This window comes from Morganella sp. TYF_1 (genome assembly GCF_043105645.1).
Taxonomy (GTDB): domain Bacteria; phylum Pseudomonadota; class Gammaproteobacteria; order Enterobacterales; family Enterobacteriaceae; genus Morganella; species Morganella morganii_B.
This window is the reverse complement of the sequence record NZ_JBICLU010000004.1, coordinates 57672-109760: the sequence shown is the minus strand read 5'-3', so window position 1 is coordinate 109760 and position 52089 is coordinate 57672. Positions and strand designations below refer to the sequence as shown.

Here is a 52089-nt window from a genome sequence, read left to right as displayed (position 1 = left end):
ACATTAACCCCGATAGGAAACTATCGGGGTTTTGTTTTTTGTATGAAATAAATTCACCTTGCCGTTTTTCCCTCGACAGAACCTCTCTTTTTCGTTAATTTTGGATGTCCGGATGTCTAAAATAACAAGGAGAGCCCGCCGCTATGCCAATCCGTATCCCTGATGAACTTCCTGCTGTTACCGATCTGCGTGATGAAAATATCTTTGTGATGACATCATCACGGGCACAATTTCAGGATATACGGCCGCTGAAAGTGCTGTTTTTAAATCTGATGCCCAAGAAGATTGAAACAGAACTGCAATTTTTGCGCCTGCTCTCCAATACACCGCTTCAGGTTGATATTCAGTTATTGCGTATCAGTCATCATGAATCAAAGAACACACCCAAAGCGCATCTGGATGCTTTTTATTGTGACTTTGACGATATAAAAGCACAGAATTTTGATGGTCTGGTGATCACCGGTGCGCCACTCGGTCTGGTTGAATTTCAGGATGTGGATTACTGGCCGGAACTGGATGAGATTATCCGCTGGTCGCAGACCCATGTCACATCAACCCTCTTTGTCTGCTGGGCAGTACAGGCGGGGCTGAACACGCTTTACAATATCCCGAAACAAACACTGCCGGAAAAGATCTCCGGAGTGTATACCCACACTACCCTGATGCCGCATGCATTGCTGACCAGGGGATTTGACGGGCAGTTTTCCGCACCTCACTCCCGCTATGCGGCATTCCCTGAAGCGATGATCCGCGAAAATACCGATCTCGATATCCTGGCTGCCTCTGAAGAAGCCGGAGCCTATCTGTTTGCCAGTAAAGACAAGCGCCAGGTCTATGTCACCGGGCATGCAGAGTATGATGCCGATACTTTGGCAGGGGAATATCAGCGTGATGCGGATGCGGGGCTGAAGCCTGCTATCCCGGTGAACTATTTTCCGGATAATGACCCGTCGAAAACACCGGTATCCAGCTGGCGCGGACACGGCCATCTGCTTTATGCTAACTGGCTGAATTATTGTGTTTATCAGATAACACCGTTCGATCTGAGTGTGATGAATCCGACAGCAGACTGATAAAAAAAGCCACCGCGAACGGTGGCAAAAGGCAGACTTAATTTACGATGTCTTTATGCAGCGGCACCGGCAACGGCTTGTGCCGCCAGTGCGGTAATACGATCATAATCTCCGTTACGCAGTGCATCTTCCGGCACCAGCCATGAACCGCCGACACAGGCCACACTGCTCAGAGCAAGGTAATCCCGGTAATTATTCAGAGAGATCCCGCCGGTCGGGCAGAAACGGATATCCGGGAAAGGACCGGAAATCGCTTTCAGCGCTTTCACTCCGCCGTTTGCTTCTGCCGGGAAAAACTTAAAGTTTTTCAGGCCGTAAGCCATTCCCGCCATCAGTTCAGAAACGGTGGCGATCCCCGGGATCAGCGGAATAGATCCCTGATCGGCTGCCTGTAACAGAGATTCTGTCAGACCGGGGCTGATAGCAAACTGCGCACCGGCGTCAGTGACGGCTTTCAGTTGCTCCGGATTAATCACAGTACCTGCACCGACGATCGCCTCCGGCACTTCTTCCGCAATGGCTCGGATAGCCTCAATGGCACACGCTGTACGCAGCGTGACTTCCAGAACACGGATCCCGCCCGCGACCAGCGCACGGGCCAGCGGTACTGCCTGATGCAGTTCACGGATAACAATGACAGGCACAACCGGTCCTGCATTTAAAACGGATTGCGCGTTTAATTCCTGATCATTCATCGCCATTCTCACCTTTATAAAAACGAATACAGCAGGCGCCTTCTTCCGCACCTGAGAGTTGCGTGCGTAATGCACTGAATAATTCACGACCGGAGCCGTCACGCTCTGCGCTGAGGTCAGGGATGACACTTTCGCGTGCTGCCAGAACCGCCTCATCAACAAGCAGTGTCAGCTCACCGGTCTGCCCGTTCACCCGGATCATATCGCCGTCACGGACTTTGGTCAGCAGCCCGCCGGTATACGCTTCCGGGGTAACGTGAATAGCGGAAGGCACTTTGCCGGATGCGCCTGACAAACGCCCGTCTGTTACCAGAGCCACCCGGTAACCTTTATCCATCAGCACGCCCAGCGGCGGCATCAGTTTGTGCAGTTCCGGCATTCCGTTGGCCTGCGGCCCCTGGAAACGGACTACCACAACACAATCTTTGTTCAGTTTTCCGGCCTCAAACGCGGGCACAATATCATGCTGGCTGTTAAACACGATGGCCGGGGCTTCAATAATCTGGTTATCGGCAGGCACTGCCGAGGTTTTCATCACCGCACGTCCGAGATTTCCGGTCAGCACTTTGGTACCGCCGTGAGACGAAAACGGTGTATTTCCGGATGCAATCACACTGTCATCAAGCGTGCTGAGTGCGCCCTCCCGCCATTTCAGTTCACCGTTATCCAGCCACGGCTCCTGTGTATAACAGGATAAGCCGAAACCGGCGACCGTATGCACATCTTCATGCAGCAGTCCCAGGCTGAGCAGCTCACGGATAATCAGCTGTAACCCGCCTGCGGCATGGAACTGGTTGATATCTGCCGGGCCATTCGGGTAGATCCGGCTGAGCAGCGGGATAATGTCCGACAGCTCAGAAAAATCATCCCAGTTGATGATGATCCCAGCCGCTGCGGCCATCGCGATAAGGTGCATGGTTAGATTGGTGGAGCCGCCGGTTGCCAGCAAACCAACGATACCGTTAACGATGACTTTTTCATTCACCAGTTGCCCGATCGGCAGATAATTGCCGCTGTTTTCGGTAAAGCGGACAACCTGGCGGGCCGCGGCATCTGTCAGTGCGGTGCGCAGCGGGGTATCAGGATGAATAAAGGACGCGCCGGGCAGATGTAAGCCCATGATTTCCATGACCATCTGATTGGAATTGGCGGTACCGTAAAAAGTACAGGTTCCGGCGGAATGATAAGAGGCCGCTTCTGCATCCAGCAGCGCCCGGCGATCCACTTTTCCTTCAGCAAATAACTGACGGACATGCACTTTTTCTTTATTCGGCAGACCGCTGGTCATCGGCCCCGCCGGAATAAATACGGATGGCAGATGCCCGAAAGAGAGTGCCGCCATCATCATCCCCGGGACGATTTTATCGCAGATCCCGAGGTAAAGTGCGCCATCAAACATATTGTGGGAAAGCCCGACAGCGGCAGACATTGCAATCACATCACGGCTCAGCAGGGATAACTCCATACCATCCTGCCCCTGGGTCACGCCGTCACACATGGCGGGAACGCCGCCGGCAACCTGGCCGATGGCACCCACGCTGTGCAGTGCCGCTTTGATTTGTGCCGGATAAAATTCATACGGTTTATGTGCCGACAACATATCGTTGTAAGCAGTGATGATTGCAATATCGTTATGCGCCATATTGCGTAACTGTTGTTTCTCATCCGGCTGGCAGGCGGCAAAACCGTGAGCCAGGTTACCGCAGGCCAGCTGAGCACGATGGACGGTTTTACTGCGTGCGGCGCTGATTTTTTCCAGATACCGGGCACGCGATACACGGGAACGCGTCGTAATACGGGCGGTAATGTCTGAAAGTCGCGGATGAACCGGCGGGTACGCAGAATGTGTCATAGTCATAGCTCCGTGCTGATTATCTGCCTGTTGCAGTATCATAAACTCATTTGTTACCGGTAACATTGACACAGATCAGCAACTGATTGCAACTTTTATGAGCAATTCTCTTTCCTGAATATGATCCACCTCAAATTTAGCTGAAACGAGAAAGCTTTCGGCGCGGATCGAATAATCAGAAAAAGAGGGTTGAGTACCAGTGCGGATCACATCAACATGAAAAACGCTCAGGTTGCGCTTTAATGCACTCAGGGAAAGTTGTGGTAGTATAGACGTTCAGACGGCTATTCAAACGGGCATTGCAGAGCGGAGTCAGATAAATGGATAATAAAATCAGTGTATTAAAAAAAGCGCTTAATCAACGGATCCTGATTCTTGATGGTGCGATGGGAACAATGATCCAGCGCTATGCACTGAACGAAAAGGAATACCGCGGTGAGCGTTTCGCTGACTGGCCGGTCGATCTGAAGGGAAATAACGATCTGTTATCCATTACACAGCCGGATATTATCCGTGAAATTCACCATGCTTATCTGGAAGCCGGTGCGGATATTATTGAAACCAACAGCTTTAACTCCACGGTTATTTCCATGGCGGATTATCAGATGGAATCACTGTCTGATGAAATCAATGAGGCCGCAGCAAAACTGGCGCGGGAATGTGCCGATGCGTGGACACGCAAAACACCGGAAAAACCCCGCTATGTGGCCGGCATTCTGGGGCCGACTAACCGGACGGCATCCATCTCTCCCGATGTGAATGATCCGGCTTACCGCAATGTCTCCTATGACGCACTGGTCGGGGCTTACCGCAGCTCTGTGCGGGCACTGGTCCGCGGCGGCGCTGACATCATTATGATCGAAACTATCTTCGATACCCTGAATGCCAAGGCGGCGATCTATGCCGTTGAAACTGAGTTTGAGGCGCTGGAGATTAAATTGCCGGTCATGCTCTCCGGTACCATCACAGATGCCTCCGGACGGACACTGACCGGTCAGACAACGGAAGCCTTTTATAACTCCATGCGACACATCCGCCCGATCTCTTTCGGGCTTAACTGTGCGCTGGGGCCTGCTGAACTGCGCCAGTATGTGGCGGAGCTGTCCCGTATCGCGGATTGCTATGTCAGTACTCATCCGAATGCCGGTCTGCCGAATGCGTTCGGGGGTTATGACCTGGATGCCGCCAATATGGCGGGTTATATCAGTGAGTGGGCACAGTCTGGTCTGCTGAATATTGTCGGTGGCTGCTGCGGTACCACGCCTGACCATATCCGTGCTATTGCACAGGCGGTGGCAGATATTCCGCCGCGTGTTATCCCCGATCGCCCTGTGGCCTGCCGCCTGGCGGGGCTGGAACCACTGACCATCGACGAAAACTCCCTGTTCGTCAACGTGGGGGAGCGAACCAATATTACCGGCTCTGCACGATTTAAGCGGCTGATTAAAGAAGGTAATTACCAGGAAGCGCTGGATGTGGCCCGTAATCAGGTGGAGAACGGTGCCCAGATCATTGATATCAACATGGATGAGGGCATGCTGGATTCACAGGCTGCCATGGTGCGTTTCCTGAATATGATTTCCGGTGAGCCGGATATCGCCCGCGTGCCGATTATGATCGATTCCTCAAAATGGGAAGTGATCGAAGCCGGGCTGAAATGCATCCAGGGCAAAGGCATTGTGAACTCGATTTCCCTGAAAGAGGGAGAAGAAGCCTTTATCGATCATGCCAAAAAAGTGCTGCGTTACGGCGCTGCCGTGATTGTGATGGCCTTTGATGAAACCGGTCAGGCGGATACCCGGCAGCGTAAGACAGAAATCTGTCAGCGGGCTTACCGCATTCTGACCGAACAGGTGGGATTCCCGCCGGAAGATATTATTTTTGACCCGAATATTTTTGCGGTGGCAACCGGCATTCCTGAACATAATAACTATGCGGTTGATTTTATTGAAGCCTGTAGGGATATCAAAGCGACACTGCCTCATGCGCTGATCTCCGGCGGGGTCTCCAACGTCTCTTTCTCGTTCCGGGGCAATGATCCGGTGCGGGAAGCCATTCACGCCGTTTTCCTCTATTACGCCATCCGTAACGGCATGGACATGGGAATTGTGAATGCCGGGCAACTGGCTATTTATGATGATTTACCATCTGCACTGCGTGATGCGGTGGAAGATGTGATTCTGAACCGCCGCGAAGATGCCACAGACCGGCTGCTGGCGCTGGCAGAAGAATATCGCGGCAGCAAAGGGGAAAATGATCAGCCGCAGCTCGCGGAATGGCGCGGGTGGGATGTGGAAAAACGCCTTGAATACGCGCTGGTGAAAGGGATCACCGAATTTATTGTTGAGGATACCGAAGCCGCCCGTCTGCGGGCTGACAGTCCGATTGAAGTGATCGAAGGCCCGCTGATGAACGGCATGAATGTGGTCGGCGATTTGTTCAGTGAAGGCAAAATGTTTCTGCCGCAGGTGGTGAAATCCGCCAGGGTGATGAAACAGGCGGTGGCCTATCTGGAACCTTATATTCAGGCAGCGAAAACCAGCGGTTCCAGTGCCGGGAAAGTTCTGCTGGCGACAGTCAAAGGTGATGTGCATGATATCGGCAAGAATATTGTCGGTGTGGTATTGCAGTGTAATAACTACGAAATTATTGATCTCGGGGTGATGGTGCCCTGTGAAACAATTCTCCGCACAGCCATTGAGGAAAAAGTGGATATTATCGGGCTGTCCGGGCTTATCACGCCGTCACTGGATGAAATGGTGCATGTGGCGAAAGAGATGGAGCGTCAGGGGTTTTCCCTGCCGCTGCTGATCGGCGGTGCCACCACATCCAAAGCCCATACGGCAGTGAAAATTGAGCCGAATTACAGCGGCCCGGTGACCTATGTACAGAATGCCTCGCGGACGGTCGGGGTCGTGGCGGCACTATTGTCCGATAAACAACGGGATGAATTTGTTGCCCGTACCCGCAAAGAATATGAGGTTGTCCGCGATCAGTATGCCCGCCGTCAGCCGCGCTCTGCTCCGGTGACACTCGCACAGGCTCGGGCAAATGCGTTTGCGGCGGATTGGGATAATTATACGCCGCCGCGCCCGGCATTTACCGGGGTGAAAACTGTCACTGCACCGATTTCGGTGCTGCGCCGTTATATTGACTGGACACCTTTCTTTATGACCTGGTCGCTGGCCGGAAAATACCCGCGTATTCTGGAAGATGATGTCGTCGGTGAAGAAGCCCGCCGCCTGTTTAAAGAGGCAAACGCGATGCTGGATGAGCTGGACAGAACCGGCACACTGACACCGCGTGGCGTGGCGGGGATCTTCCCGGCTAACCGGATCGGCGATGATATCGCGGTTTACCGTGATGAATCCCGCGAAGAGATTCTGTTATACAGCTGTCATCTGCGCCAGCAGACACAGAAAAAAGATGGTTTCCCGAATGCCTGCCTGGCGGATTTTGTCGCGCCGCCGGGTATTCCGGATTACCTCGGGGCATTTGCCGTCACCGGCGGGCTTGAGGAAGATACTCTGGCCGCACAGTTTGATGCGGCACACGATGATTACAATAAAATCATGGTGAAAGCCCTCGCTGACCGGCTGGCGGAAGGGTTTGCGGAGTATCTGCATGAGCAGGTGCGTAAAACCGTCTGGGGCTACAGTCCGGATGAAAACCTGGATAATGACTCGCTGATCCGCGAAAACTACCAGGGGATCCGCCCCGCACCCGGCTACCCTGCCTGTCCGGAACATACGGAGAAAAGCAAAATCTGGGAATTACTGGATGTGGAAAGCCATACCGGTATGCGTCTGACAGAATCTTACGCTATGTGGCCGGGGGCATCGGTCTCCGGCTGGTATTTCAGTCATCCGCAGAGCCGCTATTTTGCGGTGGCTCAGATCCAGCGGGATCAGATTGAGGATTATGCCGCCCGAAAAGGTATGCCGGTGAAAGAGCTTGAGCGCTGGCTTGCTCCGAACCTGGGGTATGATCCGGAAGACTGAGTATTATCGCTTGTCAGTCTCCTGTCCCGGTTTGCGTTAACCGCTGGGTACTGTTCTGCGTATAGTGGATCCTGCAGTATCACTGTACGCCATTATCAGAACAGAAGGAGAATCGTATGAATTCAGTATTTATCATTGCAGACGGCCGGGCCGGGGAGGTGGTATGACACTCCCCGTTTTCAGGCCATTAATGATATCCGCCACTTTTGTCTTATGCAGTGTATTTGCCGGTAACTGCCGGGCTGAGATTGATTTACCCTGCCCTATGAGTCACAAGTTCAAAGTTGAGAAGCAGGAAGATCGTGTTTGTATAAGTAAACAGCCGTTACTTGCCTGCCCTGCATTGTGTCACCCGTCAAAAAGTGTGAAAAAAACGGTGGCGTTTTATTGTATCGACTCTGACAAACAGTTACCCGAGAAGAAAGTCAATGCCGTTTTGGATGTCACTGTTCCGGTGAGTTGTGAGGCGACACTTCCTGTATTTGCAGTACCGGACACCACACCATAATCTGAAGTAAAACAGGATAACCGGCCGGGATCCTTTCTCCTTCCTTCGCAATCATCACGCAATGTGACAGCCTGCTCTTGTCATTGTTTTTTTCATCCCCATTTATAGATAAGCAATTATCCCGTACTATGGCTGCAACAGCCGTGACCGGGCATATCAGATTCAGCCATAAAAGGGAGTGATGAGACAATGTACCGTTTCTATATTCAGGACGCTTTACCTGCCGGGTGCCTGCCCGCGTATTCGCTGCCGAAAGCAGATCAGCCCCATTATTATGAATTGGATGAAAGCATCCTCAATGCTGCACTGAATATCATGCAGATCTCGGATATCCTGGATACCGATGATGTGCTGGACGATGACTGCTTTAACCGTATCTGGCTGAAAAGCGAGCTGACTCCTGCCCGGGCGTCAGAGGTTTATCACTTCTTATATCAGCAGCAGCTGCCGGAACCGGTACCGTCACAGGATGAAATCGCGGCCTTTAAACAGGCGAGAGCCGACGAACTGGCGCTGCTGAGCCGGCGCAGTCCGAAAGAGGGGTATGTGCCTGTCCATAAATTTGCCACACAGGATGCCTGGCGGATCATGCCGGAAGAATGCCTGCTTATTGCCGGTGTTCTGACTGATCACATGCTGGAAGATAACAATATGGTGGTCAGTAACATCGCATCACTGTGCAAAATCAGCCACAAAACACTGGAATATGCCCTGAGAGGCTGGCGTGAGTTTAATTTATTCGCGGCAGAACATGGCGGTTATCAGGTTTGCTGATGATTCAGTCGTTTTTTATGCAAAGATAACACCTGATGTGAATTGATCGCCTGATGCTGACCGCATCAGGCGTTTTTTTATCTGAATAATCAGAACAGATCGCGGTGAAGGGCGCGGATGATATCTTCGGCATCATTGCCCGGCACCAGCAGGCACATGTTGTGTCCGCTTGCACCATAACTGATCATGCGGATATTAAACGGCTCAAGGGCGCTGAAAATGGTTTTACCCAGCCCGTGTGCCCGGGTCAGTTCATTACCGATAACCGCGACCAGCGCCAGATCCTGCTCCACTTCAATACGGCACAGGGCTGATAACTCGGCGGTCAGCTCATCACTGAGCAATGTTCCGTTAGTGTGTGTTGAGCCGACGGTATCCAGTGTCAGGGCGATACTGACTTCTGACGTGGTAATCACATCCACGGAAATATTATGGCGGGAAAGAATAGTGAAGATTTCCGCCAGAAAGCCGCGCGCATGCAGCATTTTCAGGCTGTGCAGCGTCAGCAGGGTTTGCTGGCGGCGTAATGTCAGGGCGCGGAACAGCGGCGGATTCGGATCATTGTCGCACACCAGTGTGCCGCCCGCGCCGCTCTCTTTGCTGGAGCCGACAAACACCGGGATCCCGCTGCGCACGGCAGGCAGCAAAGTGGCCGGATGCAGGATTTTTGCCCCGAAGTTTGCCATTTCCGCCGCTTCATCAAAGGTAATATGATCAATCGGATAGGCATCCGGCACAATGCGCGGGTCTGTGGTGTAGATCCCCGGCACATCTGTCCAGATATCGACACGCTGACAGCCGAGTGCCTCCGCCAGCAGTGCCGCCGTGTAATCACTGCCGCCGCGTCCGAGTGTGGTGGTGCGTCCTGCGGCTTCGCGGCCGATAAATCCCTGGGTGATCACCGTACCCTGTGACAGACGCGGGGCAAGCAGCTGATCACAGCACGTGCGCAGCACCACGGTATCCGGCTCTGCCCGGCCGAAACTGTCATCTGTCTGCATGACCTCACGGACATCAAACCATTGCGCCTGTGCTCCCTGTTCCCGCAGTACTTCGGTAAACAGCAGCGTCGACATAATCTCACCATGACTGACAATTTCATCCACCAGGGCGCTGGAGGTTGCCAGTGCGGCGGCATCCGACAAGGTGGTGATATTGCCCAGCAGACGGTCAATCTCATTGTGTACCGCTGCGTTTTCCGGCAGACGGGACAGAATTTCATATTGTGTGTCACGAATCTGTTTCAGACATTTTTCACGTTGTGCGCGCGGGCATCCCTGAGCTAATTCGATTAATGCATTGGTGATCCCGGCGGAGGCGGATAACACCACCAGTGCCACACCGGGGGTTTGCAGCACAACCCCGGCACTTTTCTGCATGGCGTCGTAATTTGCCACACTGGTACCACCGAATTTTGCAATAACCTGCTGAGCAGGCGCGGAAGATGCTGACGCCATAATGAATTCCTTATCCCGTAAAGTGAAAAATGTGAGCTGTGTTACACTGATAGAATTATAGGGATTGCCGGAATGAGTCAATATTGATTAACGGATAATCAATATCTTTCATAATGACAGGCAAATTATCGTTTTTTGCGATATTCCGCTCCGGCGCTGGTTTTGTTTCGGTTTTTTGAGCAATATCACGGAATGACAGATGCATAACACCTTTATCGTCAGGACAGAGTACACTTTGTTGATACGATTCAGTTTTGGTTTTCAATGAAAAGAGAGCTGCAATGAAAAATATTAACCCCACTGATACTGCGGCCTGGAAGGCGCTGGAACAGCATTACAACACAATGAAAACTGTGCATCTCCGCGACTTATTTGCGCAGGATAACGACCGGTTCAGCCGTTTTTCTGCCACGTTCGGCGAAGACATGCTGGTGGATTATTCCAAGAACCGTATCACACAGGAAACCCTTGATAAGCTGCTGGCACTGGCTGAAGAGTGTGATGTGAGTGGGGCTGTCCGCAGTATGTTTTCCGGTGAGAAGATCAACCGGACAGAAGACCGTGCGGTTCTGCACACCGCGCTGCGTCACCGTGATAACACGCCGGTGATGACTGACGGGCAGGATGTGATGCCGGAGGTTCGCGCCGTGCTGGAAAAAATGCGCGTGTTCAGTGAGCGGATCATCAGCGGGGAGTGGAAAGGTTATACCGGCAAGCCGATTACCGATGTGGTGAATATCGGTATCGGCGGCTCTGATCTCGGCCCTTATATGGTGACAGAAGCACTGCGCCCGTATAAAAATCATCTGGGCATGCATTTTGTCTCGAATGTTGACGGCACGCATATCGCTGAAACACTGAAAGATCTGAATCCGGAAACCACGCTGTTCCTGATCGCCTCCAAAACCTTTACCACCCAGGAAACCATGACCAACGCCCATTCCGCGCGTGACTGGTTCCTGGCCGCGGCTAACGATCCGGCGCATGTGGCGAAACATTTTGCGGCGCTGTCCACCAATGCGGATGCGGTAGCTGAGTTTGGTATTGATACCGCCAATATGTTTGAGTTCTGGGACTGGGTCGGCGGACGTTATTCCCTGTGGTCAGCCATTGGCTTGTCTATTGTGCTCTCTGTCGGTTATGACAACTTCACGCAGTTGCTTGATGGTGCGTATGCCATGGATAAGCATTTCACCGAAACTGAATTCTCACAGAATATCCCGGTGCTGCTGGCGCTGATTGGTCTGTGGTATAACAATTTCTTCGGTGCGGAAACCGAGGCGATTCTGCCGTATGATCAGTATATGCACCGCTTTGCAGCCTATTTCCAGCAGGGGAATATGGAGTCCAACGGGAAATATGTGGATCGTAACGGTAAGGTGGTTTCTCATCAGACCGGGCCGGTTATCTGGGGCGAGCCGGGCACCAACGGGCAGCATGCGTTTTATCAGCTGATCCATCAGGGCACCAAACTGATCCCGTGTGATTTTATCGCACCGGCACAAAGCCATAATCCGCTGGGAGATCACCACAGCAAACTGCTGTCGAATTTCTTCGCCCAGACCGAAGCACTGGCCTTTGGTAAAACCCGCGAACAGGTGGATGCGGAATTTGCCGCACAGGGCAAAAATCCGGCAGAAATGGATTATGTCGCACCGTTTAAAGTTTTTGAGGGTAACCGTCCGACAAACTCCATCCTGCTGAAATCCATTACTCCGTTCAGCCTCGGGGCACTGATTGCGATGTATGAGCATAAGATTTTTGTTCAGGGCGTGATTATGAATATCTATACGTTTGATCAGTGGGGCGTCGAACTGGGCAAACAGCTGGCAAACCGGATTCTGCCGGAACTGGCGGATGACAAGCCGGTTGAAAGCCACGACAGCTCAACCAACGGCCTGATTAACCGGTTTAAAAACTGGCGTTAGTGCTGATTTCGCTTTAACCGCGCATTTTATAAACAAAGCCGCCCTGCATTGCGCAGCGCGGCTTTATTTTTAGCAAAAAATTTTCAGTAACGCGCTCATTTCCTGCCGGGTTTTGTTAAAGTGTATCAGAACGCCTATTATGCTCCTGATAACCGGATATATTCATGACACAAACAGTGATAACACCGCCCATCCGCTGGTTTGATAATGCGGAAACGATCCCTGCCGGGGTGCTGGACTGGTTATCAGAATTAGGGTCAATGACGCGGCGCTTTGAACAGCATTGCAATGAAGTGACGGTAAAACCGTATTGTGAAAAATATATCTCCCGTGAAGCGCTGACTGAAGAAGAGCAGATGCATCTGCCCGGCAGTAGCCGCTACTGGTTACGGGAGGTGGTGTTATATGGTGACGGGGTTCCCTGGCTTACCGGCCGGACAGTGGTGCCGGAGGAGACGCTGACAGGGGAAGAGCAGCAGTTACTGAAAATGGGAAATGTGCCACTCGGGCGCTATCTCTTTACCAGCGGTTGTCTGACGCGGGATTATATCCGCTTCGGGCTGTCAGAAACGCACTGGGCCCGCTGTTCGCGGCTGTGCCTGGCGGGTAAACCACTGCTGCTGACTGAAGTTTTTCTGCCGGCCTCTCCGGCATACCCCGCATAAGTGAATATCTCGGAGAAGAATAACGTGGAACGAAGCATGGTACGCAGCAAGTGGCAGGCATACAGCCGTCTGATGCGGACAGACCGCCCGATTGGCTCACTGTTACTGCTCTGGCCGACCTACTGGGCGTTATGGATAGCGGCCCGGGGCGTCCCGGACTGGCATATTCTGATTATCTTTACCATTGGTGTGTTCAGTATGCGCGCCGCCGGGTGTGTGATTAATGATTTTGCTGACCGGAAATTTGACGGCTCGGTGGAGCGCACCAAGAACCGCCCGCTGCCGCGCGGTGATGTCACGGAAAAAGAAGCCAAAATTCTGTTTGCGGTACTGGTGCTGGTATCATTCGGGCTGGTGCTGACGCTCAATACCATGACCATCTGGCTGTCAGTCGCCGGGCTGGCGCTGGCTTGGGTGTATCCGTTTGTGAAGCGGGTCAGCCATCTGCCGCAGGTGGTGCTTGGCGCGGCCTTCGGCTGGTCGATTCCGATGGCATTTGCGGCGGTCAGTGAATCGCTGCCGGCAGAGTGCTGGCTGCTGTTTGCGGTCAATATTGTCTGGTCTGTGGTGTATGACACTCAGTACGCGATGGTGGATCGCAACGACGACCTGAAAATCGGCGTGAAATCCACGGCTATCCTGTTCGGGCGCTTTGATAAGATGATTATCGGCATATTGCAGCTGGTGATGATTCTGATGCTGTTATTGATAGGGTTGATGGTTAATCTGTCCGGTATCTTCTACTGGTCCCTGCTGCTGGCCGGCGCGTTATTTGTCTATCAGCAGCGCCTGATGGCTGACCGCGAACGCGACCCGTGTTTTCAGGCCTTTATGAATAATAACTATGTCGGGTTTATTCTGTTTCTCGGCATGCTGGTCAGTTATCTGTAAATCCGGATAACCGGCAATAAAAAAGGAGACCGGTCACCCGGTCTCCTTTTTTTGTCCTCAGTACTGACCGCTGTCAGTCAGCCGGATTACTGTCATCACTTTCCGCCGGTATGGATTCTTCCGGCTCCAGGCTGACACTTTCGATAGTCAGGCGGATTTCCGGGGACATCAGTTCTGCCAGCACGTTGTAGAACTCACCGGCATTAGCTTCAATCACATCATCATTGTCATTGATATAGCCTTCTTCACGCAGCGTGCCGACCAGCGTGGCAAACACGGCTTTGTCGAAGAATTCCGGTGCGTTGATACCGTGCAGAACCGACAGACGCTGTGCCAGCATCCGGCTCTCTTTTTCCAGTGCGGAACGGCTGATTTCCGGGGTGGCATTCAGCAGCGACAGGGTGATCGCATAACGCTGTAATGTCTCGCGGATCCCGGCAGCCAGCAGTTGTAACGGACGGATACGGGCCGGGTTAATCACCAGCATATTATCATCACGGCGGCAGATTAATTGCTGGCGGCACAGTTCATCAATGATGGTATCGAGGATCGCCGGCAGCTCTTCCTGACTGTAACGCATAAACAGCTCGGCTTTCAGCAGCGGATAGATCATCCCGACATGTTCACGCAGCGTATCGGTACTGACACGGCGGTGATGGATCAGGATACTGGTCACCAGAGACGGCAGTACCAGCATATGCAGAATGTTATTCCGGTAGTAGGTCATCAGTACCGCATTCTCACGCGGCAGAATGATGATATCCCCGAGGCTGTCTTTTTCAACCTCGAACTTATTCATCTGCAGAGCATGTTCCAGCAGTTCTTCCGCACTCTTCGCCGGAGTGGTGCTGTCCGGAGAGTACGGCACATTGCGCAGCAGCTGGAGATAGCAGTCGAGCTGTTCGATCAGCTGTTCGCGGGTCAGCGCGCGCTGGCGGGAAGCCAGCAGAGCCGTGGTACACAGGTTGATAGCGTTGGCGGCAGCAGCATTATTGATGCTCACCATAATGTTATCAGCCAGAGAGGTGGCGGTTGGTGTCAGCCAGGACGGACGCTGCGGCTCGACCGGGTCGATTGCGTCACGCCATTCCGGCACCTGTTTTGTCAGGTATTGTGACAACGGGATCGGCTGTCCGAAGTTCACATAGCCCTGACCGAGGTTACGCAGTTTGCGCAGACCGCGCACCATCTGGATAAAACCTTCTTTCTGTTTGGTGGCACCGCGCAGTTCTTTGGCGTATGTGCCTACTTCCATCACATGCTCATACCCGATATAGACCGGCACCAGGGTGATAGGCCGTGAGTCTCCGCGCAGCATGGCCTGAAGCGTCATCGACAGTGTGCCGGTTTTCGGCTCCAGCAGACGCCCGGTACGGGAACGACCGCCCTCGACAAAGTATTCGATGGAATAACCGCGGGAGAACAGTTCACTCAGATATTCACGGAAAACCGTGGAGTAGAGTTTATTGCCCTTGAAGCTGCGGCGGATAAAGAACGCACCGAGGCGGCGGAAAATCGGCCCCGCCGGCCAGAAATTGAGGTTAATCCCGGCCGCGATATGCGGCGGCACCAGCCCCTGATGATAGAGCACATAGGAGAGCAGCAGATAATCCATGTGGCTGCGGTGGCAGGGAACATACACTATCTCGTGACCGTCCTGTGCCAGCTGGCGCACCCGTTCCGCATTATGGACATTCAGCCCCTGATACAGGCGGTTCCACGTCCAGCCGAGGACACGATCAGCCACGCGCAGGGCGTCATAGGTGAAGTTAGCAGCCACTTCGTTCATCATGGAAACCGCATTTTGCCGCGCTTTTTCAATGGTGATTTTTTTGGCCTTCGCTTCATCCTCAACGGCTTTTTCAATCGCTTTGGACTTCAGCAGCTTATTGAACAGCTCCTGACGCACCGGCAGCTTCGGACCGATAGCGGCCAGACGCTGACGGGAAAAGTGAATACGGGCGACACGGGCCAGTTTATTGGCGATAATAGTGTCGGTGCCGTGTTCAGAAGCCATTGCGCCCATCGATACCGGCTGTGAGAAGCGGACAAAACTGTCGCGTCCCAGCCAGAGTACGGCGAAAAATTTCTGGATCCCGTTTAACAGACGCAGATGCGGCACACCGTGGTGCCCTTCGCGGCCCGGTGAACGACCAAACATCACAGAGACCGGCAGCATCTGAATATCCAGTGCCGGATTATTACGGTGCAGATCCAGATAGGCGTGGAAAATATGGACGGAATCTTTACGCGGATTCAGGGAGTAATAACGGAATACACGCGGGCCGTCATCAATAAAGACATAGCCCGGTAATGTGGTATTACCGATAACATTATCTTCCAGCGGATCCGGCATGCCCTGTGCAAGACACTGACGACGCAGTGTCAGCAGGTCCGCCTTAGAGTGATAAGGAAGAACATAGAGTGTCGGACGTTGTGTATCCAGCCCCAGCTCACTGACCGGATCCGTCGGGATCGGCTTGCTTTTTACCAATAGTTTTAAAGGTAAATTCAATACGTTATAGTATATTTTACGCCAAAGTGACATAAATGTATGAAGCCTCTTGTTGACAATTCGCGTTCAGCATACCAGAAAGGCGGAGCCAGATCTGTGTTGCGGCAGCAATAAAATCGCGGAAAACGGCAACGCTCAGTCAGGTAATCACATTACTAACAGTGACAGAAATGAAGAAAAATACCGGATTTAAACGATTAATTAAAGCGGCAGGCTATTCAAAAAAAGGACTTATTGCGGCATGGAAAAATGAAGCCGCTATCCGTCAGGAATTGCTGACGCTGATCCCGGCCATTATTATCGCCTTTGTTTTCTCATTTACCGCTGTTGAGCGGGTGCTGCTGATTGGTTCGGTGGTGCTGGTGGTGGTGATTGAGCTTATCAACAGTGCGATTGAGGCGGTGGTTGATCGTATCGGCACGGAGTACCACGAGCTGTCCGGCCGCGCTAAAGATATGGGGTCCGCTGCCGTGTTTATCGCCACATTACTGGGGCTGTTTGTCTGGATTATGCTGTTTATCAGCTGGTTCCAGCGTCTTTAACAGCTGCTTTTTTGTGAAACCTGCGGCGCAACACGTATTTTCCTCATGTTATGGTTCCCAATCCCGGAATACCTGTATATACTCACAGTCTGACTGTATAAACAAACAGGGGGCGAAATGAAAGCACTGACGGCACGGCAGCAACAGGTCTATGACCTTGTTCGTGACCATATTTCGCAGACGGGCATGCCACCGACGCGTGCAGAAATTGCGGCACGCCTGGGTTTTCGCTCTCCGAATGCGGCGGAAGAGCATCTGAAAGCCCTGGCGCGTAAAGGCGTCATTGAGATTGTCTCCGGGGCGTCCCGGGGGATCCGTCTGCTTCTGGAAGAAGAAGAGGATGAAGGTTTACCATTAATCGGCCGTGTGGCGGCGGGTGAGCCTTTATTAGCGCAGGAACATATCGAAAGCCGTTATCAGATTGACCCGATGCTGTTTAAACCGAGTGCAGATTTCCTGCTGCGGGTAAACGGTATGTCAATGAAAGATATCGGCATTATGGACGGTGATTTACTTGCGGTGCATAAAACCCAGGACGTGCATAACGGCCAGGTAGTGGTTGCCCGTATCGAAGATGAAGTGACGGTCAAACGGTTTAAGAAAGTGGGCAGCAAGATTGAGCTGCACGCTGAAAACGAAGAATTCAGCCCGATCGTGGTGGATTTACGGGAACAGAACTTTACTGTCGAAGGTCTGGCAGTGGGTGTGATCCGTAACAACGACTGGCACTGATTTCCCGGACAGCCGCCTGAAAGGGTACCCGCTTAAAAACCACAGTACACCGGAGACGGACACTGTGGTTTTTGTTTTTCAGCGCCCGCGTTTACGCGGCTCATCATGTTCATGGTCATGCCGGCATTTATCTCTGCGGGTACAGGATTCAATATCATAACAAGGGCGGCAGTATCCGTGTGCCTCAATCACACTGTGGCGGATATGAAACTGCGCGGCATCCGCCAGCTGACTGATTTGTGAATCAATTGCCTCACCATCCCGCTCTGTCACACTGTTGCAGCGATCGCAGATAAACAGCACCGACGTATGGCTGGGTTTATCAAAATGCGGGCACATCACAAAGCTGTTAGTGGATTCAATTTTGTGGATAAATCCTTGCTCCAGCAGGAATTCCAGGCCGCGGTAGATGGTCGGCGGTTTTGCCTGCGGCTCGGTTTCACGAAGCAGATCCAGCAGCTCATAGGCACTGATGGCACCGGGCTGATCGGCGATCAGTTGCAGTATCGATTTTCGCTGAGACGTCATGCGTACACTGCGGGACAGACACAGTGCTTCTGCTTTTTTTAATAAAGTCTGAATATCAACAGGTTGCATGACATCACCTTCCGTTAATCAATAAATATATGAACAGCTCACTCTAGCATGAATTCCGGCAGAATAACCGGTATCCGTGCTATTTTGTCAAAAAAGGGCTGCCAATTCAGGGCAAATTATGGTGAGCTGTCAGGGCAAACACATAAAAAGCACATGATAATAAAATGGAGTCCTGAATGAGTATCGAAACGGTTCGTGCCTGGTTCGGCACGCATGCCCCGGATGTCACGATTATTGAAACCACACAGCCGACCGCCACGGTCAGCCAGGCCGCAGATGTTCATGGCGTCCGCCCCGGCCAAATCTGCAAAACACTTTCCTTTAAGCTGACAGATGACAGTGCAATCCTGATTGTGATGGCGGGGGATGCCCGGCTGGATAATAAAAAATTCAAAACACAGTTCGGTTGCAAAGCCAAAATGCTGAATGCAGAGGAAGTGGTGCAGTTTACCGGTCATCCGGTCGGGGGAGTCTGTCCGTTCGGGCTGCCGGTACCGCTGGCTGTTTATGCGGATCATTCGCTCCGGGAATATGACACTGTATTACCGGCGGCGGGGTCAGCCAATTCCGCTGTCCGGCTGACACCTGTACGACTGGCGGAACTGACAAACGCACAGTGGCTGGATGTTACCACCCAGCCGGTATAAACCAGACAGCACCACAACCGCGGTGCTGTATCACGTCAGTATTCCGGCAGGCGGGTATCCGGTTCCGTATTGACGCCGGCATCGGTGCTGCCGGTGAACATATTGTCATCAGGAAGATGATGACGGGTAAAAAAAAGCAGGCTGTCTTCAATAAAATAGTAGGGAGAGACACTGAAGACCTGGGATATTCTCAGAATGATTTCCAGGGAAATTTTTGTGCTGCCGATTTCATAGCGGGAGATTTGCTGTTGTGATACGCCGATCAAATCGCCCAGTTCTGTCGATGTGACGCCGGTGATCCTGCGCATTTTGCGGATTTGTCCGCCGATGATCTTATACATCTCGTTAATGCTGGTATTCAGGTTATTATCTGTTTTATTGCTCATTATCTTCTGTCAGTCTGGTTAAACAATAACATATTAATGTTTGTCAAATTAAAACTTATTCTTCAGCACAACCCATTTCATCAAAAAAATAATTAACATTAATATTCAGGATGTTTGCGAGCATTAATAATTTATCCAGAGGAATTAAGCTCGCTCCCGTTTCGTAACGGGATAACTGCTGTTGTGAGATATTAATTTTTATTGAAAGCTCTTTGCCTGTCAGACAATTTTTCAGACGCTGACATTTTATTCTGCCGCCAATAAACATTGCCAACTCATATTTATCATATATTGTCATAAATTATGAAGATAAACGGTTGTCATATAATAATATAAAAATTTAACTTGGCGTATTTGTTTCCTCAAATGGTTTCTTTAAAAAGTATAATCGATACCCTTTTAATATGTAATAGATACAAAAAATCAACAAACGGGAAACAATAAAGGTGGAAATATTACGTATCAACACTATAACCTCAGCGATTTCATATTGTTACAAAAGATATCCGGTTTTTAACATCTTACATGAATGAAGAGTAAGCGGAATATTCTGATATTTAGTGGTGATTATACCTAATATAAAGATATTGATGCTGATTTTAAGTTTAAAATGGGTAATTTGACTACGGCCTCCCGCTTTACTGAAATCGCAGATAAGCAGTCAGTGTGATTATTGTCCCGCATTATGGGGACAGATAGTTTGTTAAATTTCAGGATGGTGTTATGAGAAAACAAGAAGGCTAAAATATCCCAATGTTTCCGTAAAATACATAAATTATGATAGTAGTATATGTCAGGACTTGAATCGATGTGTATTGTTTTTCTTACTTACAAAATAAGTAGTATTGGTGGCTATTCACACCGCCATTAAATAATAAAATTCCGGGTGATGATAATTTCATTATATAATGAAATATACAGTGTTATTTTTTCTTTTAATTCACAGTGTTAGTTGTAATTGATGGTTGTAAAAAATAATAATTGCGTGTATTTTCTGCTGTCATCAGGTGCTGAGTGAAATTTAACGGTATGCGGAATTTATTGCTTTTATTGTTAGTCATTGTGTTATTAGGGCCATTAGGTATTGATCTTTATTTACCGGCTATTCCGGCAATTGCAAAAGGCCTGGGCAGCAGTGAGTCGTTGATTCAGTCAACTATCTCGTTGTTTATTCTTGTATTAGGTGCGGGACAGCTTATTTCCGGATATCTGGTGGACAAATTTGGCCGCAGACCGATGGCAATGGCGGGAATGGTACTGTATATCGCCGGGTCCCTGACTGCGGCCTTTGCGGTTACCCCGGGGATGTTTATTGCATCACGATTAATTCAGGGGGCGGGTGTCTGCTGCACGTCCGTGGTTGCTTTTACCTGTGTCCGCGATTGCTTTAACGGCAATGAGGCGGCACGTGCGTTCGGATTTTTAAACGGCACATTAAATATTGTTCCGGCACTGGCACCACTGCTGGGGGGCATCATGGCGGAATATTACGGCTGGCGGGTGCCTTTTGGTTTTCTGGCACTGTATGCCTGTATTCTGCTGATTCTGACAGCAAAATATCTCCCGGAAACCCGGCCGGAAAGCAGTGCCCGGCATACAGAAAACCCGCTGAAGAGCCTTGTTTCTGTGTTGTTCAATAAGCGGTTTTTAATTTTTTCTCTGGTGAATGCCGGGACGATGGGAATGGTATTGACGTATGTCTCTCTGGCACCGGTGGTACTGATGGGGGATGCGGCGCTCAGCCCGTTACAGTTTTCGGTTGTGTTCGGTGCTAACGGATTTTGGATCATGGGGATCAGTATGGTCGCCAACCGGGTGATCCGCAACGCCGGGCGACCTGTTTGCCTGATTTCCGGCGGTGTACTGATGGCACTGGGGTGCATTGCGCTGGCACTGAGCCCGGTGCTGCTCTCTGTACAAATACAGAACCACTGGCTGATCTATATGCTGCCGGTGGCAGCCGCCTGTGCCGGTCTGGCCTTTATTATGGGACCGGCAACCAGCTATGCGCTGGAACCTTATTCGGATAATGCCGGTGTTGCCTCTGCACTGGTCGGTTTTATGCAGATGGCGGGCGGCGCAGTACTGACCCTGGTGGCGATCACATCCCCCTTACCGCCGAAAACAGCACTTGCCGTCACTATGCTGTGCGGCACCCTGCTGGCATGGAATGCGTACCGGGTGAGTAAAAAGGAACAACGGCAGGCATGATGCATAAAGGCGGAGATATCATATTTGTATGGTATATTCCGCCTTTATTTCTCCTGATAAATGGATACGTTGTATTTAATGCTGACGGAGAAAACTGCCATAAAAATAATGAAAATTATTATTATCTGACTCAGACAAAAAAATTATCTCTCCATCGATATTAATTTTATTTTCTATCTCATTCCGGGTATAAGAGAGGTATGCCTGTGCTGTATGCATGGATGTTTTTCTGAATGATGAGATACAAGGACTAAAGCGTTTAAATAATGGAATAGATTTACGGATATACAGAGTAAAACCCCCGTGAAACGTTAATTACCGGTCAGATGTGCAATCTTATCAGCGGATTGATTTCACCTTGGAATATACATCCCGATATATCAATTATGCTATTATGCACAGTTAACACATGCCACTCTAAACCAGAGAAAGTAACAGATATGTTTAAAAGATTAAAGGTATCAAACGGATTACTCTTTGTTTTATTTCTGTTTTTTTTATTGCAATTAATAACCGGTGCTTTTCTGTTTAACTACGCACAGTCCAATAAAAAAACAGTCATTACGAACAGCAATGAATCCGCTAAATTAGTTGAGGGTAATGAGTCGTGGGATATGCTGATATCCGCACGGACATCGGTGTATGCTGCGCTTGTGCTTTTATCCTATAATAAGGATGCAGAAGCATTAGAGTTTATTTCCAAAGCTGATACTTCACTGGAAAAAGCAAAGGAACACTTTGAGTTATTTAAATCATATCCGACAAATCTTCAGGATGACGGTAATTTCAAAAAAATTGAAGAAGCATTTGATGTATATCGCTCAGGGTTATTAACCGCTACCCGAAATTTAAGTGAGAGAAAATTAACGGAAGTTGTTAACCAGCCAATACCTGATTATCAGGCTGAACTTGCGAAATATTACAACGAATATCAGGATGATTATAATAATTATTATAACAGCAGCATTCAAAAAGCCTCTGATGAATATAATGATACCCTATGGGGACTCCTTGCTATTTTTATCAGCCTGATAGTCATTATTTCAGTTGTATGGCTTGGTATCCGGCGTATGCTGATTTTACCTCTGAACCATATTGTCGGCGGAATTCAGCATATTGCTGAAGGTGATCTGAGCAGGCCGATTAATGTGAGAGGCGGAGATGAAATTATGATATTGGCGGAAACATTACGCCATATGCAGATTGAACTTGCCCGTACCGTTGGTGATGTCCGTGATGGTGCCAATGCTATTTACAGCGGTGCCAGTGAGATTGCTGCCGGTAATAACGACCTCTCTTCGCGGACTGAACAACAGGCTGCATCTCTTGAGGAAACTGCTGCCAGCATGGAAGAACTGACTGCGACCGTACGTCAGAATGCCGATAACGCCCGTCAGGCCAGTCAGCTGGCGTTAACCGCCTCCGAGACCGCAGAGCGCGGCGGGAAAGTGGTGGATGATGTTGTGGATACCATGCGTGGTATCGGCGACAGCTCGAAGAAAATCGCCGATATCATCAGTGTGATTGACGGTATCGCCTTCCAGACTAACATTCTGGCACTGAATGCCGCCGTGGAAGCTGCCCGTGCCGGTGAGCAGGGGCGCGGATTTGCCGTTGTCGCCGGTGAGGTGCGTAACCTGGCTCAGCGCAGTGCGCAGGCCGCCCGGGAAATCAAAACCCTGATCGAAGATTCAGTCGGCAGAGTCGATGCCGGGGCTGTACTGGTTGAGCGCGCCGGTGAAACGATGGATGAAATTGTCAGCGCTGTCACCAGAGTCACCGATATTATGAGTGAGATAGCCTCTGCCTCGGATGAACAGAGCCGCGGGATTGACCAGGTGGGTGTGGCGGTGACGGAAATGGACAGAGTCACCCAGCAGAATGCGGCATTAGTTGAGCAATCAGCCGCAGCGGCTGCATCACTTGAAGAGCAGGCCAGCAGGCTGACTCAGGCGGTGTCTGTATTTCATATACAGGGCAGAGAACTGAAGGCCGGTACGAAAACCAGCATTATGGTGCCATTACAACGACCTGCGCTTAAAAAATCCGCTGATAATGCCGATGATGACTGGGAAACATTTTAGTTCAGACTGCGGCATGTTGAATAAAATGCAGAATCCCGTTGTTATTCACAATTAAGTTGTGCCTGAATTATATCTACCTTTGTTTGCCCATGTTTCATGGGCTTTTTTAACCGAAAAATCCGGGATTTGGGTGTGCCTGTTCTATGAATGGCGTGCTTTCACTGTGGATGCGTTTGTCTGTGGTATATAATAGGCCATCAGTTATATGCTCCTTTATTCAGGTCCCCAAATATCAGGGGCGCTGGTAGGGGAGCCAATAAAGAAAAAACACACGAAAAAGACCAAATATGCACCAAAATACGCCAACAGAAAAAACCACTGAAACCCGGCAGTTACGCGCTGCAAACGGCTATAAGAACCTTAACCGCTTTTCCGTGGCACCGATGCTGGATGGGATTTACTGTTCATAAATATCAATGGGATATGATTTTGTGGGGTGCTATTGGTGTCCTTACACCCCTGATTTATTCTGGTTTATTACTGCGTATTCAGGTGTGTGAATTCTTTTCTGGCTTTGGCTCTTTCTGATTCAATCCATTCTGCCAGGTCGCTAATGTGTACCATCCTGATCGATTTCTGGCTGGTGGTGTCCCGGTAAACCGGAAATGGCAGCTCACCTAAATTCGCTTTTTTATCCGCGTATGACTCGGTCATATTCAGGAATTTCTTTGCGACTACTGCCAGCGGGATCTGAGATGTTTCAAACTCCGCCATTAACAGAAATACAGTATTCATAGTCTTCTCTCCACACATCGCCGTATACGATTAGAGGTTTTTAAATAAATGCTGGTGGATTGCGACCACGTAATTAACCTGGTGCAATGCATCATCCAGTGCATTGTGTGCTTCACCAACAAACGGGAAATCTTTTTTCGGGTCGATGCCGGCATTGCGACCAAGTTCGACAATGGTGCGCACATCCCGGTCATTCCAGTGCCTCCAGAATGGATTTATCTCACAGTTTTCGTATGCAGCACGCAGGATTACATTATCGAAATTACTTCCGTTACCCCATACCTGCACGCGTTCTTCACAGAACTCAGAAGTGAATGAATTAAGTTTGATTAGTGCATCAGGCAGATCAATAGCTTTTTCGGTGTTAATGATTTCATTTTTGGCATTATCACTCTGACCCAGCCACCACAGGACCGTATCAGCGTCGATACTACCGCCGTATTTTTCACTGCTGCGCAGATCGACCACTTCACAAAAAAGTGCATCATCAGTTACACCGGAAATCATATCGAACGGCACAGCAGCAATAGCCACGATAGCGGAGTCAGGCTTGTTACCCATAGTTTCAAGGCCAATCATCAGGTGTTTGAATTTGTTCACTATCCTATCCTTTTTAAAATCCTACAAATAAGTATTGTTGCCTATTTTGGAAATTAATTATTACACTAATTTTCTTTGTGTTTCATGGTGTGTAAATTGTTTCATTCTTTATTTGAGTATTAATTCTGACCAATGTATTAAGAAAAAAACACTTAATATAGGTAATGTTGATTATGCGTAATCCTTTAGTTAATTTCATGAACATATTGCGTGTTGTAAGCTCATTATCAATCTTAGCAGCGATTCTATCGCTGGTCGGTTTAGCTTCATTGTTGGTAGTTTGACCTATTTTCTTTAAGTAATTATCTCGAATCGCGCCATAAACTGGTGATATGCCTGCGGTGGTGTCAGTGGCTGGATGATGATGTCATCATGCGGCGGAGCTGAATCCAGCATCGGCCAGTGGCTGCACGGGTCTATTTCAAAGTCCCGCTTTTCGGTCACCAGCACGACCAGATCGGCATAGTGAACATCAACTGTCAATACCGGCGGCAGGCCGAACTTCTTACGGATAACCGCTTCAATGCGTTTTTCCACGGCCTTGTAGTCCGGCAGCATGGCTTTCAGCGGCGAAGCTATATCACCCATGTATGCTTCGGTGGCATCATGCAGCAGGGCTTCCAGTGCATATTCCGGTGGTACAATCTGGCTGACGTACACAGAATGTTGGGCCACAGAATAAAAGTTTTCCAACTGACCAGCGAACCGACACATATTTGACATGCCGCGAGCGATATCTTCGATACAAATCTGATCCGGAGTGATATTGACGAAATCAATATATTTTCCGGTACTGGTTGCTATATATGGCATTTATCTCTCCACACAATTTAGATAATAAAAAGCCGTTACTTTTTATAAGTAATTAATTCCCTGGTGTTGGGATATAAAAATGCCGCCGGTTAAAGCGGCATAAAATAATTATGCTTTGAATTTACCGATATAGGTCTGGATTTCAGTTTCTTCGAATTTATCAGCCAGCAGATCACGGAATTCCTGGGCGATTTTTTCTTCCAGTTTTTCCAGCTGAACAATACGCAGTACCAGCACAGGTACATCACCACCGGTCAGAACGCTGTAACGCAGTTTGATCGCACGTTCAGACAGTTCATCGTATGGTGTGCAGGTAAACTGGAATACTGCAGGCATAACATCACGGCTTTTTGCTTCCACGCTTTCCATTACTGAGCGCTTAGCGCCGAAATCACTGTCTTCATGATCTGCGGAACGGCTTGCCTCGATGGTGATTTTGCGCACAGCATTAATTGCCTGCTTAATATCGATAACATTACCTTCTGCATCAAACGCCATCAGGTTATCGCGCCAGTCTTCCAGCCATTCTGCCAGTTCTTTCTGACCGGACTTGCGACCGTTCACGTTCAGCAGAGAAGCGAACGGCGCGGTCTTTTTCAGTGATACCATGGCTGTGTTATCAGCATGCCCCGGTTCGCCGATAGTACCGATATTGAAGATGGTTTTTGCAGCCATTTCATCAGCATCAATAAAACAGCTGACACCTTCCTCAATACCGTGTTGCATGGAGTATTTCACAAAATCAGAGATACTGGTTGTGTCCATTGCACCACGGAAGCGGTAGCGACCTTCCTGTAAGTGTTCCAGGCTTTTAACATTAAAATCACCCGGTAAAACCACAGCAGGGCAGAGGGACTTTTCTACAGTACCCAGACTTAATGCAGCAACAGTCATATTCCGAATCTGAGAAATAGCGGCTCCGTCTAAATTAGACATACAAAGGCTCCTGTTTAATTAAAAACATTAAAAGTAAATGGAATGATTTATTTAAAAAGTGGAAATTAATTAATGGCTTTTAATTTCCCGTCGATACTGCCGTCAATACCAAATAACTGTCCCTGATCTTCCGGCAGAATAGTGAGTTTCCCGCCTTTACCGACCCACATCGGTGTTTCGGTTGTATCCTCTTCCGATTTTTTACCGCGCTTGGTCGGGGTAACCATTTTCAGTTTGTGAGATATCTTCACGCGGTCTTCATCTGACTGAGTGAATTTAAAAATCACATGCACTTCACCGGTTCCGCCGTTCTTATTGGTACCGAAAGCGACTTCATTCAGTGCAGCAGAAAGTTTGTTTTCAAACACACCGGCATCTAACTCGGAGAAAAAGTCCGGTATACTGGTCATGCGGTTATTCTCGCTCATTGCATTTTTCCTTTCGTTGTCTCTTCACACAAAGATAAGTCCACCAGCGGTCAGGCAAGGTATCTATCCGGCAGGACGATTTACGCCGGTGGACTTATGTTTGTAAAAAAAATGGCGGCCGGCTGGTGGACTGCACCGTGGTATGCACGGCCGCTAATGGTGTTGCATGGTTATTGTTATGGGGTCGTTTACTCTTCACACAGTTATTCAGATACGCAGCCGTTATTGCGGTTGTACTATTAAGACGCAGCGGTCTTCCCACTTGGCAATGTCTTCATCAAAGCGGTCAAGAGCACGTTCGTGATCGCGGATTGCTCTTTCGCGTTCGATACGGAGTGATTGCAGTTTTTGAAGCGCCTGGGCTTTTTCGGTGATCCACGCGGTAACGTCGTCTACTGACATGTTGTTCGTGGTGATGATTGGTTCGGTTTGCATTTTCGGCCTCATGTAATGTTAGGTACTCTCTGCATGAAACAAAGGTACCTTAAGTTACATTCAAGGTCAACAGGTAATGTAAAAATAGTTACATTACCTGTGATGTGAGGAGGGTTTAGATGTTTTGGATGACTTGGACAACCCTGCCAATCACTCGGCAATTACCGTTAACAATTATAGGTTTGAAGTTTGGGTTGAGGGGAACGAGGTATGTGTACGGAGCATCATAAACCAGCTTTTTTATCGTTGCTTCTGATGACCCGTCCAGCATGGCAACAACAACTTTTCCATACAGATCGTCAATACAGCCATACTCCGTTTCAACAACAACAGTTGACCCTTCAGGTATGGTTGGGGATCCGTTTGGGTTGGTCATTGAGTCACCTTTAACATCAAGGCCAAATGCACTTTCAGACACGCGTGCTGTGGTATTTACCCACCTCATAACATCGTCGATCGTCGCGGAGGCATATGATGACGTCCACTCGCCAGCCTGAACTGCGGATATAACAGGTATTTGCTTGACGGTAATAGTCTTTCTGGCTGACACCAGTTCAGTAGAAACTGGCTCATCACCACCAAAAAGCAACCACTCCGGAGATACCCCGAGCGCCTTGGCAAGCATGTATAGGTTTTCACCGTCTGGCTTCGTGATGCCAGATTCCCACTTAGTGACTGATACGCGAGATACTCCCAGCATCTTGGATAGAGTTTGCTGGGTCATATTGAGCTGCACTCGGCGGGCTTTTATGCGTTCGTTCATATCTGTTTTCATGTAACCGATGTTACATCACATCGATGTGAAATGTGTTTGCACAATAATGTACCTTTTGTTACCTTGTGCGTACTATAAATCTACGGAGTGGCACAGATGCTAAAACAAGATGTTCTGATTTTTTTCGGTGGAGTGCAAAAGACAGCAAGGGCATTAAACATTAGCCACCCTGCTGTTTGCCGATGGAAAAACATTATCCCCGAAAAGCAAGCGCTGATCATCGACAGGATAACGAAAGGTCAATTGAAGTACTCACCAGCGCTTTATCAGCAGGATAACAAACCGAACTGAGATCTATAACTACAACCCAATCCAAAAGCGAGTAGGCAATGAAGAATGAATCACTGAAAGAAGTCGTAAAAAAGATGTGCTGCGCCATGCCGGGTGGGCGGGAAGCGCTGGCCGGTGCGCTGGGGATGTCACTGACGACATTCAACAACAACCTGTATGAGAAGAACGGCTGCCGGTTTTTCGACAATGACGAACTGGAAGCAATGGAAGACCTGACCAAAACCCGTCACCTGGTCGAGTACCACATGGACCGGCACGATATTACGCCGATGGAAACGATCGAACCTGAAAATATCGACGAAGTGGAATTATTCAAAATACAGACAAACCTCAGTGCGCATCAGGGGCAGCTTTCCGAGTTAATCAAAAAGAGCCTGGAAGATGACGTTCTGACGGAAGAAGAAATGACGGCCATCTACAAAAAGATGAACAAAGTGTTCGCATATGCCCGAGGGTTTATTGCGTCACTGAATGCGGTTTACGGGGTGGGAAATGATTCAGGTAACCAGAAAGGGTGAAGCCGGAGGTATACGGCCTCCGGCTTCGGTCGCGCTATATCAATTGTGTGAAGAGATAAACGCATGAGCAGATTAACTCATTCAGAACCAGAAAAGCAATTTAAATGCCTTGTTATTGGTAATGAACCGTTTCGTTATGTTGAAAGCATACCTGCTGGTGGCATAGCGGACAACTACCGGGAAGCACCTGAAATGGTAGACCGTGAGAAGCTCAAAGAGAGCTGGGCAAAATACTATTACCGCAGCGGGGGTCAGAATGCTTAAAGAGACAGCTGACAATCTGGATCGGTATTACACCGATCACCGGGGACGGAAAGTTCACGTTGTCCGGTTTGACCGGCAGAACAGCCGGGTGATTTTCATGCGTGACGGCTATGAGCATCCGTGTTTTGAACCACTGAAAACCTTTCAGGAGCGGTATACACGCGTGGATGAGGTGAAACCATGAGCATGATTTTAACTGCGCGGGCCTTGCAGATAAAAACCGGCAACGCGCTGCGCAAACTGGTACTGGTAAAGCTGGCGGATAACGCCAACGACCAGGGCGAATCGTGGCCGTCCGTGCCGTACATTGCGGAGCAGTGCGAAATGTCAGAGCGATCAGTACAGAACCATATTAATGCCCTGGTGGAAATGGGGTTGGTTCGTATCGAGTCCCGGAAATCTGCCAACGGTCTGAACCAGTCAAATATCTACCACTTGCGTTTAAATGCTGCCGTTGTGAGTGGTGAATCTCCTGCACCATATGGTGCAAATCCTGCGGGGGTAAGTGGTGCAAATGGTTCCGGGACTGGTGCAGCAAATTCACCAGGTGGTGCAACTGGTTCCGATAGTGGTGCAGGAGCTGCACCCAGAATCAGTCATGATCCAGTCATAGATCCAGATAATAAAAATATTATCTCCCGCGATGAAAAAACTAACGTCAAAACCGCAATGCCGGAAAGCTTTGAACCGGGTAGTGATCATGCGGCAAAAGCCGAGGCATCTGGACTGGATGTTCAGGACGAGTTTCAGAAGTTCAGCGACTACCACGCCAGCAAGGGTACGAAATACACCGACTGGCACCGCGCATTCAGCTACTGGCTTGGACAGGCTGCCAACTTTAAACGCAGAACTGCAGGAAACAGCACTAACTCAGTAGAGCGTGACGAGGCATTCACCCGTCTGATCGGCTCCCGTTCAAAACCACGTAACCGCACCGAGGAAATCGCACTGGAAATGGCCGGGAAAACCGGCATCCGGACGCAGACCGAGTTTATGGGTCGCAAGACGTGGATTGATATCTGGAAACAGGCCACAGAACAGGCAGCAAAAGAATGGGAGGCAGCATGATCATGCGCTCAGAAAGCAAAGAAATTTACGGTGTGAGTGTGGTTCCTGTGATGGCGGTTCTGCACCGGTTTGTCCTGTGGTGGGTATTGCGTGACCTGAAACGATCCTGGTCAGATGACCGCTTTTTTGAAAAGCACATTCAGCGCCGCGGCTGGCTGCATATTGTGGACTCGTTCACATTCCGCAACCGGTATCAACGACTGCGTGAAGCGGTGAAAGCATATCAGGGGAAGGGCGTTATCTGATGAATTACCTGTTAACCGGTTTTGTTCAGAAAGATGCCCGGATCCTGATGTTTAATCCGGGCACGGAGATCGGCAATTTCCGGAATGGTGCCCGCTATGTGGTGAGCGCGGCTCCGCAGTCCATGAATGGCATTCCGTCCGGACTGGTACCGGCAGATGCACAGCCGCTGCTGACAGATGAGCGGGTGCTTCGTTTCCTGGACAATCCTGCCGTGATAAAAGCCGCCGGCGGACTATCCGGATCCCGTCACTACGTTAAATCAGTTGGCTACTGCCAGATTAACGATCCGGAAAACCCTTACCACCACCACGAACTGACCATGACCCGCCACAAAGATGGTTTTATCCGGACATGCTGGCACCATGACAACATCCTGCGGGCGGGTGATGTCCACCAGCAGCAGGCGGACGAAATTCTGTTGTGTAACCAGCGGGCACTGGTGGCACGCTGCATCTTTACCGATCTGCGGCTGCCGGTCGGTCATCTTCTGAATCCTTCCGATTTGTTCACCTGGTCGGTGATGCGCCGCGTCAGTGATCATCTTCCGGCCTTTATCAGTTCCTACATTCTGATGCAGAAACCGGAGGAAGAGATAACCGGCACCATGACGGAGCATTCCATCGTTCACCAGCCGCGCTCACACAACCGGATTGTTCATGACATCGTAGAGAAGATAAAGCCTGTCGTTGTTCTTAAGGTGGATCCTGAGCCGCCACAAAGCTTTATGAAAATCCCGAAATATCAGCGCTGGGTGTGCCCGACGTATCTGCAATGGGTGAAAAAACAGCCGTGTTGTGTGTGCGGGCAGCAGGCAGACGACCCGCATCATATCATCGGTCATGGCGCTGGTGGTATGGGGACAAAGGCACACGACTACGAAGTTATCCCGCTGTGCCGTATTCACCATGACGAGTTACACCGCGACCCGACAGCATGGGAAGCAAAGTACGACAGCCAGAATGAGTTTATGGCGAAATGTTTACGCCGGGCATTCGGCCTCGGTGTTTTTGGTTAATGCGCTGTACGGAGCGCGGAGAGATAAACAATGAGCGATATTCAGCAGAGTTCGGAATGTTTGGTGATGAGCAGAAGTATAAAAGACTGGCTGGAAGCCTGGGGAAACTGGAGTTCGTCACGTACCGGAACTGAGTATAAGGGGGTCTCTTACATGTCAGCATCCTCTTCCGGAGATCGGCCGTGGCTTGATGATATTGAAGGTATGGTTATCGATCAGGCTGTTGGTAGCCTGAAGAAATACGATATCGATGGGTACAGAATCGTCTGTCTGCACTATCAGAATCATATTTCATGTCGTGCGATTGCGAAGGAGTGGAAAAAGCGGCCAGATTACATCACGTCATATTTGGCACGGGCGGAAGCCTATATAGCGGGTGTAATCCATACGACACTGAAAGCTGCCTGATGGCATGGATATTTTACTGATCAAATAATCAGTAAATAACTTGACTGTCCGGATGTCCGTACGGTAAAGTGTGATAAATTAGCGCTGCGCGTGTAACTTCGGCGCTGCCAAAATAAAGAATTAATAGCCTCACTTCGGTGGGGCTTTTTATTGCCTGAAATAAACATAAGACTTGCTGTTACGTTTGGTCAGAGTTACATGTGTATTTATGCACAATAACTGACCAAAAGTATAAAATACCATGTTAAAACATAAAGATATGACAACAGCAGCGGCTTGTTTTTTTGAGGTGTTACCGGAGGGGGTTTTCTCCGTCAGCGATGCGGCTGCCTTGTCAGGGCTTTCCCTGCCGCATTGCCAACTTCTTCTTACTCAGTTCAGCCTTGCTGGTCTTTTGAAAGACTGTGGCAACGGTGAACGATTCAAGCGACTTTAAACTGTGAAATGGGCGGCTGGTGGGTGTTGGTAGCACCTTCCCAGCCATTCACCCGTTTGCGAGATCACGGATAAACCAAGGCCCACTGCTTGTGTGCACAAAGCAAAGGGAGCTTAACAAAAAAGGTTACCCGGATCTATGAAAAGCACTGTTAATTTAAACAGTATTAATTTAGTCAACGACGACTCACTCAGCTATATCAAAACCCTCCCGGACAATTGCATTGATTTAATCGCCACTGACCCGCCGTATTTTCAGGTAAAAACATGTGCCTGGGATAATCAGTGGCCGGATGTTTCTGCTTACCTTTCCTGGCTGGACGAAATGTTGGCTGAGTTCTGGCGGGTACTGAAACCAAACGGCAGCCTTTATCTGTTTTGTGGTTCGCTTCTGGCCTCAGATACAGAAATGCTGTTGCGGGAAAGGTTCAGTGTTCTCAGCCATATCATATGGGCGAAGCCTTCCGGCCCGTGGCGGCGGCAAAACAAAGAAAGCCTGCGTTGTTTTTTCCCGTCTACTGAGCGGATCCTGTTTGCAGAGCATTATCAGGGACCGGTAAAAGGAAAAGGCAGTGAGTACCACCAGCGGCGGGATGAACTGAAGAAAAATGTGTTTACCCCGCTGATTGAGTATTTCCGGCAGGCGCGTGATGCATTGGGTATCACGGCAAAAGAAATTGACCAGGCAACCGGCAAGCAGATGTCTTCACACTGGTTCGGGTACAGTCAGTGGCAGTTACCGAATGAAGCGGATTACCGGAAATTACAGGTGCTTTTTCAGAGGACAGCCGCAGAGTGTCAGAGAAGTAACCCGTTATGCCGTGAACATAATGATCTGGTCAGTGAGCAACACACACTCAGGCGCGAATATCACGAACTGGCAGATCAGTATTCGCTGTTACGTCGTTACTTTACGGTATCAGTTGATGTGCCTTATACGGATGTGTGGACATTCCCGCCGGTTCAGTATTACCCCGGCAAACATCCGTGTGAAAAACCAGCCGCAATGATGGAACACATCATAAGAGCCAGCAGCCGTGAAGGTGATCTGGTCGCCGATTTCTTTATGGGGTCTGGGGCGACACTGAAAGCTGCCCTGAAGCATAACCGCCGAGTGCTGGGTGTGGAAATGGAAACAGAACGGTTTGAGCAGACGAAGACTGAAATAGCGTTATTGTGATAAGAGTGAACCCTATGTCATATTGCTTATAAATTGAAACCTCACGGATGCGGGGGTTTTATTGCCCGGTCTTGAAAGTTTCACGTAAAAACACTATATCTGTAGTGCGCTGCTATAGTGTGATTAAACGTGGATTAAAGTACCGAAACAGTAGCGCAGGCCTCACTTCAGTGGGGCTTTTTATCTGATTTATCGGAGTGTAGAGTAGTTATTTATAAAACTAGCAAATAAAGTGTAATGTTACTAATATGAGTTCAATTACTATATATCAACGTTGTTTATAATTGATTTCGTATAAGGTGACAAAAATGAATTTTTTACCTACATCTGATTATATGAATAATACTTTTGATAAAAAAATCCCTGTAGGTATTAGTGCTTGCTTATTGGGTGATAGTGTTAGATTTGATGGTGGACATAAGCGCTTTCACTTTGCAGTTGATGAGTTATCAGATTATTTCGAATACCAATCAGCATGTCCTGAGATGGCGATTGGTTTGCCTGCACCCAGACCTGCATTGAGGTTGGTTAAGTCTGAAGAAAAGAACGTTATACTCAAATTCAGTGATGGACGGGAAGGTGATTTAACTCAAAAAATGGTGGATTTCTCTACTGAATATCTGAGCAAAACTATTAATTTATCCGGTTATATTGTTTGTAAAAACTCACCTAGTTGTGGTTTGGAAAGAGTTCGGGTATATGATTCTGTAGGTAATGGCAATAAAAAGTCTGGGATCGGCCTTTTTACTGAGCAATTACTAAAAGCGATGCCGTGGTTGCCGGTTGAGGAAGATGGCAGGTTAAGTGATCCTCATATTCGGGAAAATTTTATTATACGAGTATTTGCTCTTCATGAACTGAATGAACTAAAGCAAAAATCATTAAATCGTCGTTCATTAATGGATTTTCATGCTCGATACAAACTCCTTTTACTGGCACACTCTCAGCCTCTTTATAGAGAATTAGGCCGTGTCGTTGCTAATAATAAAGAATGGAATTCAATAGAATCATTTTTTATAGAGTATCGAAATAAATTCATGATACTATTGCAAAATCAAGCAACACGACGCAATCACACTAATGTGCTTATGCATATCCAAGGTTATTTTAAACGCTATTTAACATCAAACCAAAGACAGGCATTAAGTAAATTAATTTTAGAATATCGCCAGGGAATACAGCCTTTATTGGCGCCATTGACATTAATAACGCACTATTTATCAGAGTATCCTGATAACTACCTGAATAACCAAAGGTATTTTAACCCTTACCCTCAATCATTAAGATTGCGTTATGGGTTGTGATATTAAAAATAACACTCTGCTGCTTTAAGAGTAGTTCATATTTTCGGCTATTCCAGGCGGTTGAATACTTGCTATGAGGCTCTGGTAGCACGGAGCAACTCGGCTGAGCTAAATCAACCACCAATTTCGGGTACAAAAAAAGCCGGAGAGTAGCAACCGGCGAAAAAGCATATGTAACAAGGTAATGTATGAAACTACATACTATTTAATTTTATGTTTACTCAATTTTATCGTCCATACTGAAATTTCACTTATGTGAGATAAAGCAAATTCCAAAGGTCGCCATGTGCGGCTTTTTTCATATACGCCGCCACAGTATCAATCACCTCGTTATCACTTAACACAAGAGCTGTGTGCGGCTTTTTATTATCCATGCAAAGGGGAGTTGGCTATGAGTGATTCCGGTGAAAGTAAGAAAATTGGCGTGTTAGAGCAACGGGTTGCGGCTCTTGAAAAACAGCTTGCGATTCACATGCAAGCTGTCAGCGCAAAAATACAGATAATTGAAAATGAATCTACGGGGTCTATTTCAATTACCGCCAGTAAGACTGATGGGATTATTGCTTGCCGCCTAGGGCAATTTTAGTCAGTAATCCTGCTATAGCTATTTGGTCTGCACAGGTTGCGTCTTTATTCATTTCTATTGCTTCATCTATCAATTCATATAAACGATTTTGCTTATCCTTATCTTCAGCTGTAATCAATTTAGCCAAAATAGCAAACAGTACTGGGGTAGCATATGCCATTTCTGTGGTATCGATTCCCGCCCCTTCAAATTTCTCAAATTCATACGGCATGGGAGTGCTCCTTTTAGTTGGGTTGTGATTGTAACTGTTCAGTATAAATCTAAAAATTACTAATTACGTTTAACTGAATCACAGGTCGCTCCGGCGGCCTTTTTCTTTCCGGTAACAACAAGAGCATTGGAATACGACAGGCTCATTACCTAATCCGTATTCGGCCACAGTGCTCTTTTTATTGCTTTCCCGCCGCTGGTGGGATTACCCGAACAATGCCGCAGCCACCTTACTTTAACTGCCTGCAACAATATAAACCGGTTGCGGCATTTCCCATTTAACTAAATTCCTCCGTCAGGGGGTGAGCCATGAAAATGAAAGAAGATCCGAGCGTTTGGGAGCTGATACAGAATCTGTATGACACCTACAGAGAACAGGGTATTAGTGCTGCACTTGCCGGGGGTATGGCTGCTCTCCGTAGTATGTATAACGGCGGAGGGTGGAAAAAAACCTCTATTGACGGGCTGATGTGTGCGGCATTTGGCTGGTTCGTGAAAGACCTGCTGTTATTTTTCGGTCTGAATCAGGATTTGTCATATTTAGCCAGTGTTTACATCGGTTACATCGGCTCAGATGCGGTAATACGTGTAATTAAAAACAGAACCGGAGTGAAGCATGACTAAACCAGCACGCGGCGAACGCAACAATAACCCAGGTAATATCGACTACAATCCGCGCAATGCATGGCAGGGGCAGTTGCCATATGATCCGGCAATAGAATCCCGCTTCTGCCGGTTTCAGTCTCCTGAGTATGGTATCCGGGCAATCTATAAGTTGCTTCAGACGTATCAGACAATACACGGTCTGAACTCAGTTAAAGCCATTATCAAAAAATATGCGCCAAATAATGAAAACAACACGGTTGGCTATATCAACCGTGCAGCTTCGGATATTGGCGTTGGTATTAATGACCACCTGAACACCAAAGACAAAAAGACCGGCATTGCGCTGGCTACTGCGATTGTTGGTGTTGAGTTGGGGTATCAGCCGTATTCACCGGATGTGTTCGAAAGAGCATGGGGCTTACTGTGAGCACCGCAACAAAGATATGGCTCTGCGTTTGCGGAATACTGGCTGTCAGCCTGCTGCTTACCCTGCATCTGTATGGTGGGCTGAAAGATAACCATCAGGCACTGAAAGACAAGCACGTTGCATTGACGGCTGTGAATAACATCACCCTGTCTGCTGTCGCTATCAATCAGCGTGTGGCTCTCGACAACATCAAAGCCAAAGAAACAGAGGACACGGAGAATGTCAAAGTTAAAACCGTTATCAGAACGGAGTTTAAAGACAGTGAGTGCGCTGTTACTCCTGTTTCCCCTGGTGTTGTTGGGAAGTTGCAGCAATACGAAAGGGACATTCGTTCCCGCGCCGGTGGTGCCGATTCCGCCACAACTTACCGCTGATTGTCCGCTGCCGGTTATTCCGGATGAACTTACCTACGGCGGCGCAATCCTGTTGCTGACCGATGCCATGAAGTCGATAGCAGACTGCAATCACGATAAGCGGGCAATACGGGAGATTGAAGCGGAGAGGATAAAAAAGAGCCCCAGGTTAGAGGGGCATGAAGTGAACTATCAGTAGATCATATTATCGTTATGGTCGTTTTTAAGAACGTTAATTCATCTATCAATATACACAGTCACTTTCTTTAAACCGTGAGTTGAATCATATAAAAAGATGTTGAAGGAAATATGACAGGCAAAAAAATAGCCCCATAACCAAGGAAAGGGGCAAGAAAGATCGGAAGGGACAACAAAATCACAAACTTAACATTACTATCAGTGAATTATACAGACTTAACATAAATAAAATTAAACAAAGACTAAACGAAAGATAAATAACGCTTCGCTAAATAGCGGGGCTTTTAACAGGTAAAAAAATAGCCCATGCATGATGCAGGGCTAAAGATCGATAAGGGATACAGCTTATTTATAACTTGTATGACACAATACAATCACAGTCAGTTATCGAAATCAACGTTTCCCTGAACAGCAAGATTTTTAACAGGCAAAAAAAAGCCCCACAAGAGAGTAAGGGGCTAATCGGGCAGTAAGTCAAAACAACACACTTGAGTACTCAAGGTTTAGTGTAGTGACCTAAGTTAAACTAAAACTAAACAAGCGCTATGTTTTGATGAATTCTTGGTTATTTTGTTTGTCATGTCACACAATGTGAATTACTCTTTATTTGCGTTAATCAGGAGGCGTTGTGAAAGACATTAATCTTATTGTAGGTCAGAATATCCGCACTTTAAGGTGCCGTAACGGTATGACCACAAGAAACTTAGCAGACCGGCTGGGAATATCCTCGCAACAGATATCAAGGTATGAGCGTGGAATAAATAAAATAGATGCCAGCACTGTATTTAAGATAATAAATATATTTGATGTTCCTTATGAGAGTTTATTTCCAGAGCCAGAGGTAGAAGATTTTACTCAGAAAAAAAATTCCCTGATGTATATGGACCCAGGGATATTCCATAATGAGTATCAGTTTTATTAATTTGGAGAATACTTGGAGAAGTACCAGAGATTTATCCATAGTAACCCATCACAAAGCCCGCTCATCACCGAGTGGGCTTTTTAATTGGTTAAGGAGAATACATCATGCCACCACGAATCCCCCGTGCCTGCCGCAAACGTGGCTGCGCGAAGACAACCAATGACCGCAGTGGTTACTGCAATGAACACATCAACACCGGCTGGGAGAACTATCAGCAGGGTAAGTGCCGACACGAACGTGGCTACGGTACCAAGTGGGATCGGCTGCGTACAGTGGTGCTGAGCAGGGATAAACACCTGTGCCAGCAATGCCTGCGTGAAGGTCGGGCAACCGAAGCGAAGACAGTCGATCACATCATACCCAAAGCACATGGGGGAACCGATGCGGAAAGCAATCTGCAAAGCCTGTGCTGGCCCTGTCATTACCGGAAAACCGCAACGGAGAGAACACGATGAAAGAGAAGCAGGTTAAGCTATCCAGAATGTTTAAAGGCGGGAGGTTTGCCGGGTATTGTCTCAGTGTTGATGGTGAGATGCTATCCCACCAGACAGACATAAAAATAGAAACAACAGCGCCGCCGCATTCATCTATATCTGTTAGTTTTCTCTGGCATCCGTCGGTGGTTGATGATGCTCCGGATATTCACCTTAAATAAAGCATGGGAGGGGGAGGTCAGATCCCTGCCACTCTCGCCCCAGAGGACCGCCGCCTTACCTCTTTTCAGATCGCCGCAGGTTAGAAAACTTTTTTCCGGGATCCCCGGATGGGAATCAATAGGAGAAAACGATTATGTCGGGACCACCGAAAACCCCGTCTCACCTGCGTTTGGTCAGGGGTAACCCATCAAAACGCCCGATCAATAAAAAAGAACCAAAACCGCCGTCAGGGGTACCCCCAACTCCGAAGCATTTTACCAAGCAGGGGAAATACTGGTTTAAGCGGATCGGGGAAGAACTCGACGCCATGGGCGTGATGAGTTCGATGGATGCCAAGGCGCTGGAACTGCTGATCGAAGCATACACCGAATACCGGCAGCACTGCGATACCCTGGATGAACAAGGCTATACCTACACCACAGAAAGCGAAGGCGGCACACTGATAAAAGCACACCCGGTGGCGGCAATGAAAGCCGATGCCTGGAAACGGATCCGGGCAATGCTGGGTGAATTTGGTATGACCCCGGCGTCCCGCTCGAAGGTAACGATTAACACACCAGCCGAAGAAGACCCTTTCGAGGCATTTATGAAAAAGCGCAAATGATGAATGGCAACCGTAGCAGATGGGATCCGGTACGCCGAACAGGTGGTTGCCGGAGAAATAGTTACGGGCGAACTGATACGTCTGGCGTGTCAGCGGTTTCTTGATGATTTAGAGCGCGGACCTGAGCGCGATATCTTTTTCATTGAAGAACGCGCCCAGCATATTCTGGATTTTTACCAGTTTGTCCCGCACGTCAAAGGGGCGCTGGCAGGCAAGCCGATAGAGCTGATGCCGTGGCATACCTTTATTCTGATTAATATCTTTGGTTTCGTGATCCCGCTGGTTGATGAACTCAGTGGTGAGGCTCAGTACGACGATGACGGCGATCCGGTACTGGTTCGCCGTTTCCGGACAGCCTATAACGAAGTGGCGCGTAAAAACGCCAAATCCACACTTTCATCCGGCATCGGTCTGTATATGACCGGCGCTGACGGTGAGGGTGGTGCCGAGGTTTACTCGGCAGCTACCACCCGCGATCAGGCCCGTATCGTGTTTGAAGATGCAAAAAACATGATCAAAAAGGCCAAAAGTTCACTCGGTCGTCTGTTTGAATTTAATAAGCTGGCGATTTACCAGGAGCGGTCTGCATCCAAGTTTGAGCCGCTGTCCAGTGACGCAAACAACCTCGACGGTCTGAACATTCACTGCGGCATTGTGGACGAACTTCACGCCCACAAAACCCGTGATGTGTGGGATGTGCTGGAAACTGCGACCGGTGCCCGTCTGCAATCGCTTCTGTTTGCGATCACCACAGCGGGATTTAACCGCGAGGGTATCTGCTACGAACTGCGGGATTACGCCATCAAGGTGCTGTGCGGTGTAGTGGAGGATGACACTTTTTTCGCTGCCATTTACACGCCGGATGAAGATGATGATCCGTTCGATGAAAGCATCTGGATAAAAGCCAACCCGGGGCTGGGTGTCTGTAAGCGTTTTGATGATATGCGCCGCCTGGCGAAAAAAGCAAAAGAGCAGATTGCCGCCCGGCCCAACTTTCTGACCAAACACCTCAATATGTGGGTTAACGCGGAGTCGATTTGGATGGACTCAGGAAAATGGGATAACTGCCCGGAGAATGCGCCGGATGATGAACTGAAAAATTACCCTGTCTGGGTCGGCGTTGACCTGGCAAATAAAATCGACGTGGCCGCAGCAATTAAGGTTTATGAAGATCCGCGCGGACAGGTGCATGTTAAGTGCAAATTCTGGCTACCGGAAGACCGGATCGAAACCGCACCGAACCATATTGCGGAGCTGTACCGGAAATGGGCGGCTGCCGGACATCTTGAACTGACTGACGGCGAGGTTATTGATCATGACATTATCAAAGCCGACATTCTGGCATGGTGCGAAGGTGATGATCTGCGTGAGCTCGGGTTTGACCCGTGGAGCGCGGTGCAGTTCTCACGCCGCCTGGCGGAAGAGGGTATCCCGCTGGTGGAAGTGGCGCAGACAGTGAAAAACATGTCTGAATCCATGAAAACAGTTCAGGCCGATGTCTATTCCGGCAAATTTCACCATGATCACAACCCGATGATGTCCTGGATGATGTCGAATGTGACCGTAAAACCGGACAAAAACGACAACATTTTCCCGAACAAATCGACACCGGAAAACAAAATCGACGGACCGGTTGCGCTGTTTACTGCCAAATCACGCCAGATGGTGAACGGCGGGGAGCAGGAACAAAGTCTGTCCGATGTTTTATCTTCCAGGGGCTTACGCTCACTCTGAGGAAATCCAATGAAATTACTGACTATTACCGCCCTGCTGGTGGGGATTGCGGGTGCCTGTCTGCTGGCGTTCGGTGCCTGGCTGCTGATGCCTGCTGCCGGGTTTATCACAGCCGGCGGTTTGTGCCTGCTCTGGTCATATCTGGTATCAAAATCAGCGGGAAGCCTGAATAACAACGGAGGATCATAATGTTCTTTCCCGGTTTATTCAGAAAATCCGATACGGGTATGAGTTCGTCAGAGCTCAGCGAAATGATCGGTCTGACCTATGACACCTATACCGGCCGCCGGGTCAGTCCGCAACTGGCAATGCAACTCACTGCGGTATTTAGCTGTGTTCGCGTACTGGCTGAGTCAGTCGGCATGCTGCCGTGTTCTCTTTATGAGCAGCTTGACAGAGGGAACCGGCGGGCGGTCCGTGAGCGGCTGAACAAACTGCTGTCAACCAAACCCAACAACTACATGACACCGCAGGAATTCTGGGAATTACTGATCGCCTGTCTGTGTCTGCGCGGCAATTTTTATGCTTATAAAGTCAAGGCGCTGGGAGAGGTAGTGGAGCTGCTGCCGCTGGATCCGTCCTCGGTTACACCAAAACTGAACAGTAAGTGGGAACCGGAATATCAGGTTACTTTTCCGGACGGAAAGCGCGATACGCTGACACAGGATGATATCTGGCATGTACGGATTTTCACCCTGGACGGATTAACCGGACTCAGCCCGATAGCGTATGCAAAACAGGCTGTCGGTCTGGGGCTGGCAACGGAGGAGCACGGCTCACGTCTGTTCGGGAACGGTGCGGTAACCAGTGGCGTTCTGCAGACCGACCAGTACCTGAAGGACGATGCCTATGAGCGGCTGAAAACTGACTTTGAAAACCGGCATCAGGGGCTGGCGAATGCGCACAAACCCATGATTCTTGAGATGGGACTGAAATGGCAGCAAATCAGCATGACATCAGAAGATGCGCAGTTTCTTGAAACCCGCAAATTCCAGCTTGAGGAAATCTGCCGTATTTTCCGTGTGCCGCTGCACATGATCCAGAACACCGACCGGGCAACGTTCAACAACATTGAAAACCTCGGGATCGGATTTATCAACTATTCCCTGGTGCCATACCTCACCCGCATTGAACAGCGCATTAATGTCGGGCTGGTAAAACCGTCAAAACAGGGCGTTTTTTACGCAAAATTCAACACCGGAGCACTGTTGCGCGGTGATATGAAGTCACGGTTTGATGCTTATGCCACCGGTATTAACTGGGGGATCTATTCGCCCAATGAATGCCGGGAGCTGGAAGAACTCAACCCGCGTGATGGCGGTGATATCTGGCTGACACCGATGAATATGACCACAAAACCGGAGAGCACCCCGGAAAAAGAGGAAAAGCAGCATGTCGATGATGACTAAACAGCGGCTGGACATACCGCTGAAAATAAAGTCGGTCACTGAAACCGGCGAGTTTGAAGGATACGGATCGGTTTTCGGCGTGAAGGACAGCTACAGCGATATTGTCGTACCCGGCGCTTTTCAGGCATCACTGAATGAATGGCGGGAGAAGGGCAGTCTTCCGGCCATGCTCTGGCAGCACCAGATTTCCGAACCGGTCGGTGTGTATACCGAAATGCGGGAGGATGATACCGGCCTGTATGTCAAAGGGCGGTTGCTTATCGAGGATGACCCGCTGTCTAAACGGGCTCATGCACATCTGAAGGCCGGATCATTATCCGGCCTTTCTATTGGCTACATCCTGAAAGACTGGGAGTACGACCGGAGTAAAGGGGCGTTTCTCCTGAAGGAAATTGACCTGTGGGAAGTAAGCCTGGTGACATTCCCGTCCAATGATGAAGCGCGGGTCAGTGATGTTAAATCGGCATTTGCCCGTGGTGACGTCCCGTCACCAAAAAGTATTGAGCGCGTCCTGCGTGATGTCGGACTGTCGCGGACACAAGCTAAGGCATTTATGGCCGACGGCTACCATGCTCTCTCTCTGCGTGACGCAGAGGAAGATGCACTGGAAACACTTAAATCCATTAATTTTAATCAGTAAGGGGCTGTTATGGCTGTTGATCATAAAGATGTAGGCGAAGTGGCAAAAGAACTGAAATCTTCATTTGAAGAGTTTCAGAGAAAAAATGACAAGCGTATTGATGCCATCGAATCAGAAAAAGGCAAACTGGCGGAATCGGTGGACACCCTGAACGGAAAATTATCCGAGCTGGATGAACTGAAATCGTCACTGGAAGCCGAGCTGGCGGCTGTGAAACGTCCGGGCGGCGGTGTGGCAAACAAAGATGTCGCCGAACACAAAAGCGCGTTCGAACTGTTTGTCCGCAAGGGTAAGGATGATGGCCTGGCTGAACTGGAACAGAAAGCCATGCAGATTGGCTCTGATCCGGATGGCGGTTATGCCGTACCGGAAGAACTGGATCGCACCATTATCTCTGCGCTGCGTGATGAAGTTGTTATGCGTCAGGAATGTAATGTTGTCTCAGTCGGTACACCGAACTATAAGCGCCTCGTTAATATGGGGGGCACCGGCAGCGGATGGGTAGGGGAAACAGAAAAACGCCCTGAAACCGCAACACCTAAACTCGGCCCGATTGAACCGGTGTGGGGTGAGATTTACGGTAATCCCGGGGCCACCCAGACCATGCTGGATGATGCCTTTTTCAATGTTGAGCAGTTTATTACCGGTGAACTGGCAATTGAATTTGCTGAACAGGAAGAAGCAGCATTCACCAACGGTGACGGCAGTAAAAAACCGAAAGGGCTGCTGGCTTACGGCAGTGAGGATAAGGCAGATAAGGATCGCGACTGGGGAAAACTGCAGCATCTGCTGTTGAAGAAACCAGCTGAACTGACAGCTGATGAAGTGATGCAGTTGGTTTACACACTGCGTAAGTCTTATCGCAGTGGCGCTAAATTTATGATGAATAACAACACGTTATTCAAAGTTCGCACCCTGAAAGACTCACAGGGCAACTACCTGTGGCAGCCGGGCCTGCAACTGGGGCAGCCATCTGCATTGCTGGGCTACGGTATTGCGGAGAATGAGCAGTTTGCTGATATGGCTGCCGGTGCTGTTCCGCTGGCATTCGGTAACTTCAAGCGCTGCTACACCATCCTGGATCGTATCGGCATCCGCATGTTGCGCGACCCGTACACCAACAAACCGTTTGTACATTTCTACACCACTAAGCGTGTCGGCAGCATGCTGGTTGACAGCAACGCAGTGAAATTACTGAAAGCGGCAGACGGTACGAAGTAATCAGTCGCGGCGGCAGAAATGCCGCCATTTCCGGAGGGTTTCATGCCATTACCGACAATTGAAGATCTGCGCCTGCAATGCCGTATTGATACGGAAGAAGAGGATCCGCTTCTGCTCGGCTATCTTGCTGCGGCAAAAGAAAAAGCAGAAAACTATCTGAACCGGAGATTGTATGAAGACGAAGTTCCTGACAGTGATCCGGACGGAATGGACATCACACCGGTTATCCGGCTGACACTCATGCTGGTGGTCGGTTTCTGGTATGACACCCGGGAACTGAAGAAATTACCACAGGGTTTTTATGATCTGCTCTGTGACTATCGTTTTTCACCCATGAGGGAAAAATAATGCTGGCCGGTGAACTAACAAAACGAATCACCCTGAATCAGCCGGAGGTAGTGACTGGGGATCTCGGTGATTCCCGTACCGAACTGACGAAAGTCATCACGGTGTGGGCCAAAGCCGAGGCGATATCCAACCGTAAAATCCGGACGGCAGAGCAGGATCAGGTCATCGAAACCATGCAGTTTACTGCGCGGCCACGCACGGATGTGCAAATCGACTGGGTGATTGAATACCAGAACCGGTTTTTTACCGTCCGTGCCTGTGACCGTAACGACCCCGCAAAGCTGATTATTACCACGGAGGCAGACATACGACATGATCGAAAGTGACATTAAGTCGTCTCTTTCTGCTATCACCGCAATGCCCGTTTTCCCCCTGTTGTTACCGAAAGATGCACAGGAAGGTATCACCTTTCAGCGTATCAGTGATCCGCGCTATTCCGCCGGTATGGTCACCACTCATCTTATCGTGGCGCGTTTTCAAATCAGTATTCACGTGCTGAATGATTACGGAAAAGCCCTGCAGCTGGATAAAGCCATTCGTGATGCCTGGGAGCCGATCGTGCATGGTTACATCGGTAATTACCCGGTGCAGACCGTGCAGCGTGGTGGTTTTCAGCAGGGGCGGGAAGAGCTGACAAACAATGCTGTCCGCTGGTCGGTAATGCGGGATTTTATCATCACTTATCCGGAGGATGCCGTGTGATAACCAGAATCGAAGTTACGGGGCTGGAAGAACTCGGGCGTCGGTTACAGCAGGTCGAAACCGCGCTGAAAACCAAAATACTGCGTTCCGCCGGTCGTGAGGCAATGCAGGTTGTGAAAGAGGATATGGAGCAGCATGCCGGATTTGACCCGAAGGGGAAAGGAAAGCATATGCGGGAAAATATCACCCTGAGAACAACAGAAGTTAAGGGAACTAACGGTGGTGTGATGGTCACCGTCGGCCCGGCAAAAGACCACTACATGAAAGCCAGGGCACAGGAGTTCGGCACAGTGAAACAGGTAGCGAAACCGTTTATCCGTCCGGCACTGGATTACAACAAACGCGCGGTTCTGAAAGTGCTGACACAGCAGATCCGCTATGCACTCTCTGAGTATTAAGGAGCAATTATGGCTGACAATAAAACTTCACCGGAATATGCGAAGTTACCCGCCGGCACCGTGGTGAAATACGGGAAACCCGGCGATACAGTGGAAGCAATGAAACCACTGATTAACTGTAAGGCACTGGGCGCTACCGGGCAGTCCGGCAGCTTTGTGGATGTCACCACTCTGATCGACACATCCAAGCAGTTTATTTCTGATCTGCCGGAAGGGCCGGAGAAATCCCTGGGGTTTATTGACGATCCGGAAAATGAAGATTTCGCGGCATTTCTTAATGCGGCGGAAAAACGCGAAACAGTGCAATTTTACTTTGCTCTGCCGAACAAACGCACCGCGACCATGCTGTTGTCTCTGTCAGGTTGGGAGATGAATGACGTTTCTGCACCGGCAAACGAAGCCATTCAGATTACCGTAAAAGGTAAACAGAATAACCTGACATGGGGTGTTGCAGGTGCTGCGGGTGATCAGACCAAAGGAGCAACGAAATAATGAAAGGGCTGAAAGCATCACTACTGGCGGCAAAGCCGGAAATCCGTGAAGTGGAAATCCTCTGCGGGGTTAAGGTAAATATCCGCCGTATGACCGCCAATGAGCTGATTACCCTGGAGCAGGAAGTCGCCGATCTGAATATCGACGGTAAGGTGCGTGAAGCGTCTCTGATGAACGTCGATATGCTGCTGAACTGTATTGTTGATGACGGCGGTAAACCGGTTAATAAATCACTGCTGCCGACCGCAGATGAAATGGTGAATGTTCATGATAACGCCATTCTGATCGATGCCATTAACATCGTGAAACGCCATTCTGTCGGTACGCTTGAAGAGGCAAAAAAAAACTGACGGACAGCCCGTTGCTTTTCTTTGCCTACCAACTCGCGGAAGAGCTCAAGGAAATTGATCCCTACCGCGTACTCAGCCTGCCGGCATCCACGCTTCTTGGCTGGCAGGCATACTTCTCACTGAAAGCAGAACAGACCGGCACAGCGAATACCTCACGGGATAACCCGTCAGCACCGGAAGCGCCGCAGTCACCGGTAGATCAGCAATGTGCTGATATCATGAAAATTATCGGAGGATAGATGTCAAACCTTGCAGATCTGCGTGTCGGCCTGCTGCTGAACGATGCCAGTTTCCGTTCAAATATCAGCAACGCAATGAACCATGCCGGGCGTGAAACAAAACGTTTTTCTGATAAGGCAAAGCGGGACGCAAAAGGCGTTGAGGATAGTTTTAACGGCATCAGCAAAAGCGTAACTAATGTGGCAGGTAAGCTGGCATTATTGGCTGGTGGCGGATTATCTATCGGTAGTATTTTGTCTGTTTCACGGCAGTACGGTCAGGCGTTATCTGATCTCGGTGCTATCACCGGCGCGTCTGCCGAACAGATGAAGCGTTATGATGATGCCGCTCGCAGCATGGGGCGCACCACTGAGTTCGGGGCCACTAAAGTTGCGGATGCAATGAAGTTACTGGCATCGGCAAAACCAGCACTACTGAATACAGCTGGTGCGCTGGAAGAGGTAACCGCGAAGTCAATCACGCTGGCTCAGGCTTCAGGTGTCGATCTCGCTGATGCGGCTAAATCCCTGTCTCTGAGCCTTAACCAGTACGGGGCGTCGGCATTATCAGCAGAGCGCTATATTAACGTGCTGGCCGCCGGGGCAAAATACGGGGCGTCAGAAATCAGTGAAACCTCTGAGGCGGTGAAAAACTCTGGCACTGTGGCCGCACAGGCCGGGATAAAATTTGAAGAACTGAATGCCGCGATTCAGGTATTGGCTGATAAAGGGATCAAAGGCGCCGAGGCCGGACGGATGCTGCGTAACGTGATCCTGGTACTGGAACGTTCGGCAGATAAATCCCTGCGTCCGTCGGTTGTCGGTCTGGGTGCGGCGCTGGATAACCTGGACAAAAAGAACTACTCAACCACAGCGTCAGTAAAGCTTTTCGGCAGAGCAAACGTGAGTGCGGCAGTAAATCTGCGCGAAAATACGGATAAACTGAAAGAACTAACAGTGGCACTGACCGGCACTGACACTGCGTATGAGCAGGCAAATATCCGGGCGAACAACCTGAATGGGGATCTTGAGTTGCTGGCAACCTCATTTGAGGGACTGGCGCTCTCTGTTGGTCACAGCGCTAACGGCCCAATGCGAGCAGGCATTCAGAATGTCACCGCAGCAGTGAATGGACTGACAGATAACTTCTCAACATTAGCCAGTATCGTTACGTATGCAGTTTTGCCGGTGATGGCATCCAGAATGACGATGGGATTGCAAACTCAGGCTAAAACCTGGTATCAGACCGGAGCGGCAGCGCGTGAGGCTGCAAGACAAACACGTAATTCAGCACAGGCAACTATTGAATCAGCAAAAGCGAGCCGCCTGCATGCGCAGCAGGAGTCGCAGCGTCTGGCGCAACAGTCAGTTATCAATAAACAGCATGGTATGAATATCAGCTATCAAAGGGAATACGCGGTGCTGCGCCGCCAGATCCGCGAGGCCGATATAGCAGAGGCAGCGGCGAAAGAGAAATTGATAGCAGCAAATAACCGCCTGGCCTTATCAACCCGCGCATTATCTGTTGCTGGGGCGGGCGCCCGTGGTGCCCTTAATCTTCTTGGTGGACCAATGGGGGCAGCATTGCTTGCCGGATCTGCGCTGTATGGTTTGTACAATCATAGTGTTCAGGCGCGGGAGGGGTTGCGAAGTCTTAAAGATGAAACCGTTTTGACGGTTGCTGAATTGCAAAAGCTTTCTAAAGTGAAAGTGCAACTGAAACTTGATGAGTGGGAAGAGGATGTCGTAAAGCTTCAGGCCGAAAAGAAACAGTTAGAGGGGCAACTGGAGAGATATTCGGATACAGCAATTAACATTGCGAAGTCGCGTGAAAAAGGTGCATTCGGTAGCCTTTTCTGGGACTCAAAAGGCATGGAAAAGGAGAAAAATGTAGTTCTCGGAAAATTAGAGGACACAGCCGCTTCATTAGAACTGAGAATCAATCAGATAAATGAAGGGAAAAAAACAGTATCTATCGGTCAGTTTGAAGTAAAACCCAAAGAAGAAACCCCGAAAGAAGAACCTGTCGTATCAACAGGTACTAATGAGTTGCCCGGTACAAGAACAGGTAAAAAAGAGCTTAATCAATATCAGCAACTCCGCCGCCAGATCGAATCTGAACACGCAACCAGCCTGCAAAAAATCACCCTGAATGAATCAGACACGCTGGATAAACTGAAAGAACTGCATCATTCAGGGGGAATGTCACAAGCGGAAATGAACCTGCTGTCACTGATCAGCGCCGAGAATTATCAGCGACAGCGTGTCGCCCTGGCAGAAAAATACTCACCTTCTGCAGAAATGATCCGCCAGGAGCGCGAAGCTACACAGGAACTGAAAGAGCTGTTCGATTCCAGACTGCTGACAGAGGAAGAGTATAACCGGGCCCGTCTTCAGCTGACACAAACCAATCAGCGCGACCGGCTGTCACAACAGGCAAAAGACCTGGCTTTGCCGAATATCTCACTCGCCGGTGAAGTTGATCCTGTTGTGCAACTGCGTAATCAACTGGAAGAACAAAAGGCGCTTTATCAGGCGTATTACCGTGATGGCGTTATCAACAAAGAGCGGTATGAAGCGCTGGTGGCACAGGCATCCGAGAAATCAAAAGAGGCGCAGATTCAGGCGGCTAAGGAGTTGTATTCCGCTCAGGGCAACTGGCAGAGAATGCAGATTAACCTTATTGATGCTGTAGAGCAAAAAACAGCGGGTTCACTGGCCGGAATGCTGACAGGAACAAAAGGATTTTCAGAAGGCCTGCGCGAGCTGTCAGCATCGCTGGCTGAATCCATCATTCAGGATCTGATAAAAATTGCGATTCAGGGGCAGATAACAAATGCCATTACCGGTTTGTTCGGTGGGTTTGGTGGCGGTACTGCCAATGGATCTATAGTACCGATGCCGCCAAAAAACATTTCAGTCATGCCGCACGCTAAAGGTGGCGTACATAATTCACCGGGATTAAGTCAGTACAGCAACCAGGTGGTAAGTAGTCCGACACTGTTTGCTTTCGCCAAAGGTGGGGCACCAAATGCCGGGTTGATGGGAGAAGCAGGACCGGAAGCTATTATGCCGCTGAAGCGCGGCCCGGACGGAAATCTCGGCGTTAGAATGTATGGCGGAAATGGCGACACCGCCGCGCCAGTGGTCCATATCCATATTGACGGTGAAGGGAATCAGCAGGTTCAGGCATCCGGTGGTTATGAGCAGTTCGGCAGGGAAGTGGGGCAATTTGTCGACCAGCGCTTTCGCAAACTGATGGACAAGGAAACGCGACCATCTGGTTCAGTCTGGAATCTGGTTAAGGGGGGCAGATGATAGAAGTATTCACCTGGAGCCCGCGGCTAAATCCGCAGAGCGATATCTCGTTCCGTCTTCGGAAAGCAAAATTCGGCGATGGCTACGAACAGGTTTGCGGTGATGGCATCAATCCCCGCAGCCAGAAGTGGTCACTCAATTTTACCGGGACGGAAAGTTATATCCTGCCAATCCGTGATTTTATTGACCGGCACGGCGGAATACGTGCCTTTCAGTGGACGCCGCCACTGGAGAATACCGGATTGTATCGCTGCGATGATCCGAAGATCACCCCGCTCGGTGGTGACAACTATTCACTTTCTCTCACTTTTACCCAGGCATTTAAACCATGATCACAAATGACTACCAGAAGCTGGAACCGGGTAATGCCGTCCGGCTTTTTGAGGTTGACGGTACCGCGTTCGGTGCGTCGGATATTTTGCGGTTCCATGCATACAACATTCCTCACACAGAGGCAGAAATTACTGCCGCTGGTGGGGATCCGGAAAAGTTACCGGCGAAATCAATCTGGTGGCAGGGGGATGAGTACCGTGCCTGGCCGGTACAGATTGAAGGAATAGAGGCATCAACAAGCGGTTCCGGCGCACAGCCGAAGTTATCGGTGGCAAACCTCGATGGTTCAATCACTGCGCTGTGTTTGGCATACGATGACATGCTGAAAGCGAAAGTCACGATACACGATACGCTGGCGCACTATCTGGATGTGACAAACTTTCCGGACGGTAACCCGGCGGCAGATCCTGCCCAGGAAAAGGTATCGGTTTTTTATATCGACAGCAAATCCTCGGAAACCAACGAAGTTATCGAGTTTGAATTAGCCAGCCCGATGGATTTGCAGGGGGTGCTGATTCCGACCAGGCAGCTGCATTCTATGTGTACCTGGTGCATACGCGGCAAATACAAATCCGGTGACGGCTGTGATTATGCCGGTCAGAACGGGTATTTCGACAAACACGGCAACCGGGTAGATGACCCGGCACGGGATCAGTGCAGCGGTATGCTGAATACCGGTTGCTTTCCCCGTTTCGGGAAAAATAATCCGATCCCGTTCGGCGGCTTTCCCGGAACATCATTACTGAGGAAATAGGGATGCGCAAAAACATTCAGGCGGCCATTTTTGCACATGCTGAACGTGAATATCCCCGCGAGAGCTGCGGGGTGATCGCCCAAAAATCCAGAGTGATAAAATACTTTCCCTGTCGTAATATTGCGGTCACACCGGAAGAACACTTCGTGTTATCGCCGGAGGATTACGCCGTTGCTGAGGATTGGGGTACGGTGGTCGGTATTGTACACAGTCACCCGGATGCCACTACCCAGCCGTCAGAACTGGACAAAGCACAGTGCGATGCTCTCGGTGTGCCGTGGTATATCATCAGCTGGCCGGAAAGGGATCTGCGGACTGTTCAGCCGCGCGGTGAATTGCCGTTACTCGGTCGGCCGTTTGTGCTCGGGTTTACCGACTGCTGGGGACTGGTCATGAGCTGGTTCCGGCAGGAGCGCGGCATTGAGCTACCGGATTACCGGGTGGATCACCCTTGGTGGGAGCAGGGTGAAAACCGTTACGCTGATAACTGGCAGGAGGCTGGATTTATTCAGGTTGATGATCCGCAACCGAGCGATATGATAGTGATGCAGGTGCAGGCTCCGGTCGCCAATCATGCCGGTATTCTGCTGGATGATAATAT

63 protein-coding genes (1 of these 63 cut by a window edge) are annotated in these 52089 nt (G+C 49.4%); 48 read left to right on the top strand and 15 right to left on the bottom strand.

What is annotated here, in order from left to right; genetic code table 11:
* Positions 1-143: 143 nt before the first annotated feature.
* Positions 144-1073, top strand: coding sequence for a homoserine O-succinyltransferase (gene metA / locus ACF8OF_RS01480; RefSeq protein WP_262864718.1), 930 nt, complete (start codon positions 144-146; stop codon positions 1071-1073).
* A 53-nt stretch (positions 1074-1126) separates the two neighbouring features.
* Here metA and ACF8OF_RS01475 read toward each other — a convergent pair whose 3' ends face one another.
* Together ACF8OF_RS01475 and edd are read right to left on the bottom strand one after the other, a co-directional pair.
* Positions 1127-1768 (bottom strand): bifunctional 4-hydroxy-2-oxoglutarate aldolase/2-dehydro-3-deoxy-phosphogluconate aldolase, encoded by a 642-nt coding sequence (locus tag ACF8OF_RS01475; protein ID WP_392495482.1) that lies wholly within the window; start codon positions 1766-1768, stop codon positions 1127-1129.
* The gene (edd, locus tag ACF8OF_RS01470; RefSeq protein WP_392495473.1) at positions 1761-3626 is read right to left on the bottom strand and encodes a phosphogluconate dehydratase; all 1866 of its coding nucleotides are present in this window, start codon (positions 3624-3626) and stop codon (positions 1761-1763) included. The genes ACF8OF_RS01475 and edd overlap by 8 nt, the downstream gene beginning before the upstream one ends.
* Before the next feature lie 314 nt (positions 3627-3940).
* On the opposite strand from edd, the gene metH reads away from it, so the two are divergent.
* From metH to ACF8OF_RS01455, 3 genes are all read left to right on the top strand, one after another.
* Positions 3941-7621, top strand: coding sequence for a methionine synthase (gene metH / locus ACF8OF_RS01465; protein WP_392495471.1), 3681 nt, complete (start codon positions 3941-3943; stop codon positions 7619-7621).
* Between the two features lie 163 nt (positions 7622-7784).
* Positions 7785-8129 (top strand): hypothetical protein, encoded by a 345-nt coding sequence (locus ACF8OF_RS01460; protein ID WP_392495469.1) that lies wholly within the window; start codon positions 7785-7787, stop codon positions 8127-8129.
* A 189-nt stretch (positions 8130-8318) separates the two neighbouring features.
* Positions 8319-8903, top strand: a complete 585-nt coding sequence (locus tag ACF8OF_RS01455) for a hypothetical protein (protein WP_025155253.1) — start codon at positions 8319-8321, stop codon at positions 8901-8903.
* Between the two features lie 89 nt (positions 8904-8992).
* On the opposite strand, the gene lysC is transcribed toward ACF8OF_RS01455, so the two are convergent.
* Entirely contained in the window at positions 8993-10360 is a 1368-nt protein-coding gene (gene lysC, locus ACF8OF_RS01450; RefSeq protein WP_262862949.1) for a lysine-sensitive aspartokinase 3, read from the bottom strand.
* Positions 10361-10641: 281 nt separating this feature from the next.
* Between lysC and pgi the strand changes: the two genes are divergently transcribed.
* The 3 genes from pgi to ubiA all read left to right on the top strand — a co-directional run bounded on the left by pgi (position 10642) and on the right by ubiA (position 13844).
* Entirely contained in the window at positions 10642-12288 is a 1647-nt protein-coding gene (gene pgi / locus ACF8OF_RS01445; protein WP_392495468.1) for a glucose-6-phosphate isomerase, read from the top strand.
* Between the two features lie 164 nt (positions 12289-12452).
* Positions 12453-12953: a chorismate lyase gene (gene ubiC / locus ACF8OF_RS01440; protein WP_262860272.1), complete on the top strand. Its 501-nt coding sequence runs from the start codon at positions 12453-12455 to the stop codon at positions 12951-12953.
* A gap of 36 nt (positions 12954-12989) precedes the next feature.
* Complete coding sequence (gene ubiA, locus ACF8OF_RS01435; RefSeq protein WP_279800690.1) at positions 12990-13844, top strand: 4-hydroxybenzoate octaprenyltransferase; 855 nt, start codon at positions 12990-12992, stop codon at positions 13842-13844.
* Between the two features lie 73 nt (positions 13845-13917).
* Here the strand turns inward: ubiA and plsB are convergent, their stop codons facing one another.
* Positions 13918-16392 (bottom strand): glycerol-3-phosphate 1-O-acyltransferase PlsB, encoded by a 2475-nt coding sequence (gene plsB, locus ACF8OF_RS01430; RefSeq protein WP_262860271.1) that lies wholly within the window; start codon positions 16390-16392, stop codon positions 13918-13920.
* 137 nt (positions 16393-16529) lie between these two features.
* On the opposite strand from plsB, the gene ACF8OF_RS01425 reads away from it, so the two are divergent.
* Positions 16530-16901 (top strand): diacylglycerol kinase, encoded by a 372-nt coding sequence (locus tag ACF8OF_RS01425; protein WP_274371283.1) that lies wholly within the window; start codon positions 16530-16532, stop codon positions 16899-16901.
* Between the two features lie 117 nt (positions 16902-17018).
* Complete coding sequence (lexA, locus tag ACF8OF_RS01420; RefSeq protein ID WP_004238270.1) at positions 17019-17633, top strand: transcriptional repressor LexA; 615 nt, start codon at positions 17019-17021, stop codon at positions 17631-17633.
* Between the two features lie 78 nt (positions 17634-17711).
* On the opposite strand, the gene zur is transcribed toward lexA, so the two are convergent.
* Positions 17712-18230, bottom strand: a complete 519-nt coding sequence (gene zur / locus ACF8OF_RS01415) for a zinc uptake transcriptional repressor Zur (protein ID WP_262860269.1) — start codon at positions 18228-18230, stop codon at positions 17712-17714.
* 176 nt (positions 18231-18406) lie between these two features.
* On the opposite strand from zur, the gene ACF8OF_RS01410 reads away from it, so the two are divergent.
* Positions 18407-18877, top strand: coding sequence for a YbaK/EbsC family protein (locus ACF8OF_RS01410; RefSeq protein WP_262860268.1), 471 nt, complete (start codon positions 18407-18409; stop codon positions 18875-18877).
* Between the two features lie 35 nt (positions 18878-18912).
* Here the strand turns inward: ACF8OF_RS01410 and ACF8OF_RS01405 are convergent, their stop codons facing one another.
* Both ACF8OF_RS01405 and ACF8OF_RS01400 read right to left on the bottom strand, forming a co-directional pair.
* Positions 18913-19263: a helix-turn-helix transcriptional regulator gene (locus ACF8OF_RS01405; RefSeq protein ID WP_279800688.1), complete on the bottom strand. Its 351-nt coding sequence runs from the start codon at positions 19261-19263 to the stop codon at positions 18913-18915.
* A gap of 55 nt (positions 19264-19318) precedes the next feature.
* The gene (locus tag ACF8OF_RS01400; RefSeq protein ID WP_262860266.1) at positions 19319-19531 is read right to left on the bottom strand and encodes a helix-turn-helix domain-containing protein; all 213 of its coding nucleotides are present in this window, start codon (positions 19529-19531) and stop codon (positions 19319-19321) included.
* A 761-nt stretch (positions 19532-20292) separates the two neighbouring features.
* Between ACF8OF_RS01400 and ACF8OF_RS01395 the strand changes: the two genes are divergently transcribed.
* A complete protein-coding gene (locus ACF8OF_RS01395) occupies positions 20293-21474 on the top strand; it encodes a multidrug effflux MFS transporter (RefSeq protein WP_392495480.1) in 1182 nt (393 codons plus the stop codon).
* Positions 21475-21914: 440 nt separating this feature from the next.
* Positions 21915-23558 (top strand): methyl-accepting chemotaxis protein, encoded by a 1644-nt coding sequence (locus tag ACF8OF_RS01390; protein ID WP_392495465.1) that lies wholly within the window; start codon positions 21915-21917, stop codon positions 23556-23558.
* Between the two features lie 477 nt (positions 23559-24035).
* On the opposite strand, the gene ACF8OF_RS01385 is transcribed toward ACF8OF_RS01390, so the two are convergent.
* From ACF8OF_RS01385 to ACF8OF_RS01355, 7 genes are all read right to left on the bottom strand, one after another.
* On the bottom strand, positions 24036-24293 hold the full coding sequence (locus ACF8OF_RS01385; protein WP_036413576.1) for a pyocin activator PrtN family protein: 258 nt from the start codon (positions 24291-24293) through the stop codon (positions 24036-24038).
* A 30-nt stretch (positions 24294-24323) separates the two neighbouring features.
* The gene (locus tag ACF8OF_RS01380) at positions 24324-24893 is read right to left on the bottom strand and encodes a 3'-5' exonuclease (protein WP_392495463.1); all 570 of its coding nucleotides are present in this window, start codon (positions 24891-24893) and stop codon (positions 24324-24326) included.
* Positions 24894-25187: 294 nt separating this feature from the next.
* Positions 25188-25706 carry a YfbR-like 5'-deoxynucleotidase gene (locus ACF8OF_RS01375; RefSeq protein WP_392495462.1) on the bottom strand — a complete coding sequence of 173 codons (519 nt, stop codon included), beginning with the start codon at positions 25704-25706 and terminating at the stop codon, positions 25188-25190.
* Positions 25707-25814: 108 nt separating this feature from the next.
* Positions 25815-26642 carry a YfdQ family protein gene (locus ACF8OF_RS01370; protein WP_262861644.1) on the bottom strand — a complete coding sequence of 276 codons (828 nt, stop codon included), beginning with the start codon at positions 26640-26642 and terminating at the stop codon, positions 25815-25817.
* 65 nt (positions 26643-26707) lie between these two features.
* Entirely contained in the window at positions 26708-27070 is a 363-nt protein-coding gene (locus tag ACF8OF_RS01365) for a hypothetical protein (RefSeq protein WP_062772988.1), read from the bottom strand.
* A gap of 222 nt (positions 27071-27292) precedes the next feature.
* A complete protein-coding gene (locus tag ACF8OF_RS01360; protein WP_392495460.1) occupies positions 27293-27505 on the bottom strand; it encodes a hypothetical protein in 213 nt (70 codons plus the stop codon).
* Between the two features lie 115 nt (positions 27506-27620).
* Positions 27621-28280 carry a LexA family protein gene (locus ACF8OF_RS01355; protein WP_392495459.1) on the bottom strand — a complete coding sequence of 220 codons (660 nt, stop codon included), beginning with the start codon at positions 28278-28280 and terminating at the stop codon, positions 27621-27623.
* Positions 28281-28376: 96 nt separating this feature from the next.
* Here ACF8OF_RS01355 and ACF8OF_RS01350 point away from each other — a divergent pair, with 96 nt between their 5' ends.
* The 12 genes from ACF8OF_RS01350 (at position 28377) to ACF8OF_RS01295 (ending at position 35595) form a co-directional block, all read left to right on the top strand.
* On the top strand, positions 28377-28571 hold the full coding sequence (locus ACF8OF_RS01350) for a Cro/CI family transcriptional regulator (protein WP_052926843.1): 195 nt from the start codon (positions 28377-28379) through the stop codon (positions 28569-28571).
* A 38-nt stretch (positions 28572-28609) separates the two neighbouring features.
* Positions 28610-29089, top strand: coding sequence for a YmfL family putative regulatory protein (locus ACF8OF_RS01345; protein ID WP_392495458.1), 480 nt, complete (start codon positions 28610-28612; stop codon positions 29087-29089).
* 63 nt (positions 29090-29152) lie between these two features.
* Complete coding sequence (locus tag ACF8OF_RS01340) at positions 29153-29353, top strand: hypothetical protein (protein WP_349467029.1); 201 nt, start codon at positions 29153-29155, stop codon at positions 29351-29353.
* Positions 29346-29537 (top strand): DUF4222 domain-containing protein, encoded by a 192-nt coding sequence (locus tag ACF8OF_RS01335; protein WP_369444688.1) that lies wholly within the window; start codon positions 29346-29348, stop codon positions 29535-29537. Before ACF8OF_RS01340 ends, ACF8OF_RS01335 begins: the two co-directional genes overlap by 8 nt.
* Entirely contained in the window at positions 29534-30421 is an 888-nt protein-coding gene (locus tag ACF8OF_RS01330) for a helix-turn-helix domain-containing protein (protein ID WP_392495457.1), read from the top strand. Before ACF8OF_RS01335 ends, ACF8OF_RS01330 begins: the two co-directional genes overlap by 4 nt.
* Positions 30418-30666, top strand: a complete 249-nt coding sequence (locus ACF8OF_RS01325) for a hypothetical protein (RefSeq protein WP_392495455.1) — start codon at positions 30418-30420, stop codon at positions 30664-30666. The genes ACF8OF_RS01330 and ACF8OF_RS01325 overlap by 4 nt, the downstream gene beginning before the upstream one ends.
* Positions 30666-31682, top strand: coding sequence for a DUF968 domain-containing protein (locus ACF8OF_RS01320; RefSeq protein ID WP_392495454.1), 1017 nt, complete (start codon positions 30666-30668; stop codon positions 31680-31682). The genes ACF8OF_RS01325 and ACF8OF_RS01320 overlap by 1 nt, the downstream gene beginning before the upstream one ends.
* Before the next feature lie 30 nt (positions 31683-31712).
* On the top strand, positions 31713-32090 hold the full coding sequence (locus tag ACF8OF_RS01315) for an antiterminator Q family protein (protein WP_049246858.1): 378 nt from the start codon (positions 31713-31715) through the stop codon (positions 32088-32090).
* Between the two features lie 241 nt (positions 32091-32331).
* Entirely contained in the window at positions 32332-32526 is a 195-nt protein-coding gene (locus ACF8OF_RS01310; protein WP_369444594.1) for a hypothetical protein, read from the top strand.
* A 138-nt stretch (positions 32527-32664) separates the two neighbouring features.
* The gene (locus tag ACF8OF_RS01305) at positions 32665-33705 is read left to right on the top strand and encodes a DNA-methyltransferase (RefSeq protein ID WP_392495453.1); all 1041 of its coding nucleotides are present in this window, start codon (positions 32665-32667) and stop codon (positions 33703-33705) included.
* A 308-nt stretch (positions 33706-34013) separates the two neighbouring features.
* Positions 34014-35009: a DUF523 and DUF1722 domain-containing protein gene (locus tag ACF8OF_RS01300; RefSeq protein WP_275983795.1), complete on the top strand. Its 996-nt coding sequence runs from the start codon at positions 34014-34016 to the stop codon at positions 35007-35009.
* 391 nt (positions 35010-35400) lie between these two features.
* Complete coding sequence (locus ACF8OF_RS01295) at positions 35401-35595, top strand: hypothetical protein (RefSeq protein WP_392495451.1); 195 nt, start codon at positions 35401-35403, stop codon at positions 35593-35595.
* Here the strand turns inward: ACF8OF_RS01295 and ACF8OF_RS01290 are convergent.
* Complete coding sequence (locus ACF8OF_RS01290) at positions 35567-35806, bottom strand: hypothetical protein (RefSeq protein WP_392495450.1); 240 nt, start codon at positions 35804-35806, stop codon at positions 35567-35569. The two genes, ACF8OF_RS01295 and ACF8OF_RS01290, sit on opposite strands and share 29 nt — an antisense overlap.
* A gap of 314 nt (positions 35807-36120) precedes the next feature.
* Between ACF8OF_RS01290 and ACF8OF_RS01285 the strand changes: the two genes are divergently transcribed.
* The 24 genes from ACF8OF_RS01285 to ACF8OF_RS01170 all read left to right on the top strand — a co-directional run.
* Positions 36121-36429 carry a phage holin, lambda family gene (locus tag ACF8OF_RS01285; RefSeq protein ID WP_392495479.1) on the top strand — a complete coding sequence of 103 codons (309 nt, stop codon included), beginning with the start codon at positions 36121-36123 and terminating at the stop codon, positions 36427-36429.
* A complete protein-coding gene (locus ACF8OF_RS01280; RefSeq protein ID WP_392495449.1) occupies positions 36422-36838 on the top strand; it encodes a structural protein in 417 nt (138 codons plus the stop codon). Before ACF8OF_RS01285 ends, ACF8OF_RS01280 begins: the two co-directional genes overlap by 8 nt.
* On the top strand, positions 36835-37212 hold the full coding sequence (locus tag ACF8OF_RS01275; protein ID WP_392495448.1) for a hypothetical protein: 378 nt from the start codon (positions 36835-36837) through the stop codon (positions 37210-37212). The genes ACF8OF_RS01280 and ACF8OF_RS01275 overlap by 4 nt, the downstream gene beginning before the upstream one ends.
* Complete coding sequence (locus ACF8OF_RS01270; RefSeq protein ID WP_392495447.1) at positions 37184-37390, top strand: rz1 lytic protein; 207 nt, start codon at positions 37184-37186, stop codon at positions 37388-37390. Before ACF8OF_RS01275 ends, ACF8OF_RS01270 begins: the two co-directional genes overlap by 29 nt.
* A 627-nt stretch (positions 37391-38017) precedes the next feature.
* Positions 38018-38311, top strand: a complete 294-nt coding sequence (locus tag ACF8OF_RS01265; protein ID WP_262862082.1) for a helix-turn-helix transcriptional regulator — start codon at positions 38018-38020, stop codon at positions 38309-38311.
* A 104-nt stretch (positions 38312-38415) separates the two neighbouring features.
* Positions 38416-38766: an HNH endonuclease gene (locus tag ACF8OF_RS01260; protein WP_392495446.1), complete on the top strand. Its 351-nt coding sequence runs from the start codon at positions 38416-38418 to the stop codon at positions 38764-38766.
* Positions 38763-38966 carry a hypothetical protein gene (locus ACF8OF_RS01255; RefSeq protein WP_369444598.1) on the top strand — a complete coding sequence of 68 codons (204 nt, stop codon included), beginning with the start codon at positions 38763-38765 and terminating at the stop codon, positions 38964-38966. Before ACF8OF_RS01260 ends, ACF8OF_RS01255 begins: the two co-directional genes overlap by 4 nt.
* Before the next feature lie 134 nt (positions 38967-39100).
* Positions 39101-39571, top strand: coding sequence for a phage terminase small subunit P27 family (locus ACF8OF_RS01250; RefSeq protein ID WP_046894976.1), 471 nt, complete (start codon positions 39101-39103; stop codon positions 39569-39571).
* A 3-nt stretch (positions 39572-39574) separates the two neighbouring features.
* On the top strand, positions 39575-41305 hold the full coding sequence (locus tag ACF8OF_RS01245) for a terminase large subunit (protein ID WP_153642513.1): 1731 nt from the start codon (positions 39575-39577) through the stop codon (positions 41303-41305).
* Between the two features lie 9 nt (positions 41306-41314).
* Positions 41315-41494 carry a hypothetical protein gene (locus ACF8OF_RS01240; RefSeq protein WP_024473752.1) on the top strand — a complete coding sequence of 60 codons (180 nt, stop codon included), beginning with the start codon at positions 41315-41317 and terminating at the stop codon, positions 41492-41494.
* A complete protein-coding gene (locus ACF8OF_RS01235; RefSeq protein ID WP_025153594.1) occupies positions 41494-42714 on the top strand; it encodes a phage portal protein in 1221 nt (406 codons plus the stop codon). Before ACF8OF_RS01240 ends, ACF8OF_RS01235 begins: the two co-directional genes overlap by 1 nt.
* Positions 42704-43354, top strand: coding sequence for an HK97 family phage prohead protease (locus tag ACF8OF_RS01230; protein ID WP_153642639.1), 651 nt, complete (start codon positions 42704-42706; stop codon positions 43352-43354). The genes ACF8OF_RS01235 and ACF8OF_RS01230 overlap by 11 nt, the downstream gene beginning before the upstream one ends.
* Before the next feature lie 9 nt (positions 43355-43363).
* Positions 43364-44575 (top strand): phage major capsid protein, encoded by a 1212-nt coding sequence (locus ACF8OF_RS01225; RefSeq protein ID WP_262881871.1) that lies wholly within the window; start codon positions 43364-43366, stop codon positions 44573-44575.
* Positions 44576-44617: 42 nt separating this feature from the next.
* A complete protein-coding gene (locus ACF8OF_RS01220; protein ID WP_262881872.1) occupies positions 44618-44923 on the top strand; it encodes a head-tail connector protein in 306 nt (101 codons plus the stop codon).
* A complete protein-coding gene (locus ACF8OF_RS01215; RefSeq protein ID WP_392495444.1) occupies positions 44923-45249 on the top strand; it encodes a phage head closure protein in 327 nt (108 codons plus the stop codon). The genes ACF8OF_RS01220 and ACF8OF_RS01215 overlap by 1 nt, the downstream gene beginning before the upstream one ends.
* A complete protein-coding gene (locus ACF8OF_RS01210) occupies positions 45236-45625 on the top strand; it encodes a hypothetical protein (RefSeq protein ID WP_262881874.1) in 390 nt (129 codons plus the stop codon). Before ACF8OF_RS01215 ends, ACF8OF_RS01210 begins: the two co-directional genes overlap by 14 nt.
* Positions 45625-46023, top strand: a complete 399-nt coding sequence (locus ACF8OF_RS01205; RefSeq protein ID WP_155402973.1) for an HK97-gp10 family putative phage morphogenesis protein — start codon at positions 45625-45627, stop codon at positions 46021-46023. Before ACF8OF_RS01210 ends, ACF8OF_RS01205 begins: the two co-directional genes overlap by 1 nt.
* 9 nt (positions 46024-46032) lie before the next feature.
* Entirely contained in the window at positions 46033-46515 is a 483-nt protein-coding gene (locus ACF8OF_RS01200) for a major tail shaft subunit (protein ID WP_036424883.1), read from the top strand.
* Positions 46515-46865, top strand: coding sequence for a phage tail protein (locus tag ACF8OF_RS01195; protein WP_153642506.1), 351 nt, complete (start codon positions 46515-46517; stop codon positions 46863-46865). The genes ACF8OF_RS01200 and ACF8OF_RS01195 overlap by 1 nt, the downstream gene beginning before the upstream one ends.
* Before the next feature lie 11 nt (positions 46866-46876).
* A complete protein-coding gene (locus ACF8OF_RS01190) occupies positions 46877-47104 on the top strand; it encodes a tail assembly chaperone (RefSeq protein ID WP_194830235.1) in 228 nt (75 codons plus the stop codon).
* Positions 47105-50401: a phage tail tape measure protein gene (locus ACF8OF_RS01185; protein WP_262881875.1), complete on the top strand. Its 3297-nt coding sequence runs from the start codon at positions 47105-47107 to the stop codon at positions 50399-50401.
* Positions 50398-50733, top strand: a complete 336-nt coding sequence (locus ACF8OF_RS01180) for a phage tail protein (RefSeq protein ID WP_153642504.1) — start codon at positions 50398-50400, stop codon at positions 50731-50733. Before ACF8OF_RS01185 ends, ACF8OF_RS01180 begins: the two co-directional genes overlap by 4 nt.
* The gene (locus ACF8OF_RS01175) at positions 50730-51488 is read left to right on the top strand and encodes a phage minor tail protein L (RefSeq protein WP_392495443.1); all 759 of its coding nucleotides are present in this window, start codon (positions 50730-50732) and stop codon (positions 51486-51488) included. The genes ACF8OF_RS01180 and ACF8OF_RS01175 overlap by 4 nt, the downstream gene beginning before the upstream one ends.
* 2 nt (positions 51489-51490) lie before the next feature.
* Positions 51491-52089 carry the 5' portion of a C40 family peptidase gene (locus ACF8OF_RS01170; RefSeq protein WP_153642502.1) on the top strand. It continues 109 nt past the right edge of the window, so 599 of the gene's 708 nt are visible here — the first part of the coding sequence; the start codon lies at positions 51491-51493; its stop codon lies off the right edge, out of view.

Bases quoted from the DNA above. Each gene is read 5' to 3' on its own strand.
- metA (WP_262864718.1), top strand. From the start codon at position 144: ATGCCAATCCGTATCCCTGATGAACTTCCTGCTGTTACCGATCTGCGT.
- ACF8OF_RS01475 (WP_392495482.1), bottom strand. From the start codon at position 1,768: ATGAATGATCAGGAATTAAACGCGCAATCCGTTTTAAATGCAGGACCG.
- edd (WP_392495473.1), bottom strand. From the start codon at position 3,626: ATGACTATGACACATTCTGCGTACCCGCCGGTTCATCCGCGACTTTCA.
- metH (WP_392495471.1), top strand. From the start codon at position 3,941: ATGGATAATAAAATCAGTGTATTAAAAAAAGCGCTTAATCAACGGATC.
- ACF8OF_RS01460 (WP_392495469.1), top strand. From the start codon at position 7,785: ATGACACTCCCCGTTTTCAGGCCATTAATGATATCCGCCACTTTTGTC.
- ACF8OF_RS01455 (WP_025155253.1), top strand. From the start codon at position 8,319: ATGTACCGTTTCTATATTCAGGACGCTTTACCTGCCGGGTGCCTGCCC.
- lysC (WP_262862949.1), bottom strand. From the start codon at position 10,360: ATGGCGTCAGCATCTTCCGCGCCTGCTCAGCAGGTTATTGCAAAATTC.
- pgi (WP_392495468.1), top strand. From the start codon at position 10,642: ATGAAAAATATTAACCCCACTGATACTGCGGCCTGGAAGGCGCTGGAA.
- ubiC (WP_262860272.1), top strand. From the start codon at position 12,453: ATGACACAAACAGTGATAACACCGCCCATCCGCTGGTTTGATAATGCG.
- ubiA (WP_279800690.1), top strand. From the start codon at position 12,990: ATGGTACGCAGCAAGTGGCAGGCATACAGCCGTCTGATGCGGACAGAC.
- plsB (WP_262860271.1), bottom strand. From the start codon at position 16,392: ATGTCACTTTGGCGTAAAATATACTATAACGTATTGAATTTACCTTTA.
- ACF8OF_RS01425 (WP_274371283.1), top strand. From the start codon at position 16,530: ATGAAGAAAAATACCGGATTTAAACGATTAATTAAAGCGGCAGGCTAT.
- lexA (WP_004238270.1), top strand. From the start codon at position 17,019: ATGAAAGCACTGACGGCACGGCAGCAACAGGTCTATGACCTTGTTCGT.
- zur (WP_262860269.1), bottom strand. From the start codon at position 18,230: ATGCAACCTGTTGATATTCAGACTTTATTAAAAAAAGCAGAAGCACTG.
- ACF8OF_RS01410 (WP_262860268.1), top strand. From the start codon at position 18,407: ATGAGTATCGAAACGGTTCGTGCCTGGTTCGGCACGCATGCCCCGGAT.
- ACF8OF_RS01405 (WP_279800688.1), bottom strand. From the start codon at position 19,263: ATGAGCAATAAAACAGATAATAACCTGAATACCAGCATTAACGAGATG.
- ACF8OF_RS01400 (WP_262860266.1), bottom strand. From the start codon at position 19,531: ATGTTTATTGGCGGCAGAATAAAATGTCAGCGTCTGAAAAATTGTCTG.
- ACF8OF_RS01395 (WP_392495480.1), top strand. From the start codon at position 20,293: ATGCGGAATTTATTGCTTTTATTGTTAGTCATTGTGTTATTAGGGCCA.
- ACF8OF_RS01390 (WP_392495465.1), top strand. From the start codon at position 21,915: ATGTTTAAAAGATTAAAGGTATCAAACGGATTACTCTTTGTTTTATTT.
- ACF8OF_RS01385 (WP_036413576.1), bottom strand. From the start codon at position 24,293: ATGAATACTGTATTTCTGTTAATGGCGGAGTTTGAAACATCTCAGATC.
- ACF8OF_RS01375 (WP_392495462.1), bottom strand. From the start codon at position 25,706: ATGCCATATATAGCAACCAGTACCGGAAAATATATTGATTTCGTCAAT.
- ACF8OF_RS01370 (WP_262861644.1), bottom strand. From the start codon at position 26,642: ATGTCTAATTTAGACGGAGCCGCTATTTCTCAGATTCGGAATATGACT.
- ACF8OF_RS01365 (WP_062772988.1), bottom strand. From the start codon at position 27,070: ATGAGCGAGAATAACCGCATGACCAGTATACCGGACTTTTTCTCCGAG.
- ACF8OF_RS01360 (WP_392495460.1), bottom strand. From the start codon at position 27,505: ATGCAAACCGAACCAATCATCACCACGAACAACATGTCAGTAGACGAC.
- ACF8OF_RS01355 (WP_392495459.1), bottom strand. From the start codon at position 28,280: ATGAAAACAGATATGAACGAACGCATAAAAGCCCGCCGAGTGCAGCTC.
- ACF8OF_RS01350 (WP_052926843.1), top strand. From the start codon at position 28,377: ATGCTAAAACAAGATGTTCTGATTTTTTTCGGTGGAGTGCAAAAGACA.
- ACF8OF_RS01345 (WP_392495458.1), top strand. From the start codon at position 28,610: ATGAAGAATGAATCACTGAAAGAAGTCGTAAAAAAGATGTGCTGCGCC.
- ACF8OF_RS01340 (WP_349467029.1), top strand. From the start codon at position 29,153: ATGAGCAGATTAACTCATTCAGAACCAGAAAAGCAATTTAAATGCCTT.
- ACF8OF_RS01335 (WP_369444688.1), top strand. From the start codon at position 29,346: ATGCTTAAAGAGACAGCTGACAATCTGGATCGGTATTACACCGATCAC.
- ACF8OF_RS01330 (WP_392495457.1), top strand. From the start codon at position 29,534: ATGAGCATGATTTTAACTGCGCGGGCCTTGCAGATAAAAACCGGCAAC.
- ACF8OF_RS01325 (WP_392495455.1), top strand. From the start codon at position 30,418: ATGATCATGCGCTCAGAAAGCAAAGAAATTTACGGTGTGAGTGTGGTT.
- ACF8OF_RS01320 (WP_392495454.1), top strand. From the start codon at position 30,666: ATGAATTACCTGTTAACCGGTTTTGTTCAGAAAGATGCCCGGATCCTG.
- ACF8OF_RS01315 (WP_049246858.1), top strand. From the start codon at position 31,713: ATGAGCGATATTCAGCAGAGTTCGGAATGTTTGGTGATGAGCAGAAGT.
- ACF8OF_RS01310 (WP_369444594.1), top strand. From the start codon at position 32,332: ATGTTAAAACATAAAGATATGACAACAGCAGCGGCTTGTTTTTTTGAG.
- ACF8OF_RS01305 (WP_392495453.1), top strand. From the start codon at position 32,665: ATGAAAAGCACTGTTAATTTAAACAGTATTAATTTAGTCAACGACGAC.
- ACF8OF_RS01300 (WP_275983795.1), top strand. From the start codon at position 34,014: ATGAATTTTTTACCTACATCTGATTATATGAATAATACTTTTGATAAA.
- ACF8OF_RS01295 (WP_392495451.1), top strand. From the start codon at position 35,401: ATGAGTGATTCCGGTGAAAGTAAGAAAATTGGCGTGTTAGAGCAACGG.
- ACF8OF_RS01290 (WP_392495450.1), bottom strand. From the start codon at position 35,806: ATGCCGTATGAATTTGAGAAATTTGAAGGGGCGGGAATCGATACCACA.
- ACF8OF_RS01285 (WP_392495479.1), top strand. From the start codon at position 36,121: ATGAAAGAAGATCCGAGCGTTTGGGAGCTGATACAGAATCTGTATGAC.
- ACF8OF_RS01280 (WP_392495449.1), top strand. From the start codon at position 36,422: ATGACTAAACCAGCACGCGGCGAACGCAACAATAACCCAGGTAATATC.
- ACF8OF_RS01260 (WP_392495446.1), top strand. From the start codon at position 38,416: ATGCCACCACGAATCCCCCGTGCCTGCCGCAAACGTGGCTGCGCGAAG.
- ACF8OF_RS01255 (WP_369444598.1), top strand. From the start codon at position 38,763: ATGAAAGAGAAGCAGGTTAAGCTATCCAGAATGTTTAAAGGCGGGAGG.
- ACF8OF_RS01250 (WP_046894976.1), top strand. From the start codon at position 39,101: ATGTCGGGACCACCGAAAACCCCGTCTCACCTGCGTTTGGTCAGGGGT.
- ACF8OF_RS01245 (WP_153642513.1), top strand. From the start codon at position 39,575: ATGGCAACCGTAGCAGATGGGATCCGGTACGCCGAACAGGTGGTTGCC.
- ACF8OF_RS01240 (WP_024473752.1), top strand. From the start codon at position 41,315: ATGAAATTACTGACTATTACCGCCCTGCTGGTGGGGATTGCGGGTGCC.
- ACF8OF_RS01235 (WP_025153594.1), top strand. From the start codon at position 41,494: ATGTTCTTTCCCGGTTTATTCAGAAAATCCGATACGGGTATGAGTTCG.
- ACF8OF_RS01230 (WP_153642639.1), top strand. From the start codon at position 42,704: ATGATGACTAAACAGCGGCTGGACATACCGCTGAAAATAAAGTCGGTC.
- ACF8OF_RS01225 (WP_262881871.1), top strand. From the start codon at position 43,364: ATGGCTGTTGATCATAAAGATGTAGGCGAAGTGGCAAAAGAACTGAAA.
- ACF8OF_RS01220 (WP_262881872.1), top strand. From the start codon at position 44,618: ATGCCATTACCGACAATTGAAGATCTGCGCCTGCAATGCCGTATTGAT.
- ACF8OF_RS01215 (WP_392495444.1), top strand. From the start codon at position 44,923: ATGCTGGCCGGTGAACTAACAAAACGAATCACCCTGAATCAGCCGGAG.
- ACF8OF_RS01210 (WP_262881874.1), top strand. From the start codon at position 45,236: ATGATCGAAAGTGACATTAAGTCGTCTCTTTCTGCTATCACCGCAATG.
- ACF8OF_RS01200 (WP_036424883.1), top strand. From the start codon at position 46,033: ATGGCTGACAATAAAACTTCACCGGAATATGCGAAGTTACCCGCCGGC.
- ACF8OF_RS01195 (WP_153642506.1), top strand. From the start codon at position 46,515: ATGAAAGGGCTGAAAGCATCACTACTGGCGGCAAAGCCGGAAATCCGT.
- ACF8OF_RS01185 (WP_262881875.1), top strand. From the start codon at position 47,105: ATGTCAAACCTTGCAGATCTGCGTGTCGGCCTGCTGCTGAACGATGCC.
- ACF8OF_RS01180 (WP_153642504.1), top strand. From the start codon at position 50,398: ATGATAGAAGTATTCACCTGGAGCCCGCGGCTAAATCCGCAGAGCGAT.
- ACF8OF_RS01175 (WP_392495443.1), top strand. From the start codon at position 50,730: ATGATCACAAATGACTACCAGAAGCTGGAACCGGGTAATGCCGTCCGG.